Here is a 48,671-nt window from a genome sequence, read left to right as displayed (position 1 = left end):
CATGTCGACATTGCTGTCGCAAGCGAGCAGGTCCTTGTTCGAGGAGAGACACATGATGTTCGGGACGTGCCGTCCAGCTAGAGGGACCCTCTCCACGGGTTCCAAACCTTGCAATTTATCGCTGTAGTGTTGGAACGTAGGGACCGAAATCAGACCCCCGAACGCGTGTGCGGGCATTACAGCACGCCGTTGTAGGGTCCCTCCGAGGACAGTCCCGCACAGCGTGCCGTCGTGTCGCAGCCGGTCTGCCGGGTCGACCGCCGCATTGCAACCGAACTACCACCCGCATCGCCGAGAAGGCGATGAACAGGAAGGACTCTCACCAGATGGCTAACCCACATCGACTGACCACCGACCAGGTCATCGACCTGATCAAAGAGGAGACCGGTACCGAGCTGTCCGCCTCGACGTTCCGCGGGTACGTCTCCCGTGGGCAAGCGCCGGCGCCGGTGGAGAAGATCGGCCGCACTCCGCTGTGGAAGCGCTCGGAGATCGTCGCGTGGGCGAACAACAGGCCGGGTCAGGGTGCGCGCACCGACATCCCCAAACCGCGTCGGCGCCGCGCCGAGTGAGCACCTGTCATTCTTTGCGACACCGAAGACCTGGACTCCGGTCCGCGTGAGTTCGCCCGCCTGTACCTGGGTGGGGCTGGGCCGCACTACGCCAGCGGACTCCGTGCGCGGGGGAGCGGAGGTGGGCACAGGCGGCGGTGGTCACAGGGGGTTGCGGCGGCCCGACGTGCCTCCGACCCGACAGATGCCGTTGATGCCGCACGCGCAGGCCCGAGAGTGCTTCTGCGGCTTCATGGGTCGGTTGTCGGACGGGGCGATCGGAGGAGCGCTACGGCACCCGGAACTCGAATTGCATCACAGTGACGAAAGTGGTGTGGGGGCGCGTGCGTTGGGAGGGTCTGGTGGAAACCGGTTGGTGCTGGTGATGAGGATCCTCGAAGGATTGGGGCGGTGGCCACTCGCACGATGGCAGGGTGCTGTGCGACGACGAGACTGATCGCCGGCATCTGGGTGCGATGCAATCATAGCTAGCGTAGCTAGCGGTGATGCGGTGTCCGGCGCGAGTACTGTTGTTTCGTTCGTATCGATGAAGGTGGGAGTGGAATCCGTGGCGCGTAGGGCTGTGGTGGAGTGGGTGGACGATATCGACGGGACCGTGTTCGGTGACGAGGGGGAGAGCATCAACTACGCGGTTGATGGCGTCGAGTACGAGATCGACCTGAAGGGCGAGCACGCCAAGGAGTTCCGCGACGCTCTCGACTACTGGATTGCGCATTCCAGGAGGGTCGGCGGCAGGAAGCGCCGCGCGAATCGGGTAACGGACCCGATCGGATCGACTGCGAGGACGGGCGAGGTCAAGAAGATTCGGGAGTGGGCGGTAGAAGAGGGCTACGAGATGCCCTCCCGGGGCCGGATCCGTGCCGAGATCGTGCAAGCTTTCCACGACGCCCACTGACACCGCATGGTCCGTCCGAGGGTGGTGCCGAATACGGGGAGTAGGACCCCCAGGTGGCCGGTCCGCGTCGACGACCTGAATCTGTCGTCGGCCGGTCGATGGCGGCACAGCCCGACGTGCTGCCTGCTGGTTTAGGTAGTTGATCGGGTATTTATCGGTTGGTGGCCCAGGTGTTCGAGTCGGTCGAGTTCGGCGAGGAGGGCGTCTCGGCTGGTGTAGGTTTCGGCAGGGGTGCGAAAGTCTTCGTCCGGGGAGGGGTAGTGGACCTCCCACCGGGGTCCATCGGCAGCGGTGAAGCTGACCGCGATGTGTAGTGGTTGGGCGAACTCACCCCAGGCCGTTGCGACGTGGTCCCGGTTGGGAATGTGATCCCACGTCCCGTCTTCGTAGCTCTCCCACTCGCGGCGATCGTCGAGTATGCGCGTGAGGGTGAGATCGACAAGGTCGTACTCATCAGGCTTCGGGTTGTCGCCGGTGTCCCGGAGTGTGTGGTACTCCTCGACGGTCAGCTCCGGTGCCAGTTCGATGAGCGCCCGCTGTGCGGTCGCGTCGAATGGGTTGCTGAGGACCATTGCTCTGGAGTCGGGGAAACTCGCGTTCGCGATCGGGTTTGTGCCACGGGTCTGTCGTTTGGCCTTGTTTCGCCTCTTCTTCGCGGCCTGTGTGGCCTGCGTTGCTTTCTTCGAGCGGCCCATGGATTTCCTTGCTGCGCGGTCTGTCACGGCGTCGTTGATAGGCAGGAAACAATACTGTACTCGCGGTTGGCTTTTCATCGGTTTATCTCCCACGCGCGCCACAGCGGTGACAGACAGTGGGAGATCGACGTCGACACTTAGATGACGGTTGCGTTGTACTTTGCGAGATGGGATCTGACCAGCTCCACCCCGGCGCGGTCATCGAGCACGATCGGGCCCCGGGACACCGTCATCAGGTCATGCAGCCCCACACCGGCATTGGGCTTGATCGTCATCACGACGGAGAACCGGTCCTCGTCGTTGCGTGCCCGGTACTTGATCCCGAGCACCCCGCCGGTCCCGTGCAGGATCGATGCCGCCCAGTCCCGGGTGATCCGGTAGTCGACGGGATCGCATTTCGTCAGCCAGGTGTCCTGACCGATCGCCGCCAGATGCGAGCCGTGCACCAGCGCGACCGGGACATCGTCGGTCACGGTGACCTGGGACAGGACCCGACCGGCCAGCTTGGCCTTCCGCAAAATTCTCGGAACGCGATCATCGAGCGGCAGCGACCGACAGTAGGTCTCCGCGATGCAGGTGGAGATGTCCTCCCCGAAATAGCTGTAGTGGTACGACCCGTCGGAGGAGTCGAACCGTCCGCCTCCCGCTCCCGCCGGGGTCGGATTCAGGGTCAAGACGCCCCGGTTCGGGTCGCCGGAGTGTATACGCCAGAGCTTGGTTCCGACGGTGAGCGACCCGACGTGCGCGGTCACCGATACCGGTGGTGGGCGGTTAGGCAATGTCGTCGGCGATCTCCGCGCGCAGCAACGCGCGCACGGCGTCGAACGATCCCTCGTCCAGAAGTTGGACCGGAGACTTGCGGTCTTCGGCCGACGGGTTCGGCGAGAGCCACCACGACGCGACCCCCCACGGATCATCCCGGGCACCGAGCGCCACATTGCCCTCCCGCACCACCTGACTCGCCTCGCCCGCCAGGGAGAACTGAAACTCCGGATACCGGAACTTCCCGGCCCGCTTGAGCCCGATGACCTCCCCTTTGGCGCTGAGTTTGCGCAGCGCATCGCTAGGATTGGCCCAGTTCTTGTCGTAGGTGTCCGCGACCTCCTTGGCGGAGAGATGCGGGAACGACAGGATGCGTTCGACGGCGTCGCTCAGCACCGTCTTCTCGTCGAGGATGTCGTCCGATTCGATCAGCTCGAGGAGCGGGTCGTCTCGATCGATCCGTCCGGCCAGCATGATGTGGGTGACCCTGTCGGCGACAAGCCGCATGCTCGGCCGTTTGTACAGCTCGGCTCGCATCCGGGCGATGAACTCGTGGTCGCTCAGGCCGCTGCGCTGCTGTTGCGGATCGGACTCGTAGCTCGAGTCTGCGGTCTTGTGCGCCATGTCCCCTCCTCGGTGCCCGGGCAGGTACCCTCGACTGCTTCTATATAGAAGTCTACCGTAGATTGGCGCTTGAGGGCAGGGCCTTGTTGTAGCCCGCCGAACCGGCCCGTACTGGGCCGCTGCCGGCGGACGCCGCTAGTGGCGCAGTGCGGGCGCCATGCCCTGGTCTGTAGGAAGAGTATGTGACCAGCAGGAACGATGCGCCACGGTGTACGGCGAATCATCGGCGGGAGCATCGATGAGACATCGAGTATGGGGGTGCGTCCCGCACACTGGGGCCGGCGGCCCCTCGCTGATCGATGTCTCGACGATTTCCCATCACACCGCTCGCGACACCTGCGTAGTCGCGAGAACCAGGTCGGGCACCACCCGCAAGAACCCAGGCGGCGGTGTCAGCGCGCCTTGCGCTGCTGATCGAATCGTCCAGAGCTTCACGCCTGGATGGCACCAGTTCTGCGGCGGCACGGTTGCAGGGTTGACCCGCGGCAAGTAGACCAGAAGGGACCTCTACGGTCGGGGAACCCGAAGGATCGTTGCGGTTCGTGGCCGAAGGAGCGTCGATCGTCGGGTGCGACATCAACGCGGAAGCCGCCGAGGAAACGCTCGCAATCGTGCGCGCGGCCGGCGGACGGATGGAATCGCTGCACCCGATCGACCTCTCGAACGAGGAGGATGCGCACCAGCTACTCGAGTTCGCCGCCGAGAAATTTGGCGGCATCGACGTCCTACACAACAGCGCGATGCAGTTACGATTGGGAACGGTCGAAGACTCCAGCCTCGCGGACTGGAAATTCACCCTCGACCACACACTGACCGTTCCCTTCCTGGTCTCCAAACACGCCATTCTCCACCTACGCGCACGTGGCGGCGACAGCATCATCTTCATGGGCTCAGTGGCGGGTTCCGATATAGGGACGGGGTACCCGGGTAACCTCCCCATCATCCAGGCCTACTCGGTGGCCAAAGCTGGTGTCATCCGGTTGGCAAGCTGCCTGACGAACGAAGTGGCCAGCGCGACCATCCGGGTGAACACGATCTCACCAGGCTGTGTGGCAACCCCGAACGGCCTGCTGTTCTACGGCACGGAAGCACCGAACAACGGCGCGTTACCATGACACCGAACCTGATTCCGCGCCTTGGGCAACCCGAAGATATTGCCAGCGCGGCTGTCTATCTGGCCTCAGACGAGGCCTCCTGGATTACGGGCCTCAACCTGGCCGATGGTGGTTCTTACGCATCCGGCGGAGCCGGCCTGGCGCGCCCGGAAGACATCGCCGCCTACGCACCCGGGATGGCCGAAATGTCCGAGGTCGACCACTGGGCGTCGAGCGGGCGCCGCGTCCAATCCGGTGACACCCCTCTTCGTCAGTAACACTGGGAGGCTCAGGCAGGGCCAGAGTGATGGCGTGAGCGCGCAGGACCGGTTCTTGACCTCACCGGAACCTGGCTACGAAATGTGACAGCTCAGCGCTGATCCTCGTGAAAACGCCGATCTACTGTAAAGGCCCTGCCTGTCGCTGAGCACACAGGATGGGGCAGGTCGGGTTACGGTTGATCGTCTACTGCAAGGACGGCACGCGGCGCGGCTCGCGCGAGCACACGTCGTTCCCGCTTTTGGGGTTCACGTTCCGCCAGCGCGGGGCGCGGAACAGGAATGGGCAGCACTTCAGCGCGTTCCTGCCCGCGGTCAGCAAGGACGCTGTGAAGAAGATCGGTGCGGCGGTGCGGACATGGCGGCTGCACAACCGCACCGGTCACGCCTTCACCGACCTCGCACGACGCATCAATCCGATCGTGCGGGGCTGGATGCAGTATCACGGGGCGGTTCAACGCTCTGCCTTGTATCAAGTCCTCTCACGCATCAACGCCTACTTGGTGCGGTGGATCCGCAAGGAATACAAACGGCTGCGAGCGGGAAGAAAACCATCGAGTGCTGGCAGGGGATCACAGCACGGTATCCCCGCATGTTCGCGCATTAGAAATGGGTTCCATCCGTCTCGTCTGTCTGGTGACCAGAATGACAAGAGCACGGCGACGGGAGACTGTCACGTCGGGATCTGTCGGAGCCCAGGGTGCGATTCCCCCGGGCGGCCCGACCAGAGGGTACGGGGTGGGTCGTGACAGCGAGATTGCCCTACGTTTCAGGAGGATTGGGCTTGTCTAAGGTCCGGTCCATCCCAGAACGGGGAGCGCCTCTGAGGTGCAACTATCCCGTACCCACCCGGTGACCGTAGCGGCGTTCGAGGACCGCAATCTTCTTGCCTCGGCCGGGTTGGTTCCGGCGTTGGGATTGGCCCAGCGATGCGGACTCGGAGCCCTGCCAACGATGGTCTGGCAGTGCCGACCGACAAAGGGCGGGCATGGGCCTCAAGGTGAGCGCACTGTCGCGGGCATGGTCGCCGCCGCCGACAGGAGCTGACCTGGCGCTGTTGTGGCACGGCGCCATGCCATCCGTGTTGGACCGCCCGTATGCCCCGTCGACCGTTGGCGCGGCTCTCGCCGAGAGCACTGTAGATCGAAAGCCCGCCGTCATCCCGGGCGCGGTGTCCTTGGCCGCTCTCGCGGCGCCAGCAGCGCGGGCAATACTCCGGAATTGGCCGAGGCGGTGACGCCCGCGGCGAGTTCCTCCTCCCCGAGGCGGACTTGAGCCGTTCAAGGTTTGAACACCATTCACTACGGCTCTGCGGAAGTGTGCAGTATCAGAAGAACGGGTGGCCGCAGCTTTCGGCGGGGCGCCCGATGCAGAGATAGGGACGATCGAGATGGATCTCACGCTTACCTGGGTTGGCGCCGTCCCACGCGTCCACCCGGAGAAAGAGGCCCGAGTGAAACAGGATATTAACGCGCTGTCTAGGGTGAAGGATTGAGGGTGGAAGTGATTGATGACAAGCGGCTGCAATCCTTGTTCACGCCGGTGAGCGTGGGCACGCTGACACTGCCGAACCGGTTCGCAATGGCCCCGATGACTAGGTTCGCGTCCCCAGACGGTGTGCCGGGCCCGGACGTGGCCGCCTACTACGCCCGCCGGGCCGCAGGTGGAACCGCGCTGATCATCACTGAGGGCGTGCGCATCCCGCATCCGGCGGCTGGGCCGGACAGCGTTCCGCTTATCGATGGGGCCGAGGTATTGCGGAGCTGGCGCGCGGTGACCGATGCCGTGCATGCCGAGGGCGGCGCTATCGCGGCTCAACTGTGGCACGAGGGCTCGCAGCGCGACGTCCTCGACGGTGGTAGGGAAGGGCAGGAGGCGGTCAGCCCATCGGGTATCGACGTTGCAGGTAACCAGGTCGGGCGGGCGTTGCGTATCGACGAGCTCGGTGCGCTCGCCGACGTGTATGCGAAGGCTGCCCGAAACGCGCGTGACGCCGGATTCGACGCCGTTGAAGTGCACGGCGGTCACGGCTATTTGCTCGACCAATTCCTCTGGGGGAACACTAATCGTCGCACCGACGGCTACGGCGGAACACTCACTGCACGTACCCGGTTTCCTGCCGAGGTGGTGGCTGCGGTGCGGGAGGCTGTCGGTTCGGGCTTCCCGATTATCTTCCGGTTCTCGCAATGGAAGATCAACCGCTATGACGCCCAATTAGCGGCCACACCACGCGATCTCGAAAAATTACTCACCCCCTTGATCGAGGCCGGGGTCGATGTGCTGCACCCGTCCACTCGTCGCCACTATCAGCCTGCTTTTCCCGATGACGATCCACGACTGGGTATGGCGGGCTGGGCCAAGAAGCTGACCGGGCTGCCGGTCATCGCAGTAGGCTCGGTGGGTCTAGACACCGAGTTCGGGTTCTCGCTCGACGGCACAAAGCGGATCTCCCCGGCCCCGGTTTGCCGGCTGCTCGACCAATTCGATGCGGGCGAATTCGATATCGTCGCCATCGGTCGGGCGTTGCTTGCCGATCCTGGTTGGGTCAGCCGACTGCGTGACGGTGCGCTCGACGACTTCGCCGGATTCGACGCCGACACTGCGCTGGCGCACTTATATTGAGCTCACGAGCTGGGACCCGGGCCTCGACGCATCATCGTTCCAACGGGGAAGTCGCGAGCCCGGTGATTCGAAATGACGAACACAGGCTGTGATTCAAGCGATTGACGCCCGAGGATCATCTCTCAGGGCATCGTGTATGAACTGCCGCCTGATTCTCGTTCGGCCGTTATGCGGGCAGTGCCGCGGCTGTCACCTCCTGGTGGGTTCGGCAGTGCTGCCTGGCGTCTGGCCACAAGGGGAGCAGTCGAGGCCGGGTAGCGGCGGGTTTCGACCATTCGTCGTGTTCCCCGCCATTTGTCCCGGCCCTAGTCTCGATCTTCGTCTTGCGCACTGACCTTCGAATAGATGGCCGGTAGCGAGGTTCTTCGGGCATAGCGTGCGGGAGCTCACCGGCGCTGCTTCGCCAGTTCTCCGTGGGTGGTCGGTGGGGGTTGTTCAGGCGATACGGAGCGTGGTCCAGGCGGTATCGATGCGGTGGTTGTAGGGCGAGCCTCTGGAAGTCGGAGTAGTTGTTTCCGGCCCGTGCGGATGGCTCGTCCTGCGACGGCGAGGATCCGCAGCGCGCCCAGCCGGAGCTGTTTGGGCCGGCGCCTCCGACCCGACAGCGTCACGACTGATCACCGCCCTCGCTGGCGACATCGAGGCCGTTGTGCCCACGATCAGGGCTGCCCGCGCATGGGCCCACCGGGATGCGGCCGTTCACGACGGACGATGCCCCGCATCCCGGGGGGGCTAGTTCTTCAGGCCGGGACGGGTGGCCCTGGCCGACTTCACTGGGGCTAAGACACGCCGGTCAGATCCGAATCCGGTCCGTACACAATCTTCATGGACACAACCTGCTTCTCGCGACTGATGTGAGCATTGGGCTGTGCAATCTGTCTTTCCTGCTCCGCTTCCGCAAGGACTCCCTCCGAGAGCCCTAAACGGGTCGCTGGCGTCGACACACCACAGAAGCTAGCCGCGAGCCGAGGCGTCTTCCGGAGCGGACGCTCGCCGTTTGCTACCAGCTGCTACAAGATCAAGGAGCCCTGGAAAACGTGCGTCGAGATCTGCCCGACGCAGCATCACCTCGGCTCGGTTGCGGTAGTCGAACTGAGTGATCAGGCCCGACTCACGGAGGACCTTGAATTGGTGGGTCATCGTCGACCGGGAGACCCCCACCCCGAAGGTTGAGCACTTGCGCCGAGCCCCATCCGGTTCCCGAAGAAGGTCCTCGACAATCGATCGCCGATGTGGGTCCGCAAGAGCTGCGAACACCGCTCCTAACTCGAGCTGTTCCACAGCTGGCTGGTCTTTCGTTTCGCCCACTCTGACGCCTCCCAATCCATGCAGTTTGTCTGCCATCGTAATGAAAGAGGTGTCATGGCAGAGGGCCGCTAGGCCAAAGTTAGGACGACGATTGACAGGTCGCTCATTGGTGTCTGGCGCGTCCACTACCCTTGCCATATGAACCGACGCCGGACACGAGGTGGTCGTCGCGGCAACGCCCACGCATGCGCTTTAGTGTGACGGCTGGTGCTCGACACGCTCAGCGCAACTGACCGTAGAGCCCTGGCCACGATCGCAGCGAAGCTACAGGTGTGCCACGCCGGCCTGACATAGAACTCCTAGCGAAAGACCGTCGAGATGGGCAGATTACACCGGGGTTAAGGATCCGGGATGTGGTGGTTCGGCCGAGACCCACCGGCTTATCCACGGTGCTCGGTGCGCGTCGTTGCGTCCAGAGACTCATGAGTGACAGCGCCGCTCGATGAATGGACAGGAGTGTCCTCCGCGTGCATTCGGCGGTCTGGGTCAGCTCGCAGTCAAATCCCTGGTCAGCGCGTCTACAAGAAGTGAGGACGACGTCATCGACGGTGACGTCGGTTCGCAGGCTATCCATTGGTGCCGGGTTGAGGAGAATGGCGCCGGCGTCGGTGAGGAGTGCGCATTGTCAGCAGATGGGTCGACACCGGAGGCGATGACCGCGCCGATTCAAGGTGTTCCATGTTTCATCCATATCCGGATGGCCTCGGCGGCCGTGCGGATGAAAGTTCGGTTGCCTCCTCACGCATGCGGGCGAGTCGATGCCTGTAGGCGGCGTCGATGAGGGCCTCCGAGGTCGGGAAGTGTCTGTGGAGCGTGCCCACACCCGCGTCTGCCAGGCGATGGCGTCCTGCGCGTGTCCAGTTCCTGCTTGGCGAAATATCTCCGCAGTGGTATGGGCGAAGCCCAGCAGATTGGCCAGGAGCTTGACATCCTACAGGCGTGTCGGGGTCGAGTTCACTTCGTCAGATAGGGGAAAATCTTGTGAAGAGGGAGGTTGCAGGTCTACGTAGGACCCCTTGCCCCACCAAGGAGCGTGCTCAAATACGTCAGCGCCCGAATGCCGTAGCGATGGAGTCGACCACTTGCGATAGGCGGATTTCGCACATTGCGTAGTTGAATCGAACGAACTCGCGCCAGTCGACGCCGTATTCTTCGCCGTGATTGACGATCACCTTTGCTCGTTCATCCAGCGCGGCTCCAGGGGAGGATCCTCGGCCCCATCCGGTGAAGTCGAGCCACGCAAGGTAGGTCGCTGGCGGTGTGGTCGGCCATACACCCGGCAGGCGGTCTTCGAGGAGGCGGGCAAGCAGGTTTCGGTTGACTGTCAGCCTCGCAACGGTATCGTCAAGCCATTCCGCACCTGAACCGTAGGCGGCGGTTGCTCCAATTACTCCCAGTATGCTGTTCGCCGATGGCGGAAATAGTGCCAGATCATCCCAGCGTTTTTGGTCTCTGGGATTGGAGAGAACGATCTGCGCGCATTTGAGTCCCGACAAGTTCCAGCCCTTCGACGGTGAGGAAGCCGTAATCGTGTGAGCCTCAGTAGTATCGGACACCGAAGCGTACGGTACGTGTTTTCCACTGTAGACGATTGGTGCCCACACCTCGTCTGCGAAGACAGTGCCGTTGTAATGTGAAATTACCTCAGACAAGGCGAGCAGCTGGTCAGTTCCAAGAACGGTCCCAGTGGGGTTGTGGGGGTTGCAGAGGATTAGAAGTTCGCCGCCTCTTTCGAATGCTTGAGAGATTGCGTCCAGGTCGAGACTGTACTGACTCTCCCGTCGGAGCATCGGGACTTCAACGACATTCCTGCCTAGACGCTCCGGAATTCGAGTGAATGGAGCGTAAGCCGGAGTCGGCACTATCACATACGATCCATGACGCGTGAAGTGGCGAATCACCGCTTCGTAGGCGCTCTGCACGTCATCGGCGAGTCGAATCGCGAATTCGTCAACTTTCCACTCGTACCTTCCCCTGAGGAAATCGGCATAGGCCGACAAATGGTCTCTATAGACATGATCTGGCGTGTATCCGGTATATCCATCGTCGATGGCTGAATGCAGTGCCTGCGCAACTGCAGGGGCGGTTCCGAAATCAGACTCGGCTATTCCGGCGCCAACCTTCCCTGGATAGTTCGCCCATTTGAAATTCTTTCTAGGTGGAAAATTCTCGTTTATCGTCATGATTCTTCCATTCGTACTTTGGGGGCAGAATTCATGGATATCAACGTCATCCAGTGGACACACGGATGACCTCTCCAATGAAGGGCTGCAGTGGTGGTCGCAGCACAAGGCAGTCCGAAATTCGTCGGTCGCAGGCTGATAAATAATGTCCCGACTCAGCGTTGATTGAAAGTGCGTTGCATTATCGCGGGTGGGGTTGAGGTCGTAAGGTAGAAATTGCCGGGTTGTATTCCGATCTGAAAGCTACTTGCGCACGGATGGGCTGGAGCGATGATCAAGAAACTTCACAATTTAGACGCGCGACCGTACTGTCTGGGATATAGACGCGTCTGATTTATCTTCTGGAAACCGGCCATGTCACAAAATCTGTCTTCGAGTCAGCGGTCGACAGCGATGTCGTATGACCATCCGTTCACAACGTTGCGAGGTGCATCGAACAGGGTGTGCAACCCGTGGACGTTGGCGGTGGCCGCGGCACTGTTCCGGTCTGTGTAGAGGGGAATGGCGACCGCGTTGTCGTGGACATACTGAGCGATTTTGTCAAACCATTGCTTTCGTGCGTCCTGGTCGGTGGCCTTCGTTGCGTTCAAGAGCCATTCGTCAACCTGTTTGTCGGCGAGTTTCGAGCCGGCAACTACCGATCCGAGCGTAATTCCGTCGACTTGACCGTATTTGATGTCGGGGGTGACCGATCCAAATCCGCGGTTCAACTGCAGAGATAGGTCGAGTCCTCCAACTTGCCGAGGAAAGGCTTCGTACTGATTCTGGGCCAACAGGTCGTACACGAGCGCGTTCTCGACATATTTCAACTCAACTTCGACGCCGAGATTTTGCCGCAATTCTGCTTGCCACGCCTTGAGAAAGTCGTCTTCCGGGTACCCCGGCACACTCGCCAGGACGCGAATCGTCAAACGATCGCCCGCGGAATTAACACGATAGTTGTCGCTGTCGCGATCCCGCCAGCCCGCTTCGTCCAGCAAGGTGTTCGCGCGGACGATGTTCACGGAATTCGAGCCTTGGTACTTTCCATCGAAGTACCGACTTTGGGGCGAAATTATGCTCCACGCCCGGTCCTGGGTGCCTCGTGTAACGTTCTGAATCACGGAATTCAGGTCGACACCTGTTGTGAGTGCCTGCCGGACCCGCTTGTCCGTGGTGGGTCCATTTGTGACATTCAGATACAGGAGCTTGGGTGATCCGCTGGAGCCCTTTTGTTCGTACTGATAACCGGAGATTCCCTGAAAAAGCCCGATATCCTCGGCCTTGACCGTGCCGATCGCGTCTACCTCGCCGCTTTCGAGTAGGCCGGCGCGGGTCGAGGCCTCTGGAATGTACTTGACGACGAGTTCATCGACATACGCGGGCCCTTGATGACTCGCGGTGGCCGGCGGCCAGTTGTAGTCGGGATTCTTCCGAAAATCCAACTCCTGCCCGGGAACAGCCTTATCCAGCTTGAATGGGCCGGTGCCCACGAAACCTTCTCCGCTCGCCCACGAGTCCCTGTTGGACAGCGATCTCGGCGAGACAATCGCACCGCCGATCCCCGACAGTGTCGAGAGAAAGTCGGCGCGGGGAGTGTTGAGAGCGATCCGGACGTGGTAAGGGTCGACGACCTCCACGCTGTTCACACTGGAGTAGTTCAGTACGCCCACGTCGGAGTACCCCGGGTACCCCGGATTGCGGGCCAGGTCGATGTTAGTTTTGACGGCGTGTGCGTCAAACCTTTCACCGTCTTGGAAAGTGACGTCCTGGCGCAAGTGGAAATCGTAGATGAGCCCGTCTGGCGAGATGGTCCATGCGGTGGCCAGCCAGGGATGAAACTGCTCGTTCTCGTCTGCGGAGACCAAACTGTCGTACACGTTTCTCAGTACCTGCGATGCGTCGAACGAGGCGCCGTAGTGGGGGTTGAGCCCACGCTGAGGATAGGTGCTGAGTGCAAGAGTGAAGGTTCCGCCGGGGTGCGGTTGCGACGTGGGCGCGCCGCTTCCGGAGCCGGGTTCCGGGTCGGCAGTGCAGGCGGCGAGCCCGAGGATGGTGGCGGCGGTGACGCCGATCGCGAGGAGATTTCGTACCCGCTTTGTCATGGTGTGGCTTTCGCTAGATCTTGGGAGTGTGTTCAGAGGGTTGGTTCAGACGAGTTGGGGCAGGGAGTTGAGCAACTTCTTCGTGTACGGGTGGCGAGGGTTGGTGAATACCGTGTCCGCTTCGCCATGCTCGACGACTGCGCCGCCCTCGAGTACGAGGACGTTGTCGCACAAATGGTGTACGACGCCCAGATCGTGGGAGATGAAGAGAAAAGACGTGTCGTGTGCGGCCCGAATATCGGCAATGAGGTCCAGGATCTCCGCCTGCACCGATACGTCCAGCGCCGAGACAGGCTCATCGCACACCACCAACTTCGGACGTGAGCCCAGTGCCCGGGCGATATTGACCCGCTGGCGCTGACCACCGGACAATGTGCGTGGATGCCGATCGGCCGTCGCGGCTGGAAGATGAACCTCATCGAGCAGTTGTTCGACCAGCACGTTCTTTTCACGACTCGTGTCAGAGACTAACGCGGCGCTTTCGGCGATGATCTCACGCACGGTGTACCGCGGGTCGAACGAACCGAGTGAGTCCTGGGCAATCAGCTGAATTTGGCCTAGCAGTTCGCGGCGGTCGCGAAGTTGAACACCGTCGAACTCGATACTTCCCGAATCGGCATCCTCCAGTCCTGCGACTATTCGTGCGATAGTTGACTTCCCGGACCCCGATTCACCGACGACACCGAGAATCTGACCACGGGCCAGATCGAAGGACACGTCACCAACTGCACGAACCGTCGACTTACGTGCACGATAAGTCTTCGAGATGGACGCAACACTCAGCATCGGGTCTGGGCTCTCGGGTGCCGAGGAAGAACGCGCTCGTATCGGCGCGTTACCTCCCCGTAGTAGGGAACCCTTGGTCGAACGGCTGGGAATCGACTCGATCAATGATCGAGTGTACGGATGCTTGGGTTGATCAATCACCTCGCGTGCGAAGCCCTCTTCGACGATGCGACCCTCGCGCATCACGATGATGCGGTCGGCGATCGAGGACACCACGGCAAGATCGTGGCTGACCAGAATCATGCTGCGCCCGTCACGAACCTTCTCTGCCAGCAGATCGAGGATCCGCTTTTGCACGGTCACATCCAGAGCGGTGGTCGGTTCGTCTGCCACGAGTACCTCAGGCTGCGCTGCTAGAGCAGAGGCAATCAGCGCACGCTGTCGTTGACCTCCCGAGAGCTGGTGCGAGTGCTGCCTACGTTTGAGGTGTGGGTCGCTGATGCCCACAGAGCGCAGCAGTGTTTCCACCTGGTCAACTCGTGCGCGCCGCGAAGCCCGCGGTCCGTGTGCAGTGAGCGCCTCGTCGATCTCACTTCCTATCGTGCGCAAAGGATCCAGTGCAGTCAGTGCGTCCTGCAGTATGAGGCCGATTCGGTTCCCCCGAATCTGCCGCCAGAAGCGTTCGCAGCTTTTGGTGGCGTCCTCGTCGAACAACTCGAACCGATCCGCTGTCACTCGTGCACCGATTCCCGAGAGACCGAGGAGGCTGCGCGCGGTGACGGACTTCCCGGAGCCGGATTCGCCGACAACGGCGAGGATTTCTCCTTGGTGCAAGGAAAAACTTACTCCGTGAATGACTTCGGTTGTACCAGTCGGTGAGGAGCTCGTATCGAAGCTCACTCGGAGGTTCTCCACGCGAATTAGGGGAGAGGCGCTCATTGGATGGATCTTCTCTCGAATCGGTGTTGCAGGTGACGACCTACCACTGTGGTGGCAATGACAGTTGCTGTGATCGCTAGGCCCGGAAAGAACACTGTCCACCAGGCCAGTCGAAGGTCATCACGCGACTCCGACAGCATCGATCCCCATTCCGGCAACGGCGGTTGTGTGCCGAACCCGAGAAAGCTGAGCGTGGCTGTGCCGAGAATGCTCGTTCCGAGACCCAGAGTCGCGAGCACCGGAAGTGTGACAAGAGCATTAGGAACGATGTGTTTCACGGTCAGGGCGAATTTCGATGTGGTATTCAAACGTGCCTGCGCGACGAACTCGGATTCGCGGACCGCGAGGATCTCGGCCCGAACGACCCGGCCGTACCGTGGAGCAGCCGAAAGTCCGATCGCGAGGATCAGATTCCACGTGCCCGGACCGGTAAATGCGATGAGCACGAGAGCGAACAAGATTTCTGGGAACGAACCCAGAAGATCGAAAACCCGTGTCACTACTTCGTCGATGATCCGATTTCCGGTGCCTGCAGCCGAACCGAGAACGATGCCGACAGCCACCGCCACAGCTGTTGCGACCCCCCCGATGAAGAGCGAATACTGTGCCCCGTGAACGACGCGAACAAGCACGTCGCGCCCGAGCCGGTCGGTACCGAAAAGATGTTGCCACCCAGGCTGTTGATGGGCCGCGGCGAGTGCCGTCTCGAGCGGATCGCTGGGGGCGAGAAGCGTAGGCGCCACGACTGCGATCGCGGCCAATGCCAGATAGCTTGTCGACAACCAGAGCCCCCACTGCGCCCCTACTGTGGGGATCCGGGTTCGTGACAACAGACTCATCGCACACGGTCCTTGAGTCGCGGATCGATCCACAGATAGCTGATATCGACCAAGACGGTGACCACGATATAGACCGCCGAGGACAAGATCGCGACTCCGAGAACAACGGGAATGTCCTGATACATGACGGCTTCGACAGTCGCGCGGCCGATCCCGGGACGGCCGAACACCTCTTCGACAACGACCGTTCCAGTAAGCAGGCCACTGACGATCCAGCCCGCAAGGGTGGTCGCCGGAATCAGAGAGTGCCTGAGTGCATGGCGAGATTTCAATCTTGCGGGGCCTATTCCTCGCGCTCGGGCTGTCAGTGAATACGGTTGTTCGAGTGAGCGTTCCATTCCCTCGCGAAGGACCTGAGAGAGCACGGCGGCGGTTGGGAGGGCGAGAGTGAATGCGGGCATGATCAGGCGTTGGATCTCGTTTCCGGCGGTAACTGGAAGAACCCGCAGATTGAAGGCGAATACCGAGATCAAGATCAGGCCCAACCAAAAGTACGGCATGGACGCCAACGTCAGTTCCGAGGTCTGCACCAACTTGGGCACGAATCCTGCGCGGCCCGCGGTCGTCATCGCCAAAGCAAGCGCGATCAGGAGAGCAAAGATCAGAGCAGCGCCGGCCAACTGGGCTGTAGCGCTCAACCTCGTGCCGAACAGAATTTCCGAAACGTCCTCGCCGCGAACGTACGAGCGTCCGAAGTCGCCGTGTAGGACGTTGGTGAGATAGGCCCAATACTGCGCAATGAGTGGCTTGTCGAGACCCCAGTCAGCCTCGATCGTTGCGCGCAGCTCGGGATTGCTCGCGTCTCCCGTTACAACACTCACCGGGTCGCCGGGAGCGAGATGCATGGACACAAAGGCCAATGTGATGGCCGCGATAATCATCGCGGACGCCGATACGAGCTTGCGCACAATGTATCTGGTTCGAACACCCCTAAGGCGCGAGGTGTGAGGAGGGGTGGGTCCCTTCGGGGCCGACACCGTCCGGTGTGGCGCAGCCATCACCTCAGTTGTACTCATATGAACGTCCTGCTCTTGTATGGCCGGTCAGCGCTCGATGGGAAGCCCGACAACACTGCCCCATTCCGTCCATGACCCGTCGTAGACACGCACCCCTTGGGTGTTCAAGACGTCGGTGAGGATGAGCCAGCCGAGCGAAGCCCGGTGGGAAAGCCGGCAATAGGTGATTGCCTGTCGAGCGGAGTCCAGTCCCACTTGTGCAAAGGTGGCCTGCAGTTCCTCTTGGGGTCTAACTCGTCCCAAATCGTCAAGCAAGTCGCGAATGTGAAGGTGAACGGCCCCGGGAATGTGTCCTGCGCGCTCAGCGCCGTGGTCGAATCCCATCGACCACGGTGTCACTCGTTCACCGGAGAATTCCTCAGTTGATCGCATATCGATCAACAAGGACTGCGCGTCGTGGAGGGATTCACGCAGCTCCTCGCGGCCGATGGCGACGGTGCTGAAGGGATTGATCTCGTCGGCGCCCGGGATCGATAGCGGTACGTCAGCAGCGAGCCGTGCAGGAACGTCGACGGCTGTTCCTAGGGGGAGTCCAAGGCCGTGCCAGGCCTCCAGGCCACCGTCGAGGTAGCGGGCGTTTTCGCTCAATCCCCTCGCTTGCAGTACCCACAGCGCATAGGCTCCGAACTGCGGCTCCTCGCCGTAGAACACGGGTATCGTGCCTTGTCCCACCCCGAGCTCGAAGAGCCGACTGCTCAGCGTCTCCGCCGTGGCAAACTCCCGCCGGTAGTCGTCCCACAGCAGCCTCTTCCAGTGCACCGCAACTGAGCCCGGAATAAGTCCAGGGGACCCGTCCTGGGTATCGGCAGAGAACCGAACCTCGACCGGGTGTACCTCGGGGGTGCTCAGTCGAGCCTCGAGCCACGCGGTACTGACCAATCTTTGTGGAGCATGTGCGCCCACGGTGAGCCTCCGTTCAATCACATGGATCACCTCTCGACCCACATGTTGAACATAAAGCATCGGACAGGTTCTTATGAACTGACCAAATCAGTGCGATTGTAACTCTTGTATTTGCAGGTTGCAGACGTGTTCGGGGAGGTGGTGACTGGGATTTGTCGCGATTCGCCGCCTTTTTGGATGATACAAAATTGCGAACGGTCCGACTTGAGATTGAACAAATCGGCCGGATCGGCCGGCTGCTGTCAAGTCTCTCAAGAGCGGGCGCCTGGTTACGCGCCGCGACCAGTCACACGCGAAACGGCTTCGACAAGTCCAGCCGGCTCCTTAGCTCACTGGCAATGGGAATGGAGCAATACATGACAACAGATGCACAGGTCATCCTCAACGCGAATCTGATTCCAGGGGGGACAGTAGGGAGCCCCTGGCGACGATCCGACGCGCCTGGAAGCCACTTCATCACTATCGACCACTACATCGAGGTGGCAAAGATTGCCGAGCGTGGCCTACTCGATGCAGTATTTCTTGCCGACAGCGTTGATTTTGGTTCCCGCGAATGGAACTCACCCGGTCGTCTCTTGGATCCACTGATTGCGCAGGCAGTGCTCTCGGCGCACACCGAGCGGATCGGCTTCGTCGCCACCGCAAGCACCTCGTACAACGATCCGTACAATCTCGCACGTCAGTTTGCCAGCCTCGCCGCCGCCAGTAGCGACCGGGTCGCGTGGAACATTGTGGTCTCCGGCGGCGATCCGGCGGCCCGCAACTATTCACGTCAGGCCGCGCTGCCCAAGGCAGAGCGTTACGAACGCGCAGCGGAGTTCATCGAAGTCGTCACCAAGCTATGGGGTTCCTGGGCTGACGGCGCTCTTGTAGCGGACAAAACCACCGGCGAATACCTCGACCCGACACTGATCGATCCAGTCGATCATGTCGGCAAACACTTCCAGGTGCAGGGACCGCTCAAGGCCCCCCCACTCAGCCACGGCAGGCCCGTCCTCGTGCAGGCCGGTGCCTCTTCGTACGGAGAGGATTTGGCTGCGACCTACGCTGACGTGGTCTACTCCCCGCACCTGAACGCGGACAGCGCCCGGGAACGTCGAACAGCGTTGCGGAAATTGGCCGCAGCGAAAGGGCGCGAACCCAATTCCATCAAACTGATTCCTGGGCTTATGACGGTCATCGCCGACACCGAAGAAGCCGCCCTCCGCCGCGAAGAAGAACTCGCCGACTTGATCCCCGAGTCGGTGCAGATTCTGAATCTGGCTAGAACCCTGGAAGTTCCGGTGGAATCGCTGGCACTGGATGCTCCAATCCCGTGGGACCTCATGCCGGGCGATGACACTGCACGCGGATCCCGCGGACAACGCTCGGTCTTCATCGAGAACGTGCGAACCCAAGGCCTCGACACCCGAGGATCAGCTCGCCTACTCGCGGCAGGTAGCGGGCATGCAAGAGTTGTGGGTACGCCCGAACAGGTGGCGGACGTGATCGAAACGTGGTTCACCGAAGGTTCCGTTGACGGATTCAACATCATGGTCGATGAATTGCCCGATGGGCTCGAAGTTTTCGTCGACCACGTCGTGCCTCTTCTGCAGAAGCGCGGGTTGCACCGGACTGAGTACCGGGGAGCGACGTTGCGCGAGCACTACGGGTTGTGAGGCAGGCCGGGTGACACCGAATCAGTGTGCCCTCACACCTGTCAACGACGGTTGGAAACTTTCCGGCCGTCGTTGACAACGCTAAGCGAGGTACTCGCGATTTCTGCTGCACGACGCTTCTGCAATCCTCGTCGCCAGCTCTTCGACGAGCTCGTCTTCGTCGGGCAACTGCGGAATCGCCACTCGCAGCAGTGCGCGTGAGTGCTTGCCGATGAAGGACTTGCTACCAGAGCCGACCACAATTCCTTTCCGAGCCAGACTGATGAGGGCCGAGTTTTCATCGGAGACCTCGACCCACAGCACGAGGCTGTTGTCACCGGCCTGGGCCCGCAATCCTTGGCGTGCGAGCGCGCTGATCAATCGTTCGCGTCGTGTCCGGTACTTGTCCCGTGCCGCTGCCACCGCGAATTTGGCCTCGTCACTGTTGATCAGGTGTGCCAGTGTGTTCTGCAAGATTCGACTGTTCATAGCGACCCCGTGAGTTCGCTTGTCAATGATGGCCGCGACGAGCTGATCACTTCCACCAATCACACAGGTGCGGATATCGACGCCGTATGCCTTGCAGTAGCTGCGAACGCGAACGGTGTGGTCGGGCAGGAACGGTCCCAGCGAGGCCGCTTGGCGGACGGCCAACGGGCCGACGCCATCATCTTCGATGATCCACGGTCGAGTGGGTGAATCCATCAGCACGCGCGCCAGGTCGGCGGCCCGAGCAGTGCTCAACGAGCCCTCCATCGCGTACGACCCCTCCGGCTGCAGTACGAGAGCGACAGGTTCCAGCTCGAGCGCTTCCTGAAGCGATCGAATGAGGGGGCCTTCGGAGTCGCGGCAGAGGCCGACGGGCTGAATGTTCAACTCGGACAGCGTATCGAGGAAGCCGGGCATTGCGGGTTCTTCGATGGCCACTACGCCGCCTGCCGAGGCGGCCGCCTCGGTGGCCAATATCAACCCTTCCGAACCCCCGCCCGCTGCCGTCCAGGCCTGCGCCTGGAAGGGCCAGTGGGCTTGCACGGCGGAGAGTAAAGGCTCGGTGATGTACTCGCGACCAGGTCGATTCAGCTCATCAGACGAACTCAACCCCGCAAGCAAGGCTGCAGAAAGGTCGGGCTGCATTGCATAGTCGGGGCTTCCAGACAGTAGATCGCGCGCAGACCAGTCGACACTCCCGTGCGCGCCAGACTCATTTCGTATAGAAGGTCCGGCGCCAAGCACCATTGTTCCGCCGCGTCGGCGGGTCTCAACGAAACCGTCTCGCCGCAGAGTGCTCCACGCCGCGACGATAGTTCCTGTACTCACACCGCACACATGCGCGACCTGACGAACAGTCGGCAGTCTGGAGCCTGGCCGCAAAGTACCGTCGTGGATCAAACTCGCGACGGCTCGGCCCACGGTTTCCGCGGTTCGAGGGCCCGTCATCCCTTCGAGGGCGGATATTACCTGCGCCTGGTCGTCTGCCACTCTCCACACCAGCCGATCTTTGTTTCTGGTCAATGTGCGATATGTTCATCGTACCTCTCGGTATTGATTCGGCAGGGTGCCGGTCCGCCCGATCGATCGTGTGGCGCCTCGAACCCCAAGGATCGCGAACCGGTCCAGGCGCGCGCGACGGGTGTATCGGGTACTGCGGAGCGATGACAGGGTCGTGCCCGATTTCCGCAAGAATCCACGCTCACGCTGCAGTTTCGAGTACGGCTCCCTCAATGGGTGCTGGGACATCGGCAGATCGGACACTATTCGCCCGTGCCCACCGCGGTGTGCCTCCCGCAGATCCTTGGGCGGACCGTTCTCGCTTTGGCGTGCCGCTCGGGCCGAAGTCTCCGCCGTCGCGTCGACGGCACCGATCGGGCGGTGGATGGGCACGGGGTTTGCTCATGGACTTGCCGGCCGACTGGTGGGTCTGCGGGCAGAACTTCGCCCACGACACCAGATGCGCGGAGGACCGGAATCGGGTCATGTCGATCCCGGTCTCGGAGATCAACTTGGCGGCGGCAACGGTGTTTGACGCCGACGATGCAGGTGGACGTGCACGCACGCCCTACGTGCAGACGATCAGCGAGGCGGGTCGCGTGTCGGGAGAAGGGCTGATCGCGTCCGCGATCAGCGCGTCGCGTGCGGTTCTCTGGGCGCCGATCTGGTCGCTGTTGTCGAGCATCATCTTCAGAATCGTCGCGTGGTGGTCGGTGAAGAATCCGGGCAGCGCCTCTTCGAGTTGGTCGGTCTTCTTCCGCGCACCGCTCTTGGCCATCCGGGCCAGCGTCCGCGGATCCCGCTCTCTGGCGATCAGGGCTTGCATCATCGCCCGCCTGGATACGCCGTGCAGGTCCGAGAGCACCGACGAGATCTTGATCTGGGGAACTTCGAGTAGCTTTTCGACCCGTTGCTGCTGGCGGGTGCGGTCCTGCACCAGGGCACGGCGGTAGCGGGTGAGGTCGCGTAGCCGGCGGATCTCGGTCGGCTGCACCAGCGACGGCGGGCACATGCCACGCTCGACCACCTTCGCCAGCCACACCGCGCCGGCCCGAGCGGGAGGCGCCCGAGGGCGACTCGGTGGGCACCAGTCCCAGGTGGCGCCGATCGAGCGGCCGGTCAGCCGGTGCCAGTCCCCGATCTCGACCGCCAGCCCGAACGCGGTCAACGTGGACACTCCCGCAGGCACCCGAGCCGGGTCACCACCGGGGTGTAGGCGCTGTCGGCGGCCATCCGGGTGATCGCGGCATCCAAACGGTCGCGTCGGCCGAGGGCGGCGAGCGTGGTGTCGTACGCGGTCTCGTAGGCCAACTGCAGATCGGGCTCATCGAAATGCTGGCTGCGCAGCCAGGTGTCGTGCACTCGTCCACGCCGTACTAGACGCTCCCTTGCCTCAGCCGAAGTTTCGACAGCCTGTGCCGGGCCGCCATCAGATCTCGGCGCACGTCCTCACGGGCGCGCACCAGATCCCGGGCGGCCTTCTGTGCCACGCTCGGGACCGTGACCGGGTTGATCTGATCGAGGTACAGCAATCTCGCCAGAGCCGTGCATTTCGCGCGTCGGTCTTGACCCGATCTCCGGACGGGCGCTGCAGCTTCGAGGGTGCCGCCACCAGACACTCGATGCCGACCGTGTTCAGGAAACGGGCCAGCCCGAACCCGGTGGGCCCGGCCTCGTACGTCGCCTTCACCGGATCCGGCAACGACCGGATCCACTTGAGTATGTCGCGATGATCGGGCGTCAATCGGCTCTCGAGCAGCTCACCGGTCCGCCCGTCGAGGCCGCACGCGACGACCGATCGTGCGTGTACATCCAATCCGACGCTCGTACGCAATGATTCATTGCTGGGGCCTCGCGCATCTTGTGGCTCTACCGGCCAGGACCCGTTTCCTGTCGGCAACCTACGTTCACATGTGGAGTGGCCCCCGCCAGTACCCTCATACTGTCCAACTCGCCCCGTCCCGAGTATCTGCCTGATCCCGTTCGACGGGTGATCAGTGTCGGTCGTCGGCGAGGAACACCACTTCCACCGTCTACTGGCTGGCGATCGTCTCGTGTGATGATCGACGACACTATCGCCCGCAGTCGTACGCTCGACAAAACCACAATGCCCAGAAGTGGCACAGTCAGGTTGGTAGTTGCGTCATGACGCTAGCGGCTTCAAAAGCGCAGTACCGGGCTGCTGGTCAGGCGGTGAAATTCGCTGGACTTCGGCACCCTGACTACTGCTTGCCGAACGACTTCGGACGTGCTGTTTTGCTGAGGCAGAACACCGAAACTGCCTCGGCAACGAGGTAGACCTCGACACCGTGACGCGTTCATGCTGGTGTGCGATTTGGGTGTCCATGGCCGGTCGCGTTCGATAGCCTTCGCGGGGCCTGACTTGTGGGGTATTACGGCGCGTAGGCGAGGTTCGGTTCCCACCCCAGGGCCGGAGCGATGTAATTGGCCACAGTTTGTAGAAGGCGAGCGTTGTAGTCAACACCGAGTTGGTTGGGTACCGTCAGCAGCACCGTATCGGCCGACCGTACCGCCGCGTCAGCGGCAAGCTGCTCGGCAATTCTGTCGGGTTCCCCGACATAGGTTTTGCCGAAGCGGGATCTCAGTCCGTTGAGGACGCCGACCTGGTCCTGTGTGTCCTCGGTGCGTCCACCGAAGTACAGGCGGTCCTCATCCGTTGTGATGGGTAAGACGCTGCGACTGACGGAGATTCGGGGCTCATGTGTGTGGCCGACGTCTTTCCATGTCTGTCGGTAGACATGGATCTGCTCAGCCTGCAGTTCGTCGAACGGAATGCCGGTGTCCTCGCTGAGAAGCGTACTGCTCATCAAGTTCATGCCCTGCTGCGCTGTCCACACTGCAGTTGCCCGTGTCGCCGAGCCCCACCAGATGCGGTCGGCGAGACCGGGGGATTGCGGTTCGATCGCCAGCCCTCGCGAGACTCCCGAAGTCTTGGGGTCTGACATCGTGACGGGCTGTCCCGCAATCGCTGTACGAAACAATTCCGTGTGCGACCGTGCCATGTCAGCGTCTGTTGACCCTTCGGGTGGAATGAATCCGAAGGACTCGTAGCCCCGCAGCGCTGGTTCCTGTGAGCCTCGGCTGATACCTAGTTGGAGCCGACCGGAGCTGATCAGGTCGGCTGCTGCGGCCTGCTCGGCCATGGAGAGCGGGTTCTCGTAACGCATATCGATGATTCCCGTTCCAAGCTCAATGCGCCTGGTGCGGGCAGCCATGGCGGCAAGCAGAGGGAAGGGGCCGGCAAACTGTGGTGCAAAGTGGTGCACACGCACGTAGGCGCCATCAATCCCTATCTCCTCTGCGGCGACTGCCAGCTCGATCGACTGGAGCAGCGCCTCCTGTGCGGTCGTTGTACGAGAGCCGCGGGCGGGCTGATAGTGGCCAAACGACAGGAATCCAATTCTCTTCTTCATTACTGCTCTCCAACTCTGGGCGCACCTCGTTAGGTGCGCTGCGATAGTTCGTCTATAAACTCTGGCGGTGGTCGGGCTGGCTAGTCGGTGTCGGCTCCTGCGACCAGGACGTCCAGCAGGCCTGGAAATCGTTGGTCGATGTCGTGCTTCCGCAGTGAGATCGCTTTTCGGTTGCCATAGTCAACCTCTTTGATCAGGCCGGCGTTGCGGAGAATCTTGAAGTGATGCGTCACAGTCTGTTTCGCCAGTGGCATCCCGAACGACTGACACGTTCGCTCGGCGTCCACTGGAAGACGCGCGAGTTCGACGATGACACGTCGTCGGTGTCCGTCGGACAGGGCGCTGAGCACGGTGCCGAGTTCGAGGTCTGCGGTCGCTGGGTGCATGGTCCTCATCTCTCTCCGAAGGTACGACTTGCATCATACCTCTTCGCCTGGTTCACTCTCGAGGTACGACTTACGTCATACCTTAGGAGAGGGTGAATGTCTAACAATGCTCAGCATGTAAGCGGAAATCGGTCAACCTCGATCGTGACACCTGTTGTCCTACTCGCAGTCTTCGTAATGCCTATCAGCATCTCCGGCACAGCCATTGCGCTACCGGCTATCGCGGCTGAGCTCGGCGATTCCCCAGCCGCTCTGCAATGGGTCGTCAATGGGTTCAACATCCCGTTCGCGCTTTTCACCCTTATCTGGGGTGCTGTGGCCGATCGGGTCGGATATAAACGTACCTTCGCGCTCGGTGCGCTGATTAGCCTGGTCGGGTCGGCTCTAAGTGTACTTGCGTCACACTTGCTGATCTTGGACGCAGGTCGCTTGCTCGCGGGAGTTGGCGGAGCGGCAATCGTGACTGGTGGAACCGCGTTGCTGTCCACTACACACTCGGGAGCAAAGCGGGCCAAAGCATTTGCGCTACTCGGTACCGTTGTGGGCCTCGGCTTGGCGACTGGACCCACCATCTCAGGGGGTCTCGTGGCCCTTGTGGGATGGCGAGGAGTCTTCGCCACCGCCGGTGTCATTTCTATCACGGCGGTCATTGCCAGCGTCGTTCTTCCGGCAGACGCCGCGTCAGTCGCGCGTGAACGTGGGAAGGCGATCGACTTTTCCCCCCTGCGCAACAGGTACTTCCTGTCCATAGCCTTGGTTCCAGTTGCTGTCGCACTCGGGTACGTGCCGATCTTGACCTACCTCCCGGTAGCTCTCAGTGCGGTCTCGGGAATGGACGCAGGCCGCGCAGGTCTGCTCATGTTGCCTCTGACTGTGCCGGTACTGATCGCACCCGCCCTCGCCTCGATGCTCGTTCACCGAGTTCAGTCGATCACGCCGATGATCATTTTCAATGTCGCAATGGCAGCACTGGTGGTCGGCGATCTCGGCCTTCTCGTTCTCGGGCCCGAACGTCCTGTGCAACTACTTGTCCTACCCATGCTCCTTCTCGGATTTGGATTCGGTCTTCCCTTGGGGCTGATCGATGCGGAAGCGTTGGCGGCCGTGCCGACGAACAAGAGCGGTGCCGCAGCAGGAGTGCTTAACTTCCTACGACTGGGCAGCGAAGCTGTCGTCGTCGCAGCGTATGCCGCGTTCATGACCGCGCTGTTGGTTGCTGGAATCGACAATTCGACCGACGCGCACCGTGCGGCGGCAGGATGGGACGGGGCAAGTAGCGCCTACGCAGCCGCGTTCCATCTGGTCGTGATTGCCATGTCAGTGCTGACGCTGATCCTTGCAACCCTGATCAACCTGTTGCATCGGTCTCACCGTCGGCAGGGTGGTGGAACTGCCCAGCGGCAGCAACTGGATACCGACCCGGACATCGCGACAGTCAGCGTTTCGTAATAGCAGGACACCACGACCCTGCAGGCCCACATCCAGTACGCGATCCTGCCCTTGACGGCGCCAACAGCCGTGGTGAAAAAGACATAGACGTTGTTGGCGTTGACGTGCTCGGACCTCCCGAAGCATCAACGCCGACAACGTCAATGCCGTAACTGCGGGAGCTCGGAAGCCAGCCGAAATCCGCGACTTCTGCGACTTGTCTCCAGATGCAAAAGTATGATGTCACCTTCTTTGTCGGGAACGTGATTCTTATCGCGGCTGTATCTCCAGTCGGGTGGGAATCGAGCCGTGCGTCTGGTGCGCGAGCAACCGTGGTGGCGAGACGATCTGCACAATCGCCGAGCAGATGATGCTGTATACAGCGATGGGGTGGATGCCGGCAGTGTCGGTGTCGAGCCATCGTGGCGGAAGAACGCCGGACTGGACAAGACCGGCGAAATGCTCAAGGCCACAACGCCGTCTCCGGCGCGGGTGTACTTACCGGCGACGGAAGTGATCTGCCGTTTCGTCGCCGATCACCGCAATAAGTTTGGCGTCGCACCGATCTGTCGGATCGCACCGAGCGCAGGTGCACGATCGCCCAGACAGTCTGCTGCCCTCGGCGCATGCGCTCGCTATGCGGTGTAAGAGCCGCCATCACCGCAGTCCTTTCTCGTACTTCGCCGAGCTCGACTAGCATGGTCAGGCCCGGAGGGAGACCCTGCATGGGTCGTTGAAGATGGGGCCATCAACGCGGGTGTCGAGTTGGCCATCCGTCGGTGTCCGGCACCGAGAAGTACTTCTTCGAAGTCTGCTGATCGGTAGCAGTTGCCGCTGTCGGTCACCAACCACTGAATCCGACCCGACGGCACGGATGGTGAAGAATACTCGCGGTCGATGCGCGAATATGATAGCGAACTATTCCTTTTCGTCGTTGAGCGCTGGCAGCAGTCGGTTTATGGCGTGGTATCGAGGAACGATCGTCGAGTCCGAGCTGGCCAGACTCGCGCCCTCGGCTCACTTACTTCGATGTGCACCCACGGGAGGTCACCATCTCGGCATCGCGATACCGTCTGGTGTGGCAGCGTTCGACGAGGCGGCGGCTCGCAGGGGAACGGGCTTTGTGTGGGTAATTGACGGGTCCTTCTTCGACGCAGACGAGTCTGGTGGTTCTTCTCATCTTGCCGTCGGGTAAGCCCCGCCCCGTCACGGAGACACTCCGCCGCGGTGGCCACACACGTCATGACCCGCACCAGCTAGCTGGGGGATCCCTTGTCCCGGCGATCCCGTTCGGAGGTCCCACCCCAAACACCATGGTATTCGCGAAAAGACAGAGCGTGGGTGCGGCACTCCGCACGGACAGGGCAGTCGGCGCAGATTTGCTTCGCGCTTCGCTCCCGGCGGATTCGTTCGCCATGTCCTTCTCCCTCACGAGGGAAGAAGAGGTCTGTTCCAAGTTGACGGCATTGTGCTTTGAGCTGCCACGCCCATACGTCGGTGAGCGGACGTAACGCCTTCGCGTCGCGGACCTCAGTAGAGGTGATTGGTGTCATGTGGACCAATTGCTAAAGAGTTTGTCATTGAATTGAGCGATCGAGTTCGGCCGTGTCTGGCGTTCCAAGTGATCGAATCAGAACGCTGTCATTGCACTCAAAAGTATCCCGGACATCGCCGCTCGAACGGCAACCCGCTTGAATGAACGATTCCGATGCGAGGTGTGGTTGACCCTTCGTATCCGGGATTGTGGATGTCTGATCAAGACTTTCGCACGGGGACAGCGAGGCACGGGAGGTCCTTGGCCGCCGAATGCGGGGAAGGCTAGCAGGAGCGCATCGCGAAGCTAATGTGTGAATCGCTATCCGCCCCGTCGGAACTTGGCGGCGGGGCGGATAGGCGAGACAATAAGGTGACGAAAGTCCGAAGGTCGCCGCACAAATGCTGGCGTGTAGCTCATTCAAGCGACTAAGTCGGGCGGTCGTCGTTGTAGGCCGAATCTATCGGTCACACGGATCGCGTCAAGTATCCGCGGGACCGATAGATGAGGGATTTGGAAGGTGCGCGGCACCGGTCCTCAGGGCACTAAGAATCAGCCAACGCCTTCGCGTGTGCTGGTAAACGTGTGGACCATTTCACCGATACCTTCGATGCGGGTGCGGACTGTATCGCCGGAAGCTAGGTAGCGGGCGGGGGTTCGACCCATGCCGACTCCGGCTGGAGTGCCGGTGAAGATCAGATCGCCAGGGTAGAGGGTGCAAATTGAGGAGATAGTCTCGATGAGGGCCGGAACGGGGAGGAGCATTTGTCCTGTGTTGCCGTCCTGGACTAGGTCATCGTTGACCCAGCATTGAAGGCGTAGCGGAGTGTCCAACGTGAGTTCGTTGACGGTGACCAACTCGGGTCCGGTCGGGCCGAAACCTGGGTAGCTCTTGCCGAGCGAGAACTGCGGCGACGTCCCGCTCATTTGCACGTCGCGGTCGCTGAAGTCCTGACCGACGGTCACGCCGGCGACGTGCTGCCACGCGTTCGTGGCCGCAACATTTCGTGCTTCGTGACTGATAACGACGACCATTTCCACTTCCCAGTCAACGGACGGTCCAGAGAGAGTGATCTCTCCGGTGGGCCCGATCAGGGAACTGGTGAACTTTGTAAATACCGAGGGAACGCCTGGTGCGGCGTGGAGACCGGTCTCGGTGGCGTGGTCGGCGTAGTTGAGGCCGATGGCGAAGACCTGACTTGGACGGGGTACCGGCGCCTGGAGATCTTCGGTTCGGTAGGGGCTGGTCGGACCCGTGGGATCTACACGCTCCGCCCAGGCGCAGAACTCTGGCCACCGGGTGAAGAGGTCCATTGGATCGGGACCGAACTCAGAGTTGCTGGCCTTGGCGATGTCTATTGCGCCCTCTGGTTTCAGTAGGTGGGCGCGTCCGTTCAAGTTGGCGAGGCGCATTCAATGTTCCTGTGAGTGGGAGATCGCTGGGGTGCGGAAAAGCAAACGCTTGTTGACCCGCATGCTCGTCGATCAGGGAAAATGGAGCAAGACGTTTGGAACCGTGGTTGGCAGGTTGGGGCGCTTGGGTGCGCTGTGAGCAACCGGCTGAAAAGGATTGTTCCGGAGCCGGATCGCCGGAGTCGACCTTAGCCCTTCGTCTCGGCGGTTGCGGTCAGCACCGCACGCCCGAGGATGTGGTTGGCGATGTTGAATCCGAGGAACGCGGGCGACGTGCTCGGGTCGACGCCGATTGACTCTACGTCCAGGGCATGGATGACGATGAAGTAGCGATGCGGTCCGTGTCCGGCCGGAGGAGCGCCGCCAATGAATCGTGCTGCTCGCGCGTCATTGGGGATCTGAATCGAGCCCGAAGGTAGGAGATCGCCGGTACCGTTTCCTGCGTCGGTGGCCAGTTCGGTGACCGAGGCGGGAATATCTGTCACCGCCCAGTGCCAGAAGCCGGAACCGGTTGGCGCGTCTGGGTCGTATACCGTCACGGCATAGCTCTTCGTTTCGTCTGGTGCACCGGTCCATGACAGCTGCGGTGAAATGTCCTGGCCGCCTGGGATTCCGAAGATGCCGGACAGCTGCGCAAGCGGAAGTGGCTGTCCCTCCACGATATCCTTGCTGGTCACAGTAAAGCTCGGGACTTGTGGCAATCCCGCGAACGGATCATTCTCGGACATGGATCTCTCTCTCGAGTCGTCGGTTGCCGGCGTGGGCATATCGGCCTGCCGGATGGGATAATGCGATCGGAAACTCATGGATGGTCGGCTAGCGGCGCGGTGGCGGTGTCGAGCACTCCCGCTTGCCTCGGTGCCGGATTGTTCGGGACGTTCGTGCCTGGATAGTCATTGACCAGGTCGGTCTTTGGACGGACTAGGTGTTGTCGACGAGATCGGAGTGTTCTGTTCCCACACCGAGTGCAGGAACTTGACCGCTGATTCGACGACCGGCGGCGTGCTGAAGACAGGATCCGCGTGGTTCGCACCGGCCACGATGTTCATGAGGGAGCTGCCGCCCTCGGCGAGAATGGTCTCGTGTAGTCGTGTGCTCTGCCGCAGTCCGCAGCGTTGGTCGGCGTCGCCATGGCTGAGGTGGGTCGGTGGCAGGTGAGATGCCCGCCGAGCCGCGCTGGGAACGGAGGCGCCGGCGAGGATGTCCTCGCTTGCGCTCATGGGTGCGCCAAAGAATCGTGAGATGACGTCGATCGCATCGTTGTGTGCGCTTGCAGTCGGTTGGATGGTGTCGCCGACCAGAGTTGCGAAGTCCGTGACCGGATAGTGCAACACTACAGCCGACAGCCGTGCCGTGTGATTGACGTGATCTCCGATCGGACGGCCGGGAGAGATGTCGTCGCAGAGTGCAGCTCGGGCCATTAGATAGCCCCCAGCCGAGCTGCCCCAACCAGCTATTTGGTCGCTGCGCAAGTTGTAGGTTTCGGCGTTTGCTCGGATCCAGCGAATTGCCGCCAGAACGTCTTCAATGGGTTCGGGGTAACAGACCTCACCCGTAAGGCGGTAGTCGATCGTGGCTACTGCGATTCCCTGGCTGGGCAGTTTCGACCACGGGCCCATTTCCTTGATACCACCGGAAAATCCTCCTCCGTGGGCGTACACGACAACTGGTGTCGGACCGTTGGAGCGGAGAGGAAGATGTAGGTCCAGTGTCAATGGTCGCCAACCGGGTGCAATCGCGTAGCGCAGCCCGAGGTGGGATGTCGCTGCGTCGATGATCTGAACGGGTTTAGGCGCCCAAAGCGCTGGATCTGCAAGGTCCGTCGGTTTCAAGGCGGGAAGTCCACTCTCCGAAGGATGGGGCACTGCGCGAATGGCGGTCAAAGCTCCTCCGATACGGTGGATAGGGGATGAGGGCTATATGAGAGTCGACGCTGGTCGGAACGTATATCGAGTCGCTGGGTATTGCACAGCATTGAGGATTCAGTCCTCAGCGCTGAGGAGCTCTTATGGAACGAGAATTGCGCGGCCTCGTACCCGATCATTGGCGAGGTCTTCGAGAGCTTGTGCGGCTTTCTCTAGTGGGTACTGCTGTGTGTGTAGGGCTACTTTGCCTGCCTCGACTAGTGCCATCAGTTCTACGAGGTCGCTGTAGCTCCCGACACTGTTCCCGACGACGTTCTTCTGCCCTAACACGAAATCAACTGTGGGGATGCGTAGCTCACCGCCGTATCCAATGATGTACTGGGAGCCGCCCGTCGCTGTCATCAGCCAACCATCCTGCTCGGCTCCATGCTCTGCGACGAAGTCGAAGACAACGTTCGCGCCCACCCCATTGGTTAGGTCTTTCACGGCTTGGACGTGATCGCCGTCAGCCAGCACAACCACATCTGCTCCGACCTTCTTCGCCAGTTCGAGAGCATCGGGATGGGTGTCGATGGCGATGATTCTGGTCGAGGTGGTCGCGGCCAGGGCCTGGATTCCGATGTGCCCCAAACCGCCGGCGCCCTGCACAACGGCGGTGGTACCCGGATGCAGTAGCGGAATAGCCTTCCGCACTGCGTGGTACGCCGTGATACCGGCGTCGGCCAAGGCGGCTACGTCGGCAGGATTGGTATCGGGGCTGAGTTTGACACAGGCTCGGGCAGTGGTGCGCATGTATTCGGCCATGCCGCCGTCATTGTTAGATACGCCGGGGAAGAAGGCGTCGGTGCACTGCATGTCTCGTCCGGCGCGACAAGCAAGGCACAGACCACAGGACGGTTGGGGGTGAAGAATGACCGTGTCTCCGACCTTGACATTCGTCACGCCCTCGCCGACCTCATGCACCCAGCCGGCGTTCTCATGGCCGATCGTGTAGGGCAGTTGTGGGCCCATGACCTTGTCGAACTGGCCCTCGATGATGTGGAGATCCGTGCGGCAGACTCCGGCGCCGCCGATCTTCACGATCACATCCAGGGGACCCGAGAGTACCGGCTCTGGCACTTCTTCCACGATTGGCTGCTTGTGGTAGTCGTAGAGACGAACGGCTTTCATAGTTCCTGTTCCTCTGGATATGTCGGATGGATCGGTCACAGCCGAATGGTCTGCAGAGCATTGGTATTGCTGTTTTTGCTGTGTTCAGCCGGCCGGCGATCTCGCCCCGGCAGCTTCGGTCACAGGGGTGCGCTCCTGTGTGGGGACCGTGACAACAAGGACTACAATTGCGGCGGCAATCATGGGCACGACGAGCAGACCGAACAGAGACCTCGGCGACCACGAGCTGTCGAGCAGCACGCCCGCCAGAATCGGAGCAGTAAGCGCGCCAATTCTGCCGAACGCCATCGCCCATCCGACTCCGGTAGCGCGCACAGGCGCAGGGTATAGCCCGGGTGCGATTGAATTGAGGCCAGCTCCGCTGGCGTTGATGAACATCCCGATAGCGACGGCAGAAACGAGCGCCGCCGTCAACGAATCGAGGGTAAGATTCATCGCCAAGAACGAGAGTCCAGCCCCCACGAAGGCGAGCGCGGTGAGGGTACGACCTGCAACCTTCAGCGCGAGGACCCCGAGTAGCAGCGTTCCCACGAGACCACCGAGATTGAGCAGTACCCCTCCGCTCATGCCCTGCTGCGCCGAGAACCCACTTTGTTCCAGAAGACGCGGCGTCCAACTCGCGGCGAAGTAGAAGCCCGCCATCACGATGAAGTAGGCGATCCACAAGAGGGCGGATCGAATAGCCATGCGACGATTCAAGATATCCCGAGTGGTTCCACGCTGCTCCTTCGACTGTGGGGTCGGGAGTGCAGTGAGGCGCGCCATGTGCATGCGATCGAGTAGTCGATTGACCTTCGCCAGTGAATCCTTCGGCCGGCGATGAAGCAGGTAGTCCAGAGACTCGGGCATGAGGACGGCGACAGTCACTACCAGGACGAAAGTGAGCACGCCGCCCACGATGAAGGGTGCCCGCCAACCATATTCCGAGACGAGAAGTTGAGCGGCAGCGCCACCCAGAATTCCACCCACCGGCAAACCCGTCGCATACAGGGCGATCATGGTTCCCCGCAACCGCTTCGGCGTGAACTCGGTGATGATCACTGGCAGACTGGCCACCGTTCCGCCAATACCGAGGCCAGTAAGCAAACGTGAAAAGCCCAAGTCGACGGGTCCGGTGCTGAGGGACGAGAGGACCATACCGAAGGTGCACAGGGCAAGGCATGCGAGTGTTAGTCGACGCCTGCCGACCCGGTCCGCCAGTGGGGCCAGGAACGCCGAACCGAGCGCCATACCCACGAGACCACTGCTCAGCAGCAGACCCACCTCTGACTCGGACAGTGCCCATTCGTCGGCGACCCCTGATGCCGCAAAGGACATCACTAACACATCGAAACCGTCAATGACGTTGATGACTAAACAGATTGCGACAACCGCAATCTGGAAACCGCTCATTTTCGAGCGGTCGATCCTATCCTGAATCAACATCACGGACGGTCCTTCACCCTGAGATGTGCCGTGGCGTCAATTTCCACCAATAGGTCGGGGCGCACCAACCCCTGAACGATGAGCAAGGTGTTCGGCGGGTATTCGCCCTTCGGGTAGTGGGCGGCGAAGAAGGCCTCTCGCGCCGCATAGAACTCAGGGACGCTGTCGCGCGACACGAGATAGGTGACGAATCGCACCACCTCCCGGAGGGAGCCGCCTCGGGAAGCAAGGGCTTTCTGCACGTTCTCGAAAGCGCGATAGGTTTGGCTCGTCACGTCCGGTCCAGCCACAGCATTGTCCTTGGTGAGACCGCACTGGCCGGCGACGAATACGAGGTCACCTGCGTGTGCGACGTGTGTATACGAGCTCAACGGATCGCCGAGGCCTTTGGGGTTTGCGTATGTCGGCAGGGTAGGCATAGTTGTTCCTCTTGAAGTCAATTGCAGTGGAGCGGAGTTCGGGCTATGCCCGGTATTCTTGATCCTGTTAGGCCGTGACAGCCACTGGATCCTTCGGTGTTAGAGTGCCGCCGGCAAGCACGCGGCCGAGTGCACGGGCTAGTTCAATCTCGGCGCCTGCGTGCTTGGCTCGCCAGGCCACGTGACCGTCGGGCCGCACGAGAACGGCGCCATCAGTTCCGATTTCCAACGGACCCAAAAGGTGCGGCAACCTCTTGACCTCAAGAGGAACTGATGTTGTGGCAATGAGGCTTTCGCCTGCCTGTTGCCACGCTTCGGCGTCGGGCCCGCACACCAGTACGAAAGTCGTGTCGAACCAGTCGATGCTCGATTCGGTCTTGGCGACATCCATCCAGAAGTGGGGAAACCGAGCGCCTGGGCGGTCCGTGGGCCAGTAGCGCTGTGAGTCGTGTTCGGGTACCGGCGTGCCGTCGTCGACGATCGCCCCGTTGGTGTAAATGAAGCCCATTGATTGACCTTCACTGTGGAGTTGTTTGTCCATATCGACCAGTAGCTCGCGCCAGGCACCTGGGTCTTCGTTTCGGTGCCGGAAGGCTTGGTCCATCTTGTCCATACGCTCCTGATTGCGGACCGCGAACGCCGTGTTTGACTGCGCAACTGGTCGGCGCTCGGACTCGTAGGTGTCGAGTAGCGTGTCGTCGGCATGGCCCGACAACACGGCCGCCAACTTCCATGCAAGGTTGTGCACGTCTTGGACTCCGGAGTTCAGCCCGTTCCCGCCGGCGGTGGGGAACTGGTGGGCGGCGTCTCCGGCGAGGAAGACTCGACCCTTGCGGAACTGTTTCGCCACTTGGGCGCTCAACTTCCAATTCATCACGTTGATTCGCTTGACATCGAGGTCGGGAATCCCCCACTGTTCGCGAACCATTTCGATCAAGCGAGCCTCGGAGATCGGCTCCTCCCCATCTCGGAGCTTCTGGACCGCGAGCCAGCGATCACCGTCTGGCCCTGTGGCGAGCACGTTGGTTTCTTCCTTCGACGGGTCGCTTGGGCGGACCAGGAATCCGATGGCACTACGCACATGGGGGAGATGACTGACATCGGCGCGGTAGTAGTGGTTGGCCATGAGCGCCATTTGCTCTCGGCCATCCATTTCCACTCCGAGCGCGGAGCGCACCGTGCTGGATGCACCATCGCAGCCGATGAGATATTGAGCTCGAACCTCGTACTCGTCGCCATTGGCGACGCTGCGTAACAGCGCCCGGACGCCGTCGGAATCTTGATCGATGGATACCAGCTCGGTCGATCGAAAGACCTGCGCACCGGGGCGAAGGGACAGTTCGTGATCGAGCGCCTCCTCCACCGCATCCTGGGGCACGATTGATCTAGGAGCCGGTGTGTTCAGGCTGGGTGCGGGTTGCGTGTACGCCACCAATGGTCCGTTCAGGCTTTCACACCAACAGGCGACGTCGGACTCTTGCGGCAGGCCTGCCCGTCGAATTCGTTCTTCGATGCCCCAAAGGCGGAACTGCTCCATCGTCCGGGCATGACACCCACGGGCCTTGGGATGGGTCGTAGTGGCTGCGCGGCGCTCGGTGAGGAGGCTGTTGATCCCGAAGCGATCAAGGAGCAATGCCATGCTCATCCCCACCGGTCCACCGCCCACTATGAGTACGGGCACATCAATCATCACTTACGTTCCTTTTCGAAGAGGGCATGAAGTGCCCGATCTGAGGGGCTTGCTTCGACTGCGAAATCACCGTCGTCGGTTCTTCCAGGGGCTATCAGTCGCTGTACGACACGCGACTCTTGCAGCGATCGTCGTCGAGCTCGGGCAAGACGACTACCCGTTCCTGTTCGTATGCGTCGGTCCGCGCCGTGACGAATGCCGCATCGATCGTATGGCTGCGGTTGTAGGACACGTGCGGGCAGAACGGCGGGATGTACAGGAAGTCGCCCTCGCCCAGAATCAGGTCGTGCTCGAGCTCTGCGCCCCAGAAGAAGTGCACGCTCCCTTTAATTCCGTAAAGGGCTGACTCGTGCTCGAGATGGTAGTGCGCGTTCGACTTCTCGCCGGGGCGCAGTGCCGTTACCAGCAGGGACAGATGCTTCGACGGTGTGCTGACACCGTTAACCCCGAAGAGCGCGTTGACGTCCTGCTTCGCGCGAACTTCCTTCTCGGGGCGGACCCGTGTGACATCGCCATCCCATTCGACCTTGAAATCCATGATTGTGGTCCTTTCCTGTTACTTGATGAAACCGGAGCTGCGGGTTTGCGCGGTGGATCTGGTCCGCTCGTACTTGTGCGTCAGCTAACGATCGCGTATTGAGCCAAGACCGACATCGGTGCAGTACGCCTGGTAAAGGTGCACGAAGCTCTAGAGGTCCACGGTCCTATTGAGCGAGTCGTCATCGTTGAGGAACTCGATCGTTCCCGTCCACGGTGAACTCCACCTCGGTGTCCTCGAGGATTTGAAGCGTATGGATAGTGCCAGGGTTTTCCCGCACGAAGTCACCTGGAGCGGCCACCCAGTCGTACTCGAGGTACCTCCAGCGTCCACGTTTGGGTGACCGCCGTGACTGGCCCACGGTTTCGGTGCTTACCCAGAACAGAGTCCCCAGCGGATCTCGGTCCCAGGACAAACTGGCCGTTACGGTTGTCAGCCCGAAGTAGGTTGATCTCAATGCCGTCAACCCAGGGAACCTCGTCTGTGGAAATGTATCGGTCCTCTGCCGCAAGGCGCCGCGTGATGGACAGTTCGGCGCAGTCGAGATCGCTCAATGCACCGTAGACTGCAGACCCAACGGGTGTCCCAGTCACATTTATCCCCTCTTTCGCATGGAGGTGGTCTTGTCGTTACCCGCTGGACAGATCTTGCGCCAGAGTGAGCCGACGTCGAGGATGGTGTGCAAACTTTGAACGATGAGAAATCTGGCGGCGGCGTTCATCGACATACTGAGGGTGAACGGAATCCCGTTCGGAACTTGTCAGTAATGAGTAGGAGGCGCGCGATGACATCACGGGCGACTCGGGACGCGTGGGAGCGTTTTCAGTCAGGAGCGGTCGCAACTGCTCGCGCGGAGATTCTCGATTCGTGGCGGCGTTCGAAGAGCAACGGTGTCGACCCGGAGCGGCTCGAACTCGTCCATACGGAGATCGACTACGAGTCTCCCTTCGTTCGTGTCGGCGCCCCCGTTCTGCTGGGCATGGCAGACCTACTGGTCGGAAACTCCACGTCCTTAGCGCTCGCAGATGCTGACGGAACGGTTACCTGGCGTTGGGATTCCGACCGGACAGTGGGTCGAGAGCTGGACCGAGTGGACTTCGGTCCCGGCTCGCGGGTGGGGGAGTCGTTAGCCGGGACCAATGGGATCGGGATAACAACGAAAACCAACCGGCTCTCGCTGGTCGTCGGCGCGGAACACTACAAACAACCGTGGCACTCGTGGGCCTGCGTTGCTGCGCCAGTGGTGCACCCAGTCACACGCCGTGTCGCCGGCACAGTCAATGTCGCCTGCCGAGCCGAGGACGCCAATCATCTGCTCCTGGTGGTCGTCCGTTCGCTGGTCGACGGGGTCGCTTCGGCGCTGAGCGCCGCATCTACTGCACGAGAGAAGCGCATGCTCGATGCTCACCTGTCATTCCGGGCGACAGCGACCGGGCCCGTCGTAACCATCGATCGCCAGACCATGATCATTGAGGACTCGGCGGCCGAGTTCGGGTTGGACCGAGCTGAACTATGGTCGGTCGTTGCTGAGGCAGGCCCATCCGCAACGGAAGTCGCTGTCGGCGACGGCTTGCATGCTCGTCTCTATCCCGTCGTGCCAGGACGCCTCGACGACGGCGTCGTCCTCGTCATCCGACGAGGAAAGTCGCGCGGGCTGGCTCCGTCTACGGCGGCGCCCGCAGTTAGCCTTGGGCCATTGGAGCAGGCTGAGCTAAAAGTGATTACCGAAACGCTGGCGGAGTGCGGGGGTAACAAGACCGAGGTTGCGGCCCGCCTCGGGATTTCCCGAGGCACCCTCTACCACCGACTCCGCCGTTACCGACTCGCCTGAGCGAGAACAGCGGCACGGGACCCTTCCAGGTGACCCGATGCCTCCTGAAACTCCTATGCCGATGCACTGCGTGCGCGCATGGACCGCCCCGTCGGAGATCTGAGAAACATCGTGACCACTACCTACGAGATCCCGGACAACGCTGAAAAGCTTATCCGCGGCGGACGAGCCGTTCGCGCACGTCGCCCGTGCCTCGTCCGACATCAAATTTTGCGGTCTTCCTTCACATTGGCGGATGCGGCTCCCTCAACTCCAACACCCAGACCAGCGAGGGTGCAGTACAACGTCTTTCGATGAAAGTTCGACGAGCCCGAATTGTTTCAGATGATCAGATGACCATCACCGCAGTGGACTGCGTAACCCCTCGACGGCCGCTCTCCGCGTCGCCGCACCAAGTATCAACAAACGGAACAGTCAACAAGCAGGAACAACTATGAACACTGAACAAGATTCTTCCAACGCCTGCGTCTCCCATACGGGCCATCAGGTGGCGCTCGACCTTCAACTGCGACGGTACCGGAACGTTCGGCGGCGAAAAGTGGCGGATAGACTGGCTAGAAAGGAGCCGATCGAGTTCACCGGCGAGGCCGGAGAGATTCTCCGATTCGCGCTCATCTGGGCCCCGTACGGCGGGGCGCCCGCCGAAGAGACGTTCCAGAAGTTCGGCATGGCGCCGCGCAGATTCGCAGAGAAGCTTTGGCAGACAGTGGAAGAACTCGGCTGCGGGAGGACGCTCACCAGTCAGTTCGCGTCCGTGTACGCCCATCCCGGACCCGGCTGACTGACGAGGCATGCCGAAACCCTGACGGACAGAGGGGATGCGCAGTGCGCTCCGTCAACTCGTCGACGACGGATTCGAGCGTCCCCATCCTGCTCCTCGCGTGATCTCCTCCAGTAGGGGGATCGACCGATGAGGCAGGGGAGTGGTCAGCGCGAGTCTGGTACTCGAATGAACAACCCCAGCAATGGCGACGACGCGCTCGATCAGCTCCTGCAGGTCGGCCTGTGTTGGTGTAGCGACCCGGACGAGAAGATCCTCTCGTCCGGTCGTGGCGTAAACCTCGAGGACCTGGGCGATAGCTGCCAGATTATCAACCACTGCGGCCAGCCGGCCCTGCTCGATCTCAAGCGCGATGAACGCTTGCACCCCGATGCCAGCCTGAGCTAGATCGAGTTCCAGCCGATAGCCGGTCAGCAAACCCGCGTCCTCGAGCCGCCGCACACGGGACTGCACGGTGTTTCGAGACACGCCCAGGGCTGAGGACAGCTCGACGACACCAGTGCGAGCGTCGAGGGCGAGCAGACGCAGGATTTGAACGTCGAGCCTGTCGATGCTGAGCATTCTTCTCACCTCACTGTGTGACAGGGATCCTCAGTTGACCCGATGGATCAGTTGCGTCGACTTGAGTTGACCGGAGCGTAAACCCCAGTCAGCCTTAGTGTTACATCACGATCACGTCGTCGCGCACGGACTGTGTGCGGAATCATGGACGGTGCACCTAATTATGACTCAGTTGACCGATGCCGCTCCGGCGTCAACCCAATTCGACCTTTCCAGCCGTTACCGGGTCTCCTCCGGGCCAGTGCTGATGACTGGTGTTCAGGCCATCGCGCGACTGCTGGTCGAACAGCACGAGCAGGATCGGCGAGCCGACAAGCAGATCGCCACCTTCGTCTCTGGCTATCAGGGCAGTCCGCTCGCCGGACTCGACAAGCTGTTGGCAAGCATTCCCGAATTGGCCTCTGAGCATGACGTGCGGCTCGTGCCAGGCATGAACGAGGAACTCGCGGCAACCGCGGTGTGGGGCAGCCAACTCGAACTTCCCAAGGGCGACCGCACCCACGATGGAATTGTCGGCCTCTGGTACGGCAAAGGACCAGGCCTCGACCGGGCCAGCGACGCATTTCGCCATGCGGCCATGTACGGCGCCCATCCTGCGGGCGGTGCGCTGGCCTTGGTCGGCGATGACCCTGCCGCCAAGTCGTCATCCGTCCCTGCCGCGAGCGAGCGGTCGCTGGCAGCACTGTCAATGCCGATCTTCTTCCCCCGCAACGCAGAAGAGATCATTCAATTCGGGCTCTACGGCGTCGCCCTGTCCCGAGTATCAGGATGTTGGCCCGCGATGAAACTGGTCGCAGACGTTGCAGACGGCATCTGGACCCTTGACCGCGACTTCGCCGACCTCGATATTGTCGTCCCCACAATCGAATGGGAGGGCCGACCTTGGACCTACCGGCAGCGGGTGCTCGCGGCCCCACCGGACAGTGTGCTGGCTGAGGCCGATCTGTACGGACCCCGGTGGGCGATGGTCGAAGCTTTTAACGCCGCCAACAATATCGACCGGATTGAGGTCGACCCGGCGGACGCTTGGCTTGGCATAGTCGCCGTCGGCACCGCGTACGACTCCGTCCGCCAGGCATTGCTCGAGCTCGGCCTCACCGAGGCCGACCTGCACAACTCCGGCATCCGCATACTCCGCGTCGGAATGCCCTATCCACTCGGCGCCGACAAGGTTCGTCGGCTCGCGGCCGGGGTGGAGGCGGTCCTTGTGGTCGAAGACAAGACGGCGTTCGTGGAGTCCCAGGTCAAGGACATCCTCTACGGTCAGGCCGCCGCACCCCGCGTGCTCGGCAAACGCGGTGACGGTGGAAGCCGTCTGATCCCGCCGGACGGAGAACTGACCGCGGCCCGCCTGAGTGCACCGCTGCGGAGAATCCTCAAGGACCGAGTGGCCGTCACTACTCCACCCCCGCCGCCGTTGCAGCTGACCGTGCTACCGGCTAAACGCACCGCCTATTTCTGCTCCGGGTGCCCACATAACCGCTCCACCGTGGTCCCCGAAGGATCCCTCGCGGGCGGGGGCATCGGCTGCCACACTTTGGTGACGATGTCCTCGCGCACAGACTCTCAAGTCACCGGACTGACCCAGATGGGAGGCGAAGGCGCCCAGTGGATCGGCCAGGCACCGTTCACAGACGTCCAGCACATCTTCCAGAACGTTGGTGACGGCACTTACTTCCACTCTGGACAGCTCGCCGTGCAGGCCTGCGTGGCAGCTGGGGTCAATATCACCTACAAGATCCTGTACAACTCCGCCGTAGCGATGACTGGCGCCCAGGACGCCGAGGCAGCACTCACCGTGCCGGACTTGACCCACAAACTCGCGTCCGAGGGTGTCACCAAGATCATCGTCTGCGCCGAGGAACCGCATCGACACAAGGGCGCCTCGTTTGCCCCGGGGGTGGTGCTGTGGGACCGGGACCGCCTGGACGAGGCTCAGCGGATACTGCGTGACACCAAGGGCGTCACGGTGCTGATCTACGACCAGCAATGCGCGGCCGATGCCCGACGTAAGCGCAAGCGCGGTGACCTGCCTGCGCGCCGCACCCGGGTGGTCATCAACGAGGCGGTTTGCGAGGGCTGCGGTGATTGCGGCGTCAAGTCCAACTGTCTGTCCGTCCAACCGGTCGATACCGAGTTCGGCCGCAAGACGCGCATCGACCAAACCAGTTGCAACACCGACTACTCCTGCCTGGATGGCGAATGCCCGTCGTTCGTGACAGTCGAGCTGCCCGAGAACACAACTGCCCCACGCAAGGACGTGCCGGCTCCACCACTGGTGGCGGAGCCGAACCTCCCGGCGATCACCGCCACCCACAACGTATTCCTCGCCGGCATCGGCGGTACCGGCATCGTCACCGTCAATCAGGTCCTCGGCATGGCCGCCCTGCGTGCCGGACTGCATGTCGAGGGGCTCGATCAGACCGGGCTTAGCCAGAAGGCCGGCCCAGTCACCTCACATCTGCGGGTGAGCATCGACGCAGCAGAATCCTCCAATCGGATCAGCCCGGCCACTGCCGACTGCGTGTTGGCATTCGATCTGCTGACCGCCGCCGACGCGAAGAACGCCGGAATCGGTAACCCCGAGCGTACTGTCACTGTTGCCTCCACCAGCAAAACAGCTACGGGTGACATGGTCTACGACAGCACGGTGGCCTATCCCGCGGATGAAGGGTTGCTCGAGCGACTCGACGCACGGGCCCGCACACTCACCGCGTTCGACGCGCTCGCTGCGGCGGAGGCGATCTTCGCGAACACCGCCGCAGCGAACTTCCTGCTCGTCGGTGCCGCCTATCAGGCCGGTGGGCTTCCGATTCCGGCCAGCGCCATCGAAGAGGCCATTTCAATTAACGGTGTCGCGGTCAAAGCCAATCAGACGGCGTTCCAGTGGGGACGTGTCGCGGTCGCCGATCCGGCGGCGTTCGAGGCGGTTACCACCGCTGCCAAGGTCGCCCACCGCAGCGACACCGCCGTCCCCGTCCACCTGCTCAGCGTCTCGACCGTGACAGGAGCGAGTCGGGAACTGCTCGAACGGCGCGCAGCGAACCTCGTCGCGTACCAGGGAGATCACACTGCCGTCCGCTACATCGACGTCGTCGAGTCGGTGTGGGCTGGTGAGCGGGCCGTCACCGACCGTACAGATCTGTCAGAAGCGGTGGCGAAGAACCTTCACAAGCTGATGTCCTACAAGGACGAATACGAGGTGGCCCGTATGCTCACAGACCCGGCGTTCCTCGAAGCCGTCGAGGCGGAGGTTCCGGGCGGGGCGAATCTGACTTACAAGCTTCATCCTCCGACGCTGAAGGCGTTGGGGCGCAGAAAGAAAATCGGCATGGGCCCTCGCACCCACATCGCACTCAAGGTGCTGGCAAAAGGTAAGTTTTTGCGCGGAACAGCGTTTGACCCGTTCGGATACGCGCGTGTACGTAAGGTTGAACGGCAGCTGATCGCGCACTACGAATCTATGGTCCTCGACCAGGTGAGGTCACTGACCGCCGAGTCCTACGATACCGCGGCGGCGGCGGCATCGGCGCCGGATCTCGTCCGCGGATACGAGGACGTGAAGATGCGCAACGTCCACACTTACATCCTTCGGTTGGAGGAACTCGGGATCGACACCGCCGCACTGCGGAAGTAGTCAGGCGCTCCCCCCGGGGGGTGTCCCTATGGTTTTCGTCAAGCCGCTGAGGGGGTTGGATTCCGGTAGAGTTCCGTGTTCTTCAGCATCGCGTAGAGGACGTCGCAGCGGCGTCGGGCGAGGCAGATCAGGGCCGCGTTGTGTTTCTTCTTCTCGTCCCGTTTCTTGTCGTAGTAGGCGCGACTGATGGGGTCGTGGAGGGCGGCGAAGGCGGACAGGAACAGGGCGCGTCCCAAGTTTCTTGTTCCCGGAGCGGGCGGGGTGCTCGCCACGGATGGAGGATCCCGATTTTCGGGTGACCGGTGCGATGCCGGCATAGGCCGCCAGGTGGGCGGCGGAGGGGAAGGCGGAGCCGTCGCCGACCTCGATCAGGATCCGGGCTGCTGCCGTCCTGACGCCGATGCCGGGCATCGAGGTCAGGACTGGGGAAAGAGGGTGGTCATCGAGGGCCCTCTCCACGTCCACGGCGACCGCTTTGCGTTGTAACAGGGTCTCTCTCAGTGAATCCGCAAGTTTGGGGAGAACGGTTTCGGCGGCCGCGGTGCCGGGCACCACCACGGCCTGCTCGTCGAGGGCGGCAAGGATGTCGGTGGCCAACCTGGCGCCCATTCGGGGTGCGTGCTTGACCGCGAGCGTGGTGAGCTTGCGTTTGCCGGCTTGCCGGATTCCGGCCGGCCCGCCGCAGCGGGAGAGGATCTCGAGGACCGCCGGATGGGTGATGCGGGGGCCAAGGACCCGCTCGAGGGCCGGGTGGATGGAGGTGAGCAGGCCGCGGATGCGGTTGCTGACCCGGGTGGCCTCACCGGCAAGGTCGTCGTCGAATCCGACGAGGACCTCGAGTTCCGAGGGCCTCGTCGCCGGTATCGACCCGGCGCCGGGTGTGCGGCATGGTGCGGGCGGTGGGGAAGCGCGGGCGTGCGTTCCTGGTCGTTCGCGTCGGTCCTGGCGGGGGTGAACGTGGCGTCCGGCTACGGTTGTGGGAGACGGGGGGCATATCGCCGAGGTGTAGAGAAAGTCCGCCCACTCCCACGTCCAGGTCGTGCACCCGCTGCAGGATCGGAGGTGTCAAACCGAGCGTGCGAAGACTGGAGGGGTCATGAGGGCCAAAATCAGCAATGACGGATCCGGGGACATGAGACCTGACATCGCCGAGTCATGGCGCCGGGCCAACCTTGCTGGACTTGATCCCACTGCGCCGTTCCAGGACCCGGCAGACGTGGAGATCGACACCGAGAGTTCGTTGCTCGTCGGAGCCGCGCCGGTGCTCGATGAGCTCGAGTCGAGCCTGCGAGGAAGCAGCTACGCGACCGTGCTCGTCGATCGAGACTGCCGGGTCGTGCGACGGTGGTTCGACGACAGACGCGTCGGGGAACGCTTCGACACACTCAACCTCCGAATCGGCGCAAGTCTCCTCGAGGACACGATAGGCACCAACGCGCTCGGGACAGTCATGGAGACTCGTCGTTCAATCGCGATCAATGGAGCGGAGCATTTCGCCCAGTCGCTTCGTTGTTTCAGCTGCTACGGACATCCGATCCGCCACCCGTTGACGAAGCGTATCGAGGGAGTGCTGGACATCTCCGCGAAGATCAACAAGGCCAGCCCGCTGCTTCCGCCGCTCATCGCTCGCGCCGTCCACGACATCGAGCAGCGACTGCTCGACGGGAGCCGTGCCTCGGAAAAGAGCTTGTTGGCGGCCTTCCAGGTCGCCGCTGGTCTGAGGAGGCGCGCCATCGTCGCGATCGGCGAGAACATCGTGCTTTCGAACCAGAGTGCATCAGACCTGTTGAGCGCCGCTGACATTGCGCTGCTCCGAGTCCTCATGGACGGGCCGACAACGCGGCAGGACACCAAGGTCGAGCTGTCTCTTGCGTCCGGGCAGCCAGTCAAGATTCACATCACCAAGACCGATGGGGGAGGGGCCGTACTCCGTGTGGATCCGTGCATCTCCGGTCGCACTCGGTCCGTCAGACGATCCCGATCAAACCTTGCGTCGGCTGCGGCGCGGACGATCGTGGCCGGCGAGCCAGGCACGGGCCGCACCACGAGAGCGCGCCAGCTCGCGGCACGTCCGCCGGCGAATCTCCTGAGCCCCGCCCTCGCACTCGTTAATGGTCGTGAGTCCTGGGCGCAGGACTTCCAGAATGCGGTGCGGGACTCGACGGGGTCGGTGTGCATCGATGGCATCGATCTGTTGCCCGACGAGCTGCTCGACCTGGTGATCGAAGCCGCCGGTGCCCGGGACAGGCCGCAGCTGATCTTCACGTCCGGTCCGATCCGCGGCTTGACCGGCCGGGCCGCCTTGCTCGCAGGCATGGCCACGCAGCGTGAGGAGCTTCTCCCGCTCTCCGTGCGGCGTACGGATATCCCCGAGATCGCCAATGCGATGCTCAGGTCCATTGGGGCGGATAAATCCGTCCATTTCACTCCGCGAGTAGTTCAGGCGTTGTCCGCACAATCGTGGCCGGGCAATCTGCGAGAGCTCAACGCCGTGATCGAGTACATGGCGAATCGGCGCACAGTAGGCGGTCTCGTGATGGACGATCTGCCCGAGCAGTACCGTTCGGTGGATCCAGCGACCCCGATGGCGGCGCTCGACCAGGCCGCACGTGACGTCATCGTGGCGGCGCTCAGGCATGCCGGCGGCAACAAGGTCAAGGCCGCAAGAGCCCTAGGTATGTCACGCACAACCTTGTACGCCCGCATGCGGACTCTACGGATCGCGACCTCTGACGCCTGGACGTCGTAGTCGGACTGTCCAGAGACTGAACACCTCTCAACGCGCAGAGCGTGAATGCTGTGTGACGCAAGCAACCTAGACACGTGGCGTCAACCTCCGGAGGTATTTTGTGACCGCACAATTGACAGACCTGCACGACTCGGTCGTTCCGAAGGTTCGGGAGTTCCTGAGCCGACCCAAGAAGCTCTTCATCGGTGGCCAGTGGATTGACGCGGCAAGCGGCCGCTCCTTCGAGACCATCGATCCCGCGACCGGACAGGTCCTCACGACCGCGGCGTGGGGCGAGGCCGAGGACATTGACCGAGCAGTCAAGGCCGCACGCACCGCGTACGAGGGAGAGTGGAGCCTCTGGACTCCAGCGCAGCGCCAGCGACTGTTGTTCCAGATCAGTGAGAAGATCTACGAGCGTGCCGAGGAGCTAGCGCAGCTCGAGGCTCTGGACAATGGCAAGTCCGTCGGCGTGGCGCAAGCCGTCGACGTCACGTGTACTGCGGAGCTCTTCGCGTACTACGCGGGTTGGGCCACCAAGATCGAGGGTCGCACAATCCCGGTCTCCGTCCCCTGGGCTCCGGGCACGACGTGGCATGCCTACACGCTCCGTGAGTCCGTGGGCGTGTGTGGGGCTATCGTGCCCTGGAACTTCCCTCTCCTGATGGCGGCGTTCAAGATCCCCGCTGCACTCGCGTGCGGAAATGTCGTCGTGCTCAAGCCGGCCGAACAGACTCCACTTTCTGCCCTCCTGCTGGCCGAGATCATGGCCGAGGCCGGGCTGCCCGACGGGGCGTTCAATGTCGTCACCGGGTACGGCGACGCCGGGGCCGCCCTTGCCTCGCACATGGACGTCGACAAGATTGCGTTCACCGGGTCGACCGAGGTAGGCAAGCTCGTCGTCGACGCTGCGAAGGGAAACCTCAAGAAGGTCTCGCTTGAGCTCGGCGGCAAGAGTCCCCAGATCGTGTTCGCAGACGCCGACCTCTCGACCGCGATTCCAGGAACTGCCAGCGGATTCTTGTTCAACCACGGCCAGGCCTGCACATCTGGCTCTCGTCTCCTTGTCGAGGACTCGATCTTCGACGAGTTCACCCAAGGCGTGGCCGAGGTCGCGAAAGCCAGCAGGATCGGCCATGGCTTCGACCCCGAGGCTGAAGTCGGACCCCTCATCTCCGAGGAGCAGCTCACCCGAGTGACGGGCTACATAGATGCGGGCCTACGGGACGGCGCTCGTGCGCTGTCCGGGGGCGGTCGCCACGGCACGGACGGTTTCTACGTCGAGCCGACCGTTCTGGTCGACGTGAAGGACGATTTCAGTGTCTATCGCGAGGAGATCTTCGGCCCCGTCGTGGTCGCCACCCCGTTCAACGCCGAACGGGGTGTCATCACGCAGGCAAATGACACCCCGTTCGGGCTGGCGGCCAGCGTCTGGACCCAGGACATCTCGAAGGCGCACCGGACAGCTCGCCAGATCAAGGCAGGCAGCGTGTGGATCAACTCGCACAACGCGTTCGATGCCGCTCTGCCCTTCGGCGGGTACAAGCAGTCCGGCTGGGGCCGCGAGCTGGGCGAAGGTGCGATCGACGAGTACACCCAGACGAAGACGGTGAACGTCGCACTCTGACAACGGTGTGGCTCTCGTCGACTCCACAATGGATTCGACGAGAGCCACGTGACTGTACGACCTTCGCGGGACGAAGGTGTGAACTCACTTCTGAAACCTATACCCTGAGGGCATGTGGATCCTAGAGGCCCTCGAGGACGGTGACCTCGGTGAGTGAGTTGTCTGACCGGCGACGATTTGATCGCGGTGGCGACATCCCTGGCCTAGACGCCGATCTGTGCGAGTCGGAGGAAAACGGAGCGAGCCGTGCGGGGCGCACGAACACCGAGTGGGTGTACGAGACGCTGAAGGGCGCGATCCTCGACGGCACCCTCGAACCGGGCACGGCTATCTCACAGAGCACGCTGTTTCAAAGCATCAGCGTCAGTCGCACGCCGGTGCGCGAGGCGATCCGCATGCTCCAGGCCGAGGGGTGGCTCGAATCCCAGCCCAACAAGCGCGCGCGGGTCGCGCCGCTGTCGGCCAGCGATGTCGAGCAGCAATTCGCCGCGCGCATCGCGCTGGAAGGGCTCGCGGTCGGCATATCCGTGCCGCACATGGCTGACGACCTGCCAGAGATGCGGGACCTCCTCAGACAGATGCGGGTGGCAGTGGAAGCGCACGACTACGAAGCGTGGGTCACCCCCCACAAAGCCTTCCACCGCGCGCTGACACGGGGAGCTGGCGAGATGATCGGCCAGTTGTGTGCCTCGTTGTCGGACTCGACGCAGCGCTACATCAATCTTTGCATGAAGGACATGCCGATGGCCTACATGCTCGGCGAGGCTGAGCACCAGACGATCTACGAGGCGTGTGAGGAAGGCAATTCGCTGGTGGCATCGTCGCTGCTCGCCAAGCACCTGGCCCGCACTGCCATTCAACTTGTGGGAATATTGGATCCATCTCGGGAGCCGACGCCGATTCGCACGGCGGTCAAGCTGATCGGCGATCCGGGCATCGATGCCCCCTCCACGAAGTCCCGCGGGGCGCTTTAGTTTCTGGGGATGTTGTGGCCGGTGAGGTCGATAGGTGACTTTGCCGCCGATCCCGGTGTGGGGTCGGGTGGTGATGGAGCCAGGCCCAGTCGGCGGCCAAGGTGCGAGTGAAGCGCTCGACCTTCCTGTTCGGCGATAGGGGCGGGTGTAGCCGTGGTTGAGGTTCGGACTGTGCGCCGCTGCGAAACAGGATGAGCGATAGCAGGATCCGTTGTCGGTCAACACTGCCCGCACCTCGATATGGTGGGCCGCGAAGAATGCTCGGGCCCCGTTCCCAGAACGCGGCGGCGGTCTCGTTGTGTTCGTCATGGTGTTCCTCCGAGTCCGCCACGCCTGGCGGCTGGGAGGCGCGTAACCCACGCCCTGCTTCTTGTTGCGACGGTTGCCGATGCTCCGCCCGACTTTGCGGTGCCAGCCTCCGTCGGGAATGCGGCCGAGTTTCTCAAGGTCCACGTGGACCCGTGCGCCCGTGGTGTTCGTAGTGGTGGGCGGCGAACGGGAAGTCCGGTGGCCTGATCAAGCTTCGACAGTGGATCGGGTGTCAGCGGTCATGTAATTCCCCAGA

General features: G+C 62.0%; 39 protein-coding genes and 4 pseudogenes. 15 read left to right on the top strand and 28 right to left on the bottom strand.

What is annotated here, in order from left to right:
* The first annotated feature begins 326 nt into the window (after positions 1-326).
* Both RJ1_RS32775 and RJ1_RS32770 read left to right on the top strand, forming a co-directional pair.
* Positions 327-572, top strand: a complete 246-nt coding sequence (locus tag RJ1_RS32775) for a helix-turn-helix transcriptional regulator (protein ID WP_061043717.1) — start codon at positions 327-329, stop codon at positions 570-572.
* A 547-nt stretch (positions 573-1,119) separates the two neighbouring features.
* Positions 1,120-1,467, top strand: coding sequence for a histone-like nucleoid-structuring protein Lsr2 (locus RJ1_RS32770; protein ID WP_073366640.1), 348 nt, complete (start codon positions 1,120-1,122; stop codon positions 1,465-1,467).
* A gap of 131 nt (positions 1,468-1,598) precedes the next feature.
* On the opposite strand, the gene RJ1_RS32765 is transcribed toward RJ1_RS32770, so the two are convergent.
* The 3 genes from RJ1_RS32765 to RJ1_RS32755 form a co-directional block, all read right to left on the bottom strand.
* Positions 1,599-2,162, bottom strand: coding sequence for a hypothetical protein (locus RJ1_RS32765; RefSeq protein ID WP_073366634.1), 564 nt, complete (start codon positions 2,160-2,162; stop codon positions 1,599-1,601).
* A gap of 137 nt (positions 2,163-2,299) precedes the next feature.
* A complete protein-coding gene (locus RJ1_RS32760; RefSeq protein ID WP_255284921.1) occupies positions 2,300-2,914 on the bottom strand; it encodes an RES family NAD+ phosphorylase in 615 nt (204 codons plus the stop codon).
* Between the two features lie 19 nt (positions 2,915-2,933).
* Positions 2,934-3,548 carry a hypothetical protein gene (locus RJ1_RS32755; RefSeq protein ID WP_073366632.1) on the bottom strand — a complete coding sequence of 205 codons (615 nt, stop codon included), beginning with the start codon at positions 3,546-3,548 and terminating at the stop codon, positions 2,934-2,936.
* Between the two features lie 542 nt (positions 3,549-4,090).
* Between RJ1_RS32755 and RJ1_RS32750 the strand changes: the two genes are divergently transcribed.
* The 4 genes from RJ1_RS32750 (at position 4,091) to RJ1_RS32735 (ending at position 7,542) form a co-directional block, all read left to right on the top strand.
* Complete coding sequence (locus RJ1_RS32750) at positions 4,091-4,663, top strand: SDR family NAD(P)-dependent oxidoreductase (RefSeq protein ID WP_162850277.1); 573 nt, start codon at positions 4,091-4,093, stop codon at positions 4,661-4,663.
* The gene (locus RJ1_RS32745) at positions 4,660-4,920 is read left to right on the top strand and encodes an SDR family oxidoreductase (RefSeq protein ID WP_073366630.1); all 261 of its coding nucleotides are present in this window, start codon (positions 4,660-4,662) and stop codon (positions 4,918-4,920) included. The genes RJ1_RS32750 and RJ1_RS32745 overlap by 4 nt, the downstream gene beginning before the upstream one ends.
* A 158-nt stretch (positions 4,921-5,078) precedes the next feature.
* The gene (locus RJ1_RS32740; protein ID WP_073366629.1) at positions 5,079-5,669 is read left to right on the top strand and encodes a group II intron maturase-specific domain-containing protein; all 591 of its coding nucleotides are present in this window, start codon (positions 5,079-5,081) and stop codon (positions 5,667-5,669) included.
* Between the two features lie 748 nt (positions 5,670-6,417).
* Positions 6,418-7,542, top strand: coding sequence for an oxidoreductase (locus RJ1_RS32735; RefSeq protein ID WP_255284920.1), 1,125 nt, complete (start codon positions 6,418-6,420; stop codon positions 7,540-7,542).
* 2,354 nt (positions 7,543-9,896) lie between these two features.
* Here RJ1_RS32735 and RJ1_RS32725 read toward each other — a convergent pair.
* The 6 genes from RJ1_RS32725 to RJ1_RS32700 all read right to left on the bottom strand — a co-directional run bounded on the left by RJ1_RS32725 (position 9,897) and on the right by RJ1_RS32700 (position 17,600).
* Positions 9,897-11,033, bottom strand: coding sequence for a MalY/PatB family protein (locus tag RJ1_RS32725; RefSeq protein WP_073366627.1), 1,137 nt, complete (start codon positions 11,031-11,033; stop codon positions 9,897-9,899).
* Between the two features lie 377 nt (positions 11,034-11,410).
* A complete protein-coding gene (locus RJ1_RS32720) occupies positions 11,411-13,117 on the bottom strand; it encodes an ABC transporter substrate-binding protein (RefSeq protein WP_073366626.1) in 1,707 nt (568 codons plus the stop codon).
* 45 nt (positions 13,118-13,162) lie between these two features.
* Positions 13,163-14,743 carry a dipeptide ABC transporter ATP-binding protein gene (locus RJ1_RS32715; protein ID WP_338049551.1) on the bottom strand — a complete coding sequence of 527 codons (1,581 nt, stop codon included), beginning with the start codon at positions 14,741-14,743 and terminating at the stop codon, positions 13,163-13,165.
* A gap of 35 nt (positions 14,744-14,778) precedes the next feature.
* Positions 14,779-15,621: an ABC transporter permease gene (locus RJ1_RS32710; protein ID WP_073366624.1), complete on the bottom strand. Its 843-nt coding sequence runs from the start codon at positions 15,619-15,621 to the stop codon at positions 14,779-14,781.
* Positions 15,618-16,529 carry an ABC transporter permease gene (locus RJ1_RS32705; protein ID WP_240319610.1) on the bottom strand — a complete coding sequence of 304 codons (912 nt, stop codon included), beginning with the start codon at positions 16,527-16,529 and terminating at the stop codon, positions 15,618-15,620. The genes RJ1_RS32710 and RJ1_RS32705 overlap by 4 nt, the downstream gene beginning before the upstream one ends.
* Positions 16,530-16,664: 135 nt before the next feature.
* Positions 16,665-17,600 carry a sulfurtransferase gene (locus RJ1_RS32700; protein ID WP_083400358.1) on the bottom strand — a complete coding sequence of 312 codons (936 nt, stop codon included), beginning with the start codon at positions 17,598-17,600 and terminating at the stop codon, positions 16,665-16,667.
* A gap of 296 nt (positions 17,601-17,896) precedes the next feature.
* Here RJ1_RS32700 and RJ1_RS32695 point away from each other — a divergent pair, with 296 nt between their 5' ends.
* Positions 17,897-19,198, top strand: coding sequence for an NtaA/DmoA family FMN-dependent monooxygenase (locus tag RJ1_RS32695; RefSeq protein WP_073366623.1), 1,302 nt, complete (start codon positions 17,897-17,899; stop codon positions 19,196-19,198).
* A gap of 81 nt (positions 19,199-19,279) precedes the next feature.
* Here the strand turns inward: RJ1_RS32695 and RJ1_RS32690 are convergent, their stop codons facing one another.
* From RJ1_RS32690 to RJ1_RS32665, 7 genes and pseudogenes are all read right to left on the bottom strand, one after another.
* Positions 19,280-20,311, bottom strand: coding sequence for an aminotransferase class I/II-fold pyridoxal phosphate-dependent enzyme (locus RJ1_RS32690; protein WP_240319609.1), 1,032 nt, complete (start codon positions 20,309-20,311; stop codon positions 19,280-19,282).
* Positions 20,312-20,419: 108 nt separating this feature from the next.
* Positions 20,420-20,614 (bottom strand): annotated as a pseudogene (locus tag RJ1_RS49015) (GntR family transcriptional regulator); the annotation flags it as partial.
* Between the two features lie 253 nt (positions 20,615-20,867).
* Complete coding sequence (locus tag RJ1_RS49010) at positions 20,868-21,230, bottom strand: transposase (protein ID WP_073366622.1); 363 nt, start codon at positions 21,228-21,230, stop codon at positions 20,868-20,870.
* A gap of 3 nt (positions 21,231-21,233) precedes the next feature.
* The gene (locus tag RJ1_RS49005) at positions 21,234-21,707 is read right to left on the bottom strand and encodes a hypothetical protein (protein ID WP_338049550.1); all 474 of its coding nucleotides are present in this window, start codon (positions 21,705-21,707) and stop codon (positions 21,234-21,236) included.
* A 10-nt stretch (positions 21,708-21,717) separates the two neighbouring features.
* Positions 21,718-22,499, bottom strand: a pseudogene (locus RJ1_RS32675) (IS110 family transposase); the annotation flags it as partial.
* 559 nt (positions 22,500-23,058) lie between these two features.
* The gene (locus RJ1_RS32670; protein ID WP_037235727.1) at positions 23,059-24,099 is read right to left on the bottom strand and encodes an LLM class flavin-dependent oxidoreductase; all 1,041 of its coding nucleotides are present in this window, start codon (positions 24,097-24,099) and stop codon (positions 23,059-23,061) included.
* 80 nt (positions 24,100-24,179) lie between these two features.
* Positions 24,180-24,485 (bottom strand): ArsR/SmtB family transcription factor, encoded by a 306-nt coding sequence (locus RJ1_RS32665; RefSeq protein ID WP_231914093.1) that lies wholly within the window; start codon positions 24,483-24,485, stop codon positions 24,180-24,182.
* Between the two features lie 96 nt (positions 24,486-24,581).
* On the opposite strand from RJ1_RS32665, the gene RJ1_RS32660 reads away from it, so the two are divergent.
* Positions 24,582-25,934 (top strand): MFS transporter, encoded by a 1,353-nt coding sequence (locus RJ1_RS32660; protein WP_083400355.1) that lies wholly within the window; start codon positions 24,582-24,584, stop codon positions 25,932-25,934.
* A gap of 288 nt (positions 25,935-26,222) precedes the next feature.
* A complete protein-coding gene (locus tag RJ1_RS46245) occupies positions 26,223-26,561 on the top strand; it encodes a hypothetical protein (protein WP_143048818.1) in 339 nt (112 codons plus the stop codon).
* Positions 26,562-27,169: 608 nt separating this feature from the next.
* Here the strand turns inward: RJ1_RS46245 and RJ1_RS32655 are convergent.
* The 9 genes from RJ1_RS32655 to RJ1_RS32615 form a co-directional block, all read right to left on the bottom strand.
* Positions 27,170-27,466, bottom strand: coding sequence for a WhiB family transcriptional regulator (locus RJ1_RS32655; protein ID WP_082833388.1), 297 nt, complete (start codon positions 27,464-27,466; stop codon positions 27,170-27,172).
* A 533-nt stretch (positions 27,467-27,999) separates the two neighbouring features.
* The gene (locus RJ1_RS32650) at positions 28,000-28,860 is read right to left on the bottom strand and encodes a fumarylacetoacetate hydrolase family protein (RefSeq protein ID WP_073366619.1); all 861 of its coding nucleotides are present in this window, start codon (positions 28,858-28,860) and stop codon (positions 28,000-28,002) included.
* 188 nt (positions 28,861-29,048) lie between these two features.
* Positions 29,049-29,588 (bottom strand): YbhB/YbcL family Raf kinase inhibitor-like protein, encoded by a 540-nt coding sequence (locus tag RJ1_RS32645; protein WP_073366618.1) that lies wholly within the window; start codon positions 29,586-29,588, stop codon positions 29,049-29,051.
* Between the two features lie 165 nt (positions 29,589-29,753).
* Positions 29,754-30,725 carry an alpha/beta hydrolase gene (locus tag RJ1_RS32640; RefSeq protein WP_073366617.1) on the bottom strand — a complete coding sequence of 324 codons (972 nt, stop codon included), beginning with the start codon at positions 30,723-30,725 and terminating at the stop codon, positions 29,754-29,756.
* A 141-nt stretch (positions 30,726-30,866) separates the two neighbouring features.
* On the bottom strand, positions 30,867-31,895 hold the full coding sequence (locus tag RJ1_RS32635; protein WP_037235711.1) for an NAD(P)-dependent alcohol dehydrogenase: 1,029 nt from the start codon (positions 31,893-31,895) through the stop codon (positions 30,867-30,869).
* Positions 31,896-31,979: 84 nt separating this feature from the next.
* Positions 31,980-33,320: an MFS transporter gene (locus tag RJ1_RS32630; RefSeq protein ID WP_073366616.1), complete on the bottom strand. Its 1,341-nt coding sequence runs from the start codon at positions 33,318-33,320 to the stop codon at positions 31,980-31,982.
* A complete protein-coding gene (locus tag RJ1_RS32625) occupies positions 33,320-33,739 on the bottom strand; it encodes a RidA family protein (protein WP_073366615.1) in 420 nt (139 codons plus the stop codon). Before RJ1_RS32625 ends, RJ1_RS32630 begins: the two co-directional genes overlap by 1 nt.
* Before the next feature lie 67 nt (positions 33,740-33,806).
* The gene (locus RJ1_RS32620) at positions 33,807-35,429 is read right to left on the bottom strand and encodes an FAD-dependent monooxygenase (RefSeq protein ID WP_073366614.1); all 1,623 of its coding nucleotides are present in this window, start codon (positions 35,427-35,429) and stop codon (positions 33,807-33,809) included.
* Between the two features lie 94 nt (positions 35,430-35,523).
* Positions 35,524-35,967, bottom strand: a complete 444-nt coding sequence (locus tag RJ1_RS32615) for a cupin domain-containing protein (RefSeq protein WP_037235699.1) — start codon at positions 35,965-35,967, stop codon at positions 35,524-35,526.
* A gap of 784 nt (positions 35,968-36,751) precedes the next feature.
* On the opposite strand from RJ1_RS32615, the gene RJ1_RS32610 reads away from it, so the two are divergent.
* On the top strand, positions 36,752-37,798 hold the full coding sequence (locus tag RJ1_RS32610) for a helix-turn-helix domain-containing protein (RefSeq protein WP_061698616.1): 1,047 nt from the start codon (positions 36,752-36,754) through the stop codon (positions 37,796-37,798).
* Positions 37,799-38,231: 433 nt separating this feature from the next.
* Positions 38,232-38,579 (top strand): hypothetical protein, encoded by a 348-nt coding sequence (locus RJ1_RS32605; protein WP_073366612.1) that lies wholly within the window; start codon positions 38,232-38,234, stop codon positions 38,577-38,579.
* Positions 38,580-38,633: 54 nt separating this feature from the next.
* On the opposite strand, the gene RJ1_RS32600 is transcribed toward RJ1_RS32605, so the two are convergent.
* Positions 38,634-39,140: an Lrp/AsnC family transcriptional regulator gene (locus tag RJ1_RS32600; RefSeq protein WP_073366611.1), complete on the bottom strand. Its 507-nt coding sequence runs from the start codon at positions 39,138-39,140 to the stop codon at positions 38,634-38,636.
* A gap of 163 nt (positions 39,141-39,303) precedes the next feature.
* Here RJ1_RS32600 and RJ1_RS32595 point away from each other — a divergent pair, with 163 nt between their 5' ends.
* Complete coding sequence (locus RJ1_RS32595; protein WP_073366610.1) at positions 39,304-42,777, top strand: indolepyruvate ferredoxin oxidoreductase family protein; 3,474 nt, start codon at positions 39,304-39,306, stop codon at positions 42,775-42,777.
* A gap of 38 nt (positions 42,778-42,815) precedes the next feature.
* Here the strand turns inward: RJ1_RS32595 and RJ1_RS32590 are convergent.
* Positions 42,816-43,678: pseudogene (locus tag RJ1_RS32590) on the bottom strand (IS110 family RNA-guided transposase); the annotation flags it as partial.
* A gap of 231 nt (positions 43,679-43,909) precedes the next feature.
* Between RJ1_RS32590 and RJ1_RS32585 the strand changes: the two are divergent.
* From RJ1_RS32585 to RJ1_RS32575, 3 genes are all read left to right on the top strand, one after another.
* A complete protein-coding gene (locus RJ1_RS32585; protein WP_162850276.1) occupies positions 43,910-45,526 on the top strand; it encodes a sigma-54-dependent Fis family transcriptional regulator in 1,617 nt (538 codons plus the stop codon).
* Positions 45,527-45,626: 100 nt separating this feature from the next.
* Positions 45,627-47,132 carry an aldehyde dehydrogenase family protein gene (locus RJ1_RS32580; protein ID WP_275887629.1) on the top strand — a complete coding sequence of 502 codons (1,506 nt, stop codon included), beginning with the start codon at positions 45,627-45,629 and terminating at the stop codon, positions 47,130-47,132.
* 149 nt (positions 47,133-47,281) lie between these two features.
* On the top strand, positions 47,282-48,106 hold the full coding sequence (locus RJ1_RS32575; RefSeq protein WP_037235688.1) for a GntR family transcriptional regulator: 825 nt from the start codon (positions 47,282-47,284) through the stop codon (positions 48,104-48,106).
* A gap of 39 nt (positions 48,107-48,145) precedes the next feature.
* Here RJ1_RS32575 and RJ1_RS48085 read toward each other — a convergent pair.
* A pseudogene (locus RJ1_RS48085) lies at positions 48,146-48,636 on the bottom strand (transposase family protein); the annotation flags it as partial.
* Between the last annotated feature and the right edge of the window lie 35 nt (positions 48,637-48,671).

This window comes from Rhodococcus jostii NBRC 16295 (genome assembly GCF_001894825.1).
Classification (GTDB): Bacteria; Actinomycetota; Actinomycetes; order Mycobacteriales; family Mycobacteriaceae; genus Rhodococcus_F; species Rhodococcus_F jostii.
Note: the sequence above shows the minus strand (reverse complement) of the source record. Positions and strands in the feature narration are given on the sequence as shown.

What these genes read in the sequence shown, in the direction of transcription:
- RJ1_RS32585 (WP_162850276.1), top strand. Translation starts at nt 43,910, where the DNA reads ATGAGACCTGACATCGCCGAGTCATGGCGCCGGGCCAACCTTGCTGGA.
- RJ1_RS32665 (WP_231914093.1), bottom strand. Translation starts at nt 24,485, where the DNA reads ATGCACCCAGCGACCGCAGACCTCGAACTCGGCACCGTGCTCAGCGCC.
- RJ1_RS32745 (WP_073366630.1), top strand. Translation starts at nt 4,660, where the DNA reads ATGACACCGAACCTGATTCCGCGCCTTGGGCAACCCGAAGATATTGCC.
- RJ1_RS32610 (WP_061698616.1), top strand. Translation starts at nt 36,752, where the DNA reads ATGACATCACGGGCGACTCGGGACGCGTGGGAGCGTTTTCAGTCAGGA.
- RJ1_RS32645 (WP_073366618.1), bottom strand. Translation starts at nt 29,588, where the DNA reads ATGTCCGAGAATGATCCGTTCGCGGGATTGCCACAAGTCCCGAGCTTT.
- RJ1_RS32710 (WP_073366624.1), bottom strand. Translation starts at nt 15,621, where the DNA reads ATGAGTCTGTTGTCACGAACCCGGATCCCCACAGTAGGGGCGCAGTGG.
- RJ1_RS32775 (WP_061043717.1), top strand. Translation starts at nt 327, where the DNA reads ATGGCTAACCCACATCGACTGACCACCGACCAGGTCATCGACCTGATC.
- RJ1_RS32620 (WP_073366614.1), bottom strand. Translation starts at nt 35,429, where the DNA reads ATGATTGATGTGCCCGTACTCATAGTGGGCGGTGGACCGGTGGGGATG.
- RJ1_RS32595 (WP_073366610.1), top strand. Translation starts at nt 39,304, where the DNA reads ATGACTCAGTTGACCGATGCCGCTCCGGCGTCAACCCAATTCGACCTT.
- RJ1_RS32655 (WP_082833388.1), bottom strand. Translation starts at nt 27,466, where the DNA reads ATGACACCAATCACCTCTACTGAGGTCCGCGACGCGAAGGCGTTACGT.
- RJ1_RS32755 (WP_073366632.1), bottom strand. Translation starts at nt 3,548, where the DNA reads ATGGCGCACAAGACCGCAGACTCGAGCTACGAGTCCGATCCGCAACAG.
- RJ1_RS32630 (WP_073366616.1), bottom strand. Translation starts at nt 33,320, where the DNA reads ATGTTGATTCAGGATAGGATCGACCGCTCGAAAATGAGCGGTTTCCAG.
- RJ1_RS32670 (WP_037235727.1), bottom strand. Translation starts at nt 24,099, where the DNA reads ATGAAGAAGAGAATTGGATTCCTGTCGTTTGGCCACTATCAGCCCGCC.
- RJ1_RS32660 (WP_083400355.1), top strand. Translation starts at nt 24,582, where the DNA reads ATGTCTAACAATGCTCAGCATGTAAGCGGAAATCGGTCAACCTCGATC.
- RJ1_RS32635 (WP_037235711.1), bottom strand. Translation starts at nt 31,895, where the DNA reads ATGAAAGCCGTTCGTCTCTACGACTACCACAAGCAGCCAATCGTGGAA.
- RJ1_RS32725 (WP_073366627.1), bottom strand. Translation starts at nt 11,033, where the DNA reads ATGACGATAAACGAGAATTTTCCACCTAGAAAGAATTTCAAATGGGCG.
- RJ1_RS32625 (WP_073366615.1), bottom strand. Translation starts at nt 33,739, where the DNA reads ATGCCTACCCTGCCGACATACGCAAACCCCAAAGGCCTCGGCGATCCG.
- RJ1_RS32600 (WP_073366611.1), bottom strand. Translation starts at nt 39,140, where the DNA reads ATGCTCAGCATCGACAGGCTCGACGTTCAAATCCTGCGTCTGCTCGCC.
- RJ1_RS32740 (WP_073366629.1), top strand. Translation starts at nt 5,079, where the DNA reads ATGGGGCAGGTCGGGTTACGGTTGATCGTCTACTGCAAGGACGGCACG.
- RJ1_RS32690 (WP_240319609.1), bottom strand. Translation starts at nt 20,311, where the DNA reads ATGCAGCCCGACCTTTCTGCAGCCTTGCTTGCGGGGTTGAGTTCGTCT.
- RJ1_RS32765 (WP_073366634.1), bottom strand. Translation starts at nt 2,162, where the DNA reads ATGGGCCGCTCGAAGAAAGCAACGCAGGCCACACAGGCCGCGAAGAAG.
- RJ1_RS32615 (WP_037235699.1), bottom strand. Translation starts at nt 35,967, where the DNA reads ATGGATTTCAAGGTCGAATGGGATGGCGATGTCACACGGGTCCGCCCC.
- RJ1_RS32650 (WP_073366619.1), bottom strand. Translation starts at nt 28,860, where the DNA reads ATGCGCCTCGCCAACTTGAACGGACGCGCCCACCTACTGAAACCAGAG.
- RJ1_RS32700 (WP_083400358.1), bottom strand. Translation starts at nt 17,600, where the DNA reads ATGCTTTATGTTCAACATGTGGGTCGAGAGGTGATCCATGTGATTGAA.
- RJ1_RS32605 (WP_073366612.1), top strand. Translation starts at nt 38,232, where the DNA reads ATGAACACTGAACAAGATTCTTCCAACGCCTGCGTCTCCCATACGGGC.
- RJ1_RS32695 (WP_073366623.1), top strand. Translation starts at nt 17,897, where the DNA reads ATGACAACAGATGCACAGGTCATCCTCAACGCGAATCTGATTCCAGGG.
- RJ1_RS32720 (WP_073366626.1), bottom strand. Translation starts at nt 13,117, where the DNA reads ATGACAAAGCGGGTACGAAATCTCCTCGCGATCGGCGTCACCGCCGCC.